General features: G+C 51.2%; 54 protein-coding genes and 2 pseudogenes (1 of these 56 running past the window's edge). 50 read left to right on the forward strand and 6 right to left on the reverse strand.

Features of this window, described 5'->3' with window-relative positions; translation table 11 throughout:
* Positions 1-1,361, reverse strand: a pseudogene (locus F457_RS0105585) (hypothetical protein); the annotation flags it as partial.
* 903 nt (positions 1,362-2,264) lie between these two features.
* On the opposite strand from F457_RS0105585, the gene F457_RS0105590 reads away from it, so the two are divergent.
* The 7 genes from F457_RS0105590 to F457_RS0105620 all read left to right on the forward strand — a co-directional run bounded on the left by F457_RS0105590 (position 2,265) and on the right by F457_RS0105620 (position 13,032).
* Positions 2,265-2,801: a DUF3576 domain-containing protein gene (locus F457_RS0105590; RefSeq protein ID WP_026294230.1), complete on the forward strand. Its 537-nt coding sequence runs from the start codon at positions 2,265-2,267 to the stop codon at positions 2,799-2,801.
* A 14-nt stretch (positions 2,802-2,815) separates the two neighbouring features.
* On the forward strand, positions 2,816-5,413 hold the full coding sequence (gene leuS, locus F457_RS0105595) for a leucine--tRNA ligase (protein WP_156809367.1): 2,598 nt from the start codon (positions 2,816-2,818) through the stop codon (positions 5,411-5,413).
* A gap of 15 nt (positions 5,414-5,428) precedes the next feature.
* Positions 5,429-6,130, forward strand: coding sequence for an LPS assembly lipoprotein LptE (locus F457_RS0105600; RefSeq protein ID WP_018980155.1), 702 nt, complete (start codon positions 5,429-5,431; stop codon positions 6,128-6,130).
* Positions 6,127-7,140 carry a DNA polymerase III subunit delta gene (gene holA, locus F457_RS0105605; protein WP_018980156.1) on the forward strand — a complete coding sequence of 338 codons (1,014 nt, stop codon included), beginning with the start codon at positions 6,127-6,129 and terminating at the stop codon, positions 7,138-7,140. Before F457_RS0105600 ends, holA begins: the two co-directional genes overlap by 4 nt.
* A gap of 194 nt (positions 7,141-7,334) precedes the next feature.
* Positions 7,335-9,701 carry a TonB-dependent receptor gene (locus F457_RS0105610; RefSeq protein WP_018980157.1) on the forward strand — a complete coding sequence of 789 codons (2,367 nt, stop codon included), beginning with the start codon at positions 7,335-7,337 and terminating at the stop codon, positions 9,699-9,701.
* A 225-nt stretch (positions 9,702-9,926) separates the two neighbouring features.
* On the forward strand, positions 9,927-12,305 hold the full coding sequence (locus F457_RS0105615) for a TonB-dependent receptor (RefSeq protein ID WP_018980158.1): 2,379 nt from the start codon (positions 9,927-9,929) through the stop codon (positions 12,303-12,305).
* A gap of 43 nt (positions 12,306-12,348) precedes the next feature.
* Complete coding sequence (locus tag F457_RS0105620) at positions 12,349-13,032, forward strand: Fe2+-dependent dioxygenase (protein WP_018980159.1); 684 nt, start codon at positions 12,349-12,351, stop codon at positions 13,030-13,032.
* Between the two features lie 78 nt (positions 13,033-13,110).
* Here the strand turns inward: F457_RS0105620 and F457_RS0105625 are convergent, their stop codons facing one another.
* From F457_RS0105625 to minC, 4 genes are all read right to left on the reverse strand, one after another.
* The gene (locus tag F457_RS0105625; RefSeq protein ID WP_018980160.1) at positions 13,111-15,579 is read right to left on the reverse strand and encodes a TonB-dependent receptor plug domain-containing protein; all 2,469 of its coding nucleotides are present in this window, start codon (positions 15,577-15,579) and stop codon (positions 13,111-13,113) included.
* Between the two features lie 339 nt (positions 15,580-15,918).
* Positions 15,919-16,221, reverse strand: a complete 303-nt coding sequence (minE, locus tag F457_RS0105630) for a cell division topological specificity factor MinE (protein ID WP_018980161.1) — start codon at positions 16,219-16,221, stop codon at positions 15,919-15,921.
* Complete coding sequence (gene minD, locus F457_RS0105635) at positions 16,218-17,033, reverse strand: septum site-determining protein MinD (protein WP_018980162.1); 816 nt, start codon at positions 17,031-17,033, stop codon at positions 16,218-16,220. Before minD ends, minE begins: the two co-directional genes overlap by 4 nt.
* Positions 17,034-17,192: 159 nt before the next feature.
* Positions 17,193-17,951, reverse strand: a complete 759-nt coding sequence (gene minC / locus F457_RS0105640; protein WP_018980163.1) for a septum site-determining protein MinC — start codon at positions 17,949-17,951, stop codon at positions 17,193-17,195.
* 82 nt (positions 17,952-18,033) lie between these two features.
* Here minC and fzlA point away from each other — a divergent pair, with 82 nt between their 5' ends.
* The 43 genes and pseudogenes from fzlA (at position 18,034) to rplQ (ending at position 56,684) form a co-directional block, all read left to right on the forward strand.
* A complete protein-coding gene (fzlA, locus tag F457_RS0105645) occupies positions 18,034-18,702 on the forward strand; it encodes an FtsZ-binding protein FzlA (protein ID WP_018980164.1) in 669 nt (222 codons plus the stop codon).
* Positions 18,703-18,710: 8 nt separating this feature from the next.
* Entirely contained in the window at positions 18,711-19,913 is a 1,203-nt protein-coding gene (locus tag F457_RS0105650) for a BaiN/RdsA family NAD(P)/FAD-dependent oxidoreductase (protein WP_018980165.1), read from the forward strand.
* A 109-nt stretch (positions 19,914-20,022) separates the two neighbouring features.
* The gene (locus F457_RS0105655; protein ID WP_018980166.1) at positions 20,023-20,781 is read left to right on the forward strand and encodes a response regulator transcription factor; all 759 of its coding nucleotides are present in this window, start codon (positions 20,023-20,025) and stop codon (positions 20,779-20,781) included.
* A complete protein-coding gene (locus tag F457_RS12285; RefSeq protein ID WP_018980167.1) occupies positions 20,768-22,204 on the forward strand; it encodes a sensor histidine kinase in 1,437 nt (478 codons plus the stop codon). The genes F457_RS0105655 and F457_RS12285 overlap by 14 nt, the downstream gene beginning before the upstream one ends.
* Positions 22,205-22,462: 258 nt before the next feature.
* A pseudogene (locus F457_RS12290) lies at positions 22,463-25,647 on the forward strand (efflux RND transporter permease subunit).
* Entirely contained in the window at positions 25,644-27,002 is a 1,359-nt protein-coding gene (locus tag F457_RS0105670) for an efflux RND transporter periplasmic adaptor subunit (RefSeq protein WP_018980168.1), read from the forward strand. Before F457_RS12290 ends, F457_RS0105670 begins: the two are co-directional and overlap by 4 nt.
* Entirely contained in the window at positions 27,002-28,597 is a 1,596-nt protein-coding gene (locus F457_RS12295) for an efflux transporter outer membrane subunit (protein WP_018980169.1), read from the forward strand. Before F457_RS0105670 ends, F457_RS12295 begins: the two co-directional genes overlap by 1 nt.
* 117 nt (positions 28,598-28,714) lie before the next feature.
* Positions 28,715-29,149: a 50S ribosomal protein L11 gene (gene rplK, locus F457_RS0105680; RefSeq protein WP_018980170.1), complete on the forward strand. Its 435-nt coding sequence runs from the start codon at positions 28,715-28,717 to the stop codon at positions 29,147-29,149.
* A gap of 4 nt (positions 29,150-29,153) precedes the next feature.
* Complete coding sequence (gene rplA / locus F457_RS0105685) at positions 29,154-29,846, forward strand: 50S ribosomal protein L1 (protein WP_018980171.1); 693 nt, start codon at positions 29,154-29,156, stop codon at positions 29,844-29,846.
* Positions 29,847-30,118: 272 nt separating this feature from the next.
* On the forward strand, positions 30,119-30,643 hold the full coding sequence (gene rplJ / locus F457_RS0105690) for a 50S ribosomal protein L10 (RefSeq protein WP_018980172.1): 525 nt from the start codon (positions 30,119-30,121) through the stop codon (positions 30,641-30,643).
* A gap of 61 nt (positions 30,644-30,704) precedes the next feature.
* Positions 30,705-31,079: a 50S ribosomal protein L7/L12 gene (gene rplL / locus F457_RS0105695; RefSeq protein ID WP_018980173.1), complete on the forward strand. Its 375-nt coding sequence runs from the start codon at positions 30,705-30,707 to the stop codon at positions 31,077-31,079.
* 244 nt (positions 31,080-31,323) lie between these two features.
* Positions 31,324-35,493 (forward strand): DNA-directed RNA polymerase subunit beta, encoded by a 4,170-nt coding sequence (gene rpoB / locus F457_RS0105700; RefSeq protein ID WP_018980174.1) that lies wholly within the window; start codon positions 31,324-31,326, stop codon positions 35,491-35,493.
* 81 nt (positions 35,494-35,574) lie between these two features.
* Positions 35,575-39,891 (forward strand): DNA-directed RNA polymerase subunit beta', encoded by a 4,317-nt coding sequence (gene rpoC, locus F457_RS0105705; RefSeq protein ID WP_026294234.1) that lies wholly within the window; start codon positions 35,575-35,577, stop codon positions 39,889-39,891.
* A gap of 321 nt (positions 39,892-40,212) precedes the next feature.
* A complete protein-coding gene (gene rpsL / locus F457_RS0105710; protein ID WP_023979007.1) occupies positions 40,213-40,584 on the forward strand; it encodes a 30S ribosomal protein S12 in 372 nt (123 codons plus the stop codon).
* A gap of 12 nt (positions 40,585-40,596) precedes the next feature.
* The gene (gene rpsG, locus F457_RS0105715; protein ID WP_018980177.1) at positions 40,597-41,073 is read left to right on the forward strand and encodes a 30S ribosomal protein S7; all 477 of its coding nucleotides are present in this window, start codon (positions 40,597-40,599) and stop codon (positions 41,071-41,073) included.
* A gap of 114 nt (positions 41,074-41,187) precedes the next feature.
* Entirely contained in the window at positions 41,188-42,378 is a 1,191-nt protein-coding gene (tuf, locus tag F457_RS0105720) for an elongation factor Tu (protein WP_018980178.1), read from the forward strand.
* 118 nt (positions 42,379-42,496) lie between these two features.
* Complete coding sequence (rpsJ, locus tag F457_RS0105725) at positions 42,497-42,805, forward strand: 30S ribosomal protein S10 (RefSeq protein WP_018980179.1); 309 nt, start codon at positions 42,497-42,499, stop codon at positions 42,803-42,805.
* 10 nt (positions 42,806-42,815) lie between these two features.
* Complete coding sequence (gene rplC, locus F457_RS0105730) at positions 42,816-43,499, forward strand: 50S ribosomal protein L3 (RefSeq protein WP_026294235.1); 684 nt, start codon at positions 42,816-42,818, stop codon at positions 43,497-43,499.
* Positions 43,500-43,504: 5 nt separating this feature from the next.
* On the forward strand, positions 43,505-44,119 hold the full coding sequence (gene rplD, locus F457_RS0105735; protein WP_018980181.1) for a 50S ribosomal protein L4: 615 nt from the start codon (positions 43,505-43,507) through the stop codon (positions 44,117-44,119).
* Positions 44,116-44,457, forward strand: coding sequence for a 50S ribosomal protein L23 (locus F457_RS0105740; RefSeq protein ID WP_018980182.1), 342 nt, complete (start codon positions 44,116-44,118; stop codon positions 44,455-44,457). Before rplD ends, F457_RS0105740 begins: the two co-directional genes overlap by 4 nt.
* A gap of 18 nt (positions 44,458-44,475) precedes the next feature.
* Positions 44,476-45,306 (forward strand): 50S ribosomal protein L2, encoded by an 831-nt coding sequence (rplB, locus tag F457_RS0105745; RefSeq protein WP_018980183.1) that lies wholly within the window; start codon positions 44,476-44,478, stop codon positions 45,304-45,306.
* 16 nt (positions 45,307-45,322) lie between these two features.
* Entirely contained in the window at positions 45,323-45,601 is a 279-nt protein-coding gene (rpsS, locus tag F457_RS0105750) for a 30S ribosomal protein S19 (protein WP_018980184.1), read from the forward strand.
* Between the two features lie 2 nt (positions 45,602-45,603).
* A complete protein-coding gene (gene rplV / locus F457_RS0105755; RefSeq protein WP_018980185.1) occupies positions 45,604-46,032 on the forward strand; it encodes a 50S ribosomal protein L22 in 429 nt (142 codons plus the stop codon).
* Between the two features lies 1 nt (position 46,033).
* Positions 46,034-46,711, forward strand: coding sequence for a 30S ribosomal protein S3 (gene rpsC / locus F457_RS0105760; protein WP_018980186.1), 678 nt, complete (start codon positions 46,034-46,036; stop codon positions 46,709-46,711).
* Positions 46,712-46,765: 54 nt separating this feature from the next.
* The gene (rplP, locus tag F457_RS0105765; protein WP_018980187.1) at positions 46,766-47,182 is read left to right on the forward strand and encodes a 50S ribosomal protein L16; all 417 of its coding nucleotides are present in this window, start codon (positions 46,766-46,768) and stop codon (positions 47,180-47,182) included.
* Positions 47,183-47,184: 2 nt separating this feature from the next.
* Positions 47,185-47,418, forward strand: a complete 234-nt coding sequence (rpmC, locus tag F457_RS0105770) for a 50S ribosomal protein L29 (RefSeq protein WP_018980188.1) — start codon at positions 47,185-47,187, stop codon at positions 47,416-47,418.
* Between the two features lie 13 nt (positions 47,419-47,431).
* Positions 47,432-47,707 (forward strand): 30S ribosomal protein S17, encoded by a 276-nt coding sequence (rpsQ, locus tag F457_RS0105775; RefSeq protein ID WP_018980189.1) that lies wholly within the window; start codon positions 47,432-47,434, stop codon positions 47,705-47,707.
* A gap of 12 nt (positions 47,708-47,719) precedes the next feature.
* Complete coding sequence (gene rplN, locus F457_RS0105780) at positions 47,720-48,088, forward strand: 50S ribosomal protein L14 (RefSeq protein ID WP_018980190.1); 369 nt, start codon at positions 47,720-47,722, stop codon at positions 48,086-48,088.
* On the forward strand, positions 48,088-48,408 hold the full coding sequence (rplX, locus tag F457_RS0105785) for a 50S ribosomal protein L24 (RefSeq protein WP_018980191.1): 321 nt from the start codon (positions 48,088-48,090) through the stop codon (positions 48,406-48,408). The genes rplN and rplX overlap by 1 nt, the downstream gene beginning before the upstream one ends.
* Positions 48,409-48,418: 10 nt before the next feature.
* Complete coding sequence (gene rplE / locus F457_RS0105790) at positions 48,419-48,985, forward strand: 50S ribosomal protein L5 (protein WP_018980192.1); 567 nt, start codon at positions 48,419-48,421, stop codon at positions 48,983-48,985.
* 130 nt (positions 48,986-49,115) lie between these two features.
* Positions 49,116-49,421: a 30S ribosomal protein S14 gene (rpsN, locus tag F457_RS0105795; RefSeq protein WP_018980193.1), complete on the forward strand. Its 306-nt coding sequence runs from the start codon at positions 49,116-49,118 to the stop codon at positions 49,419-49,421.
* A gap of 15 nt (positions 49,422-49,436) precedes the next feature.
* On the forward strand, positions 49,437-49,835 hold the full coding sequence (rpsH, locus tag F457_RS0105800) for a 30S ribosomal protein S8 (RefSeq protein WP_018980194.1): 399 nt from the start codon (positions 49,437-49,439) through the stop codon (positions 49,833-49,835).
* A 14-nt stretch (positions 49,836-49,849) separates the two neighbouring features.
* A complete protein-coding gene (gene rplF / locus F457_RS0105805) occupies positions 49,850-50,386 on the forward strand; it encodes a 50S ribosomal protein L6 (protein WP_018980195.1) in 537 nt (178 codons plus the stop codon).
* On the forward strand, positions 50,386-50,748 hold the full coding sequence (gene rplR, locus F457_RS0105810; protein ID WP_018980196.1) for a 50S ribosomal protein L18: 363 nt from the start codon (positions 50,386-50,388) through the stop codon (positions 50,746-50,748). Before rplF ends, rplR begins: the two co-directional genes overlap by 1 nt.
* A gap of 12 nt (positions 50,749-50,760) precedes the next feature.
* A complete protein-coding gene (gene rpsE / locus F457_RS0105815; RefSeq protein ID WP_018980197.1) occupies positions 50,761-51,330 on the forward strand; it encodes a 30S ribosomal protein S5 in 570 nt (189 codons plus the stop codon).
* Positions 51,323-51,514 (forward strand): 50S ribosomal protein L30, encoded by a 192-nt coding sequence (rpmD, locus tag F457_RS0105820; protein WP_018980198.1) that lies wholly within the window; start codon positions 51,323-51,325, stop codon positions 51,512-51,514. The genes rpsE and rpmD overlap by 8 nt, the downstream gene beginning before the upstream one ends.
* Position 51,515: 1 nt before the next feature.
* Positions 51,516-52,004, forward strand: a complete 489-nt coding sequence (rplO, locus tag F457_RS0105825) for a 50S ribosomal protein L15 (RefSeq protein ID WP_018980199.1) — start codon at positions 51,516-51,518, stop codon at positions 52,002-52,004.
* Positions 52,005-52,102: 98 nt separating this feature from the next.
* On the forward strand, positions 52,103-53,467 hold the full coding sequence (gene secY / locus F457_RS0105830) for a preprotein translocase subunit SecY (protein ID WP_018980200.1): 1,365 nt from the start codon (positions 52,103-52,105) through the stop codon (positions 53,465-53,467).
* On the forward strand, positions 53,464-54,036 hold the full coding sequence (locus tag F457_RS0105835) for an adenylate kinase (protein WP_018980201.1): 573 nt from the start codon (positions 53,464-53,466) through the stop codon (positions 54,034-54,036). The genes secY and F457_RS0105835 overlap by 4 nt, the downstream gene beginning before the upstream one ends.
* Before the next feature lie 219 nt (positions 54,037-54,255).
* Positions 54,256-54,624, forward strand: a complete 369-nt coding sequence (rpsM, locus tag F457_RS0105840) for a 30S ribosomal protein S13 (RefSeq protein WP_018980202.1) — start codon at positions 54,256-54,258, stop codon at positions 54,622-54,624.
* A 51-nt stretch (positions 54,625-54,675) separates the two neighbouring features.
* Positions 54,676-55,068, forward strand: coding sequence for a 30S ribosomal protein S11 (gene rpsK / locus F457_RS0105845; protein ID WP_018980203.1), 393 nt, complete (start codon positions 54,676-54,678; stop codon positions 55,066-55,068).
* 129 nt (positions 55,069-55,197) lie between these two features.
* Positions 55,198-56,217, forward strand: coding sequence for a DNA-directed RNA polymerase subunit alpha (locus tag F457_RS0105855; protein ID WP_026294236.1), 1,020 nt, complete (start codon positions 55,198-55,200; stop codon positions 56,215-56,217).
* 44 nt (positions 56,218-56,261) lie between these two features.
* The gene (gene rplQ / locus F457_RS0105860; RefSeq protein ID WP_018980206.1) at positions 56,262-56,684 is read left to right on the forward strand and encodes a 50S ribosomal protein L17; all 423 of its coding nucleotides are present in this window, start codon (positions 56,262-56,264) and stop codon (positions 56,682-56,684) included.
* 491 nt (positions 56,685-57,175) lie between these two features.
* Here the strand turns inward: rplQ and F457_RS0105870 are convergent, their stop codons facing one another.
* Positions 57,176-57,671: the 3' end of an efflux transporter outer membrane subunit gene (locus tag F457_RS0105870; protein ID WP_018980208.1), read on the reverse strand. The gene runs 1,025 nt beyond the window's last position; the window shows 496 of its 1,521 coding nt (coding positions 1,026-1,521); the start codon falls outside the window, past its right edge — the gene reads right to left on this strand; it ends in the stop codon at positions 57,176-57,178.

Genomic DNA, 57,671 nt, shown 5'->3' on the forward strand with positions numbered 1-57,671 from the left:
ACACTCCCACCTTGGAAGACTTCACCGGTTCCTGCGGAAAGATTGACTGTATTTGCGAGCCCCCCTTGGTAGATATTGCCAGTACCGCCGTTGATGGCCATGGTGCCTGCCGCACCACCAGAGAAGACTTGCCCAGTACCACCGTTAACGGAGAAGTTATTAACAAACCCACCGCTATGAGCCATGGCAGTGCCGCCATATAGGAGGTAATTGTTCGTTGTTCCTCCATTAAGCGTATCAGCGATACCGTTTTGAGTAAGAGTGACTGCGTTTGTGACAGAGCCGCCATTATTTTGGACGGTCCCATTTGTGGAAGCAAGGAGGTTGTTCGCGGTTCCGCTGGAGAGAAGGTTGATTGTCCCACCACCAACTGCCGTCCCGGTGGTGATCATGCCACCAGAACTCACTAGCTCTGTCCCGCCACTGACATTTACAGCCATGGCGGTGCCGCCATTAAGAATGGTTCCTTGTCCACCAGAGGTGATTTGCGAGCTGGTCGTTCGGCCGTCAGAGCCAACGACTTCCGTTCCGCCTTGCTGTACGATATCGCCTGAAGTGTAGCCACTGGCGTACATACCGACGACCGGCGTGCCGTATATACCACCATCAAGCACGCCCTGATATGTACCGCCTTGCACTGCAACAGTACCGCCCTGCATTGCAGTCAGGCCTACGCCCTTAGCGCCGGACACTTGTACCAGCCCACCGCTAATAGCTGTGGAAAAGGAAGTAATCCCGCCATTGTTAAGCTGAGTAGCGCCAGAGCCTGTAAAAATTCCTCCCGACGTTTGCCCGTTACTCTGAACCCACTGGACACCGCTATTATTCCCACCGATAGCGGTTCCGCCGTTACCAACAACCGTTTGGGAGCCCGAATCAAACGTTCCACCAGAAATAAGCCCCCCAGAGCCCTGCACTCTGTACCCTTTAACGACCAGATTGGGGGCCCCGCCGGCGAGAGCATACCCACCGCTAAGGACGTGTGGATTGTAAGCAGTGCCCGCTCCATCAACCGGAGGCCCTATGAGCGAGGCAGCTGCAATAGCACCTGACGATCCTGCCGTGGCACCATAAGAATAGCCTTGATTAAAAGCGTCAACAGAGGCGTTGCTTCCTGCGGATGCGTTGTAGACGGCACCACCATTTATGCCAGCAATGAACGCACTATCCACGGCGTAACCGCCATTGATGGTTCCACCTGCTGCGGATACAACGGCACCGGCCGCTTTATCATTAAGGCGACCAGCGCCACTGACAAAAACAGAATCAGCACCGCGTACTCCGAAGAATCGAGTGGATCCAAAGGTAATACTGCGGTCAAAGCCTCCAAGTTCGGGGTCTCTATGGTGCCGAAAACGCATAAATTTTATCTCCTAGCTAAGAAGCGAGAGAATAAAGGTTACTCCCCAGTTGATGCAGGTTGGGGAGGTGGATGGGCTGATTGCTGCTAATGACGCTCATACAGGGTGTTCGTCTGCTCCTGCTTTCATACTTCCTTGATATGCTGGCGAAAAAAAACATCCCAGAAAAGCGGGGCGTGCATACAACATAACTGCCTGACTATGTTCAAAATAAGGTTCTATGAACCTAGAATCAAGGAAATTTACTTAAAGTATAGGGCGGAAATTGTTGGTGTCCGCGGGGGGATTCGAACCCTCGGCCCCAGGATTCATACCACGTCAGCTTTCGCTGCCATCGGCTCGGGAAGAGCGCGATGTTTGTGGTCTGGACTGTCTCTTTACCACAGGCATCAGCCCAAGGTATCGCCCGTACAGTCTCTACACCTTCCTGACGTGCTGTCAGGCTTGGCTCGGGATTGGCATAGCCAGTCATAGCTGGCGGTAGCGTTCCCCGAATTTGAGCGAATCCACTAGGCGGTTTCCCATGATCCTAGCGCCCAATTTTATTTAGGAATCCTGTGCTCTATCCAGCTGAGCTACGCGGACACGCAGGAGTTCAGTATTCTTTCTTGGCATGGAGCGCAAGTGGGAATAGGCGTATTGTTTTAATAAGTGCGCAATATATTTATCATTCACAAAACAGTAGTGTTGACCTTCAGATAGGTGTTGAGCCGGCTTGAATATGGCCTCATTGATGAGAAAAAGAAGAAGATTTGCTTGCAATCTGCGGTATATGCGCTTGGCCTAAGCGAAAGGGCGCGATATGAAGGAGAGGATAGTTGTATAGTTTTCAATTGTGCCAGATTGAAAGCTCCCGCTCGTGACCCGGCCTTGGCACGGCCCAGCAGGATGTGCATGTCCCGAATGTCACTTACCCCTCGTCTTTGCTTGTCTTCTCTTTCGTTGTGCGTCACGCAGGATCGGCGCGTAAGGGCTTTGTCCTTACTGGCAGTGATGGCCCTAGGAGGGTTAAGTGCTTGTGGTGGTTCTCGAGACCCTTCAGCGCTCTCCCAACCACGTAATCATCTTTTAGGTGTTGATCGTGGGGCGCAAGGGGGCAGTGACCAGCTCCGTGGTGGGGTGAATGCTTATCTTTGGCGCGGTGCGATTGATACGCTTTCCTTTATGCCAATGTCTTCAGCCGATGCCGCTGGGGGCGTTATTCTAACAGACTGGTATCAACCACCCGGCTCTACGGATGAGCGCTTTAAGATTGCGGCTTATGTGCTGGATCGTAGGCTGCGTTCTGATGCGCTGCGTGTAACAATTTTCCGTCAGACACGGCTGAACGGTGGTGAATGGCAAGATACGCCTGTTGCGCCTAATACAACGTCTGACATTACAGCGCGTATTTTAGAACGTGCTCGGCAGTTGCGTGCTGAAAATGGTGGTAAAAAATAATTTCCATGAGCGATATGACCCCTCACGAACTTTCGACATTTGACTTTCATGCCCGTGAGCCTTTTTGGCAAAAACGCTGGGATGAGGCGAAAAGCTTTGAAGCCCCCGACGTGCCGCCTGCGGATCGGCCTAAATATTATGTCCTAGAGATGTTCCCTTATCCTTCGGGGCAACTTCATGTTGGGCATGTGCGCAACTACACGTTGGGTGATGTGGTGGCGCGGTATAAGCGTGCACAAGGCTATGCGGTGCTTCACCCAATGGGGTGGGATGCATTTGGCCTGCCTGCAGAAAATGCAGCGCGTGAACGGGGGGTTCACCCTGGTACTTGGACGATGCAGAACATCGCGACAATGCGTGAGACATTGCAGCGTTTAGGGTTTTCGCTGGATTGGAAGCGTGAAATTGCAACGTGCCAGCCAGAATATTATGGCCAACAGCAAAAGCTGTTTTTGGACATGCTCAAGGGCGGTCTGGTTGAACGACGTGACGCGGCTGTGAACTGGGATCCGGTTGATCAAACAGTTTTGGCGAATGAGCAAGTCGTTGACGGACGTGGTTGGCGTTCAGGCGCATTGATTGAGAAAAAGACGCTCTCACAATGGTTCCTCAAAATCACGGACTTTGCTGAGCCTTTACTTGAAACGCTCAAAAAGCTGGATCGGTGGCCTGAGCGCGTTAAAACGATGCAGGAGCGTTGGATAGGTCGCTCTGAAGGGGCTAAGGTTCGGTTCCCACTTCATCATCCTCCCGAGGGGTATGAGAGTGAAGGGGATGCGTGTGAGGTCTTCACTACACGGCCTGATACTTTATTTGGGTTGAGCTTTATTGGCATTGCGGCAGACCATCCTCTGGCGCAAAAAATTGCTCAAGAAAATTCGGACGCAGCTGCTTTCGTTGAGGAATGTCGTCGCGTTGGTACGTCTGAAGAAGCGCTTAGCACGACGGAAAAGCGAGGCTTTGATACAGGGTTGCGCGTGACTAACCCATTCAATCCTGAACAGACGGCGCCCGTATGGATCGCCAATTTCGTGCTGACGGAATATGGCACGGGTGCTGTTTTTGGGTGCCCTTGTGGGGATCAACGTGATCTAGACTTTGCCCGTAAGTATGATTTGGCCGTTCCTTCTGTGTTGCTGCCAACAGGTGAGGATGAGGCGAGCTTTACGTTGGGGGAAAAGGCCGTTACCGGGCCTGCCACGTTGTATCATTCAGGGTTTTTAACGGGAAAATCCACGAAGGATGCGATCCGTGCTGCCATTGAGCATCTGGAAAAAATTGGTGCTGGGCAGGGTGTGACGAATTGGCGCTTGCGTGATTGGGGTGTCTCCCGCCAGCGCTATTGGGGCTGTCCGATCCCCATTATTTATTGTGATTCATGCGGTGCCCAACCCGTTCCTGATGACCAGCTTCCTGTGACGTTGCCAGAAGATGTTTCTTTTGAACGGCCCGGGAACCCGCTGGATCACCACCCAACATGGAAGCATGTTGCGTGTCCATCATGCGGCAAACCAGCGCAGCGTGAAACGGATACGTGCGATACGTTTGTTGATAGCTCCTGGTATTTTGCGCGCTATACAAGCCCTCACGCCAAGACGCCGACTGTGGCGGATGCTGTTAATGGGTGGTTGTCGGTCGATCAATATATCGGCGGTGTGGAACATGCGATCTTGCATTTGCTGTATGCGCGTTTCTTCACCCGTGCGATGAAGCAGACGGGCCATCTTGATGTTGATGAGCCATTTAGTGGCTTGTTTACCCAAGGCATGGTGACTCATGAGAGCTACCGAGATGGTGACCAGTGGCTCTATCCTGAAGAAGTTGAACAACGCGGCGATGTCGTTGTTTCTAAGAAGACGGGCCGAGACGTCACGGTTGGTCGTTCTGAGAAAATGTCCAAATCGAAGCGTAATACGGTATCCCCTGTTGATATTATTAGCCATTATGGGGCCGATACAGCGCGCTGGTTTGTCTTGTCTGACAGTCCTCCAGAGCGTGATATGGAATGGACGGCAGCGGGTGTTGCAGCGGCGGCACGCTTTATGCAGAAGCTCTATCGTCAAGTGAGTGACGTTGCGCAGCGTGATGCGCGTGAGGCAACTCATGGTGAGGCTGGGGCTGATTTGCGTCATATAACGCATCGTACCATTGTCGCTGTGACAGAAGCGCTTGAGAATTTCACACCAAATGTTGCCGTTGCGCGTTTGCATGAACTGTCTTCAGCCCTTGGTGAGGCCGAGAAGAAAGGCGGTGAGGGGATCGCTGCAGCACGCCGTGAGGCAGCCCATGTTGTGACGTTGCTGATTGCGCCTATGATGCCGCATCTAGCGGAAGAGCTCATGGCATTGCTGGAGCCAGACGGAGCTCTCGTGGTGGAACGTGCTTGGCCGGAGGCGCAAGAAGCGTTGCTTGCCGTTCATAAGGTCACGATTGCGGTGCAGGTGCGCGGGAAATTACGTGGAACGATCATTTGCGCTCCGGATGCTCCTAAAGAGGATGTTCTTGCCCAAGCAAAGGCCGATGAGAACGTGGCTAAAGCTCTTGAGGGTAAGCGGATCGTGAAGGAAATTCATGTTCCGAACCGTATCGTTAACTTTGTCGTTGCCGGCTAAAAGGAGGTGCTAAGTATGAGCCGTTATCTGTCGCTTGCCGCTTTTGCGGTCATGCTTGGCACGATGCCTTTAATGGGAGGGTGCGGTTTTCAGCCTCTTTATGGTACGCAATCTAAGCAGTCAGTGCGCGTTTCACGTGAATTGCAACGGGTTTATGTTGCGAATATTCCGACGCGTTTCGGACAGGAAATGCGCCTGCAGCTGCAACAAGAGCTGGCGGGGTCAGACCCTGAACATCCAGATGGCTATACATTGCAGGTGGATGGGCACACCTCCTTCGAAGCGGTTGATATTCACCAAGACAATACGTCAGGCCGGACACGCCTTGTCGGTTTAGCGAATTGGCGTCTCTACACGGTTGGTGCGTCGCCTAAGTTGCTAGCTGAAGGTAATGCACGGACATTGGATGGGTATAATCCGACGATTGAGCAATATTTCTCTCAATCATTGAATGATGAGACCGTTGAGCAGCGTGTCGCGCAAAATCTTGCGCATGATACAGTGCAACAGGTTGCGATCTGGTTCCGCAGTCATGTTGCTCCCGGTGCTGCACAAAAGGTTGATACAGCCGAGGTGCCAGATACGGATTCTATGCCGCCGGATAATAGAGGAACGCCGTTGCAATATATTGGTTCCGATGGTTTCCCAGCCTCTGCGACCGGGCGCTCGAATTGGAATGGATCGGATACGGCAACGGGAGAGGATCATCCCCGGTGAAGATTGACGCACGCACTGTTGCGCGTGTGATGAAAGAGATCAGTTCGTGGCGTGCTGTGTTGCTTTATGGTGATGATGCTGGGTTGATCCGAGAACGCGCGGTTGCCGCTGTACGTCAGATTGTGGATGATTTGGAAGATCCTTTTCGTCTGGCACGTTTGGAGGGGGACGAACAGTCTCGGCTTGAGGAAGAAGCTTTAGCGCTTTCGTTAACGGGCGGGCGCCGTGTGGTGTGGTTGCGCGAGGCTCAAGACGGAATCGCGCCGATGCTGGAGCGCTTGCTGAAGCAAGAGAGTGATGCGCTGATTGTTCTTGAAGGGCGGGGGCTAGGGCCGCGGTCGAAGCTTCGTACATTAGCTGAAAAACACAAGAAAATTGCGGCAATCGGGTGCTATCCTGAAGAAGGGCGGGCTTTATCGCGCACCGTGACAGACACGCTTTCTGAAGATCGTATTACGATTGATCGGGATGGTTTGGCTTGGCTGATGGGGCATCTGGGGGCTGATCGTACGTTGGTGCGTGGAGAGCTTGAGAAGCTTCGTCTTTATGCAGGGGAAAATGGTCGTCTCACTTTAGAGGATGTTCATCATTCTGTAGGTGATTCTGGTGGTGCCTCTTTAGATGATGCTGTTTATGCGGCTTTAGCGGGAGATCGGTTTATCGCAGATCGTTCGTTAGAAAGAGCTCTAGCTGATGGGGCGAATGCGATTGCTTTTGCCCGGGTAACGCTTAATGTATTAGAGCGCTTACAGCAGGTACATCTTGCGATGAAAGATGGAAAATCTCGCGTAGAAGCGATGGGGGCTTTGAAGCCGCCTGTTTTTTTCCGTCGTAAAGAAGTGTTTGGTCGGGCGCTAGACCGTTGGTCTTATGAGGCATTAAAGTGCGCTGCGAGCGATACACAGCATTTAGAGTGGGTGTGTAAGCAGAGCGGTGGTGTGTCAGATGCGATGGAATGCCGTCGGCATCTTGTCCGGTTATGTCATCCACGTGCTGGAACAGTCGCTTAAAGAGCGTTTTATTATCCCTACAAGATAAAGTGACATGGGTACGAGAAATAGGATTTTCTCGTTGTTTTTTCGTGTCTTTTTTATGGCAAGAAGAGTTTGTTGAATTTTTTTTTACATCAAGTTAATTGAAATTAAGAACTATTATCACTTATCAGCGTTCCGTGTTCTCTCTTTGCCGATGCGCGGGGCCTGTTATGAGTCGTTTCATCCGTCATTATTTAAAACCGGCTTCGGCTGTCTTATCGTTGGGCGGGGTTGCCGTGGCGCATGGTGAGCCCGCTACAGCACAACGCGATCTGTCTTCCTCCAATGATCAGTCGCGCCGTTCAAATTCTGTATCGGTCGATCATTCAACGCAGAAATCTTCTGTCACGTCTCAAACTGTTGAGCGTGTGCATGTTGTGGGTCATCCATTTAATACATTGCATACAAGTAATGATATGGGACGAATGCCTCAAGATGTTATGCATACGGCGCAGACTATTGATGTTGTCCCACGTGAATTAATGAAGCAGCAAAATGCGAAGTCATTAGATGAAGCATTAAAAAGTGTCCCTGGCATTACTGCCTCTGTGGGTGAAGGTGCAGGGGGGATGAGTGGTGATCAGTTTCTGATCCGTGGCTTCCCTGCACAAAATGATATTTATGAAGATGGGTTGCGTGATTTTGGTGTCTATACACGCGATAATTTTGATTATGATTCCATCAATGTCATTAAAGGGCCGTCGTCAGAAGTCTTTGGGAATGGGACGACCGGAGGAGCTATCAATGCGGTGACAAAGGCTCCGACGCTTCAAAATCATGCAGGAGCGGATTTTAGTGGTGGTTCGGGGCAATATTATCGTGGAACAGTGGATATTAACCGGCGTTTAGGGGCGCATACGGCTTTTCGTATTGAAGGGATGGGTAATTCCAATAACGAGGTTGGGCGTAACACCGTGTTCTCTCATCGCTGGGGGATTGCGCCATCTGTTGCTTTTGGATTGGGAACAGACACAACGGTTGTCTTTCAGATTATGCACCAGTCCAATCATGGTGTGCCTGATTATGGTGTTCCAGCGATTAAAAAGCCGGGTGATAGTGTAGCCCGTCCCATTACCGAATATGGTGTTCGACGCAGCAATTGGTACGGTAAGCCTCAGGATGAGGATAAAACCAGTGATACGATGGAGACGATGCGGCTAACGCATCATATGAACTCCCATATTACCTTCCATAATGATTTACGTTTTGGTGAGTTTAGTCGTGACTATACGGCGTCTAATTTAGATTGTGGTGGTGGAACAACCTGTGGAGCGCTTTTTGGATCAGACCCTGCGAGTGCGACCGTCCCGCGTAGTCAACATACCAATCATGGAGCGGGTGGGGGCCCCATCCCCTATAAACAATGGAGCTGGTCTGTGCAGAACGTGGCGTCTATGCAGGCGGATTTCCATACAGGTTTTCTTAAACATCAGCTTATTACTGGGTTTGATATGGAATATGTTCATGACAAACGTCAGCAATACACGTTCCTAAACCCGACGGCTGAAGTAAATCTCCTCAACCCTAATCCTCATAATGTTGGGAACTTAAATAAAGTTCGTGCGGATTCAGGGTCAGCGTGGAAGAATTTAAGTAATCTCAAAGGGGTAGGGCAAAAACCAGATAGTAACGGCTACGGCTTTGATACCGGTATTTTCCTTTATGACCAGATCTGGTTTACCAAATGGCTATCGGTCAAAGGCGGGTTCCGTTGGGATCGTTGGCAAACGCAGTATCGCTCTTTTGGGGGTAATCCTAGCCAAGCTAATGCTCATAATGACAGTACACAGAATGTGCTGAATCCTTCAGCGAGCCTGATTATAACGCCCAATAAGTGGCAGATGTTCTACTTCACCTATTCCAGCTCAACGACGCCGATGGGGATGTATGTCACCAATGGATCTATCCCGGTGCGCCCAGGGACGGAAAGTGCGGCCAACAAGCCAGAGCGTGCTCAACTGTATGAGATTGGAAGTAAAATGAGCCTTCTTGATGATCGGCTTGGGGCAACAATTTCACTCTTCCGTCTTGATAAGAGTAATGCGTTAACCACGGATGCGTCATCAGGTCAGTCAATTGCGACAGGTGATGGGCAACGCAACCAAGGGTTAGAGTTGTCCCTTGGGGGGATGATTTTACCCGGTTGGAATGTGACGGCGACCTATGCTCTCTATGATCCAAAGATTACATCCTCTTCGAGTGCGGCTGAACGGGGGAGGATGATTCAATATGTTCCACATAATCAGGCGACGTTATGGACGGCTTATGAAGCTTTCCCTTCCAAGCCATGGAATTTCACGATTGGTGGAGGGGTAACCTGGCGCCAAGGCGTCTGGTTGGATAATGCAAATACGGCTCGTGTTCCGGCTAATGTGGAATTTGATAGTATGCTTTCGCATCGCTTTAATCGTCACTGGAGCATCGCTCTTAATGGATACAACCTCTCTAATAGATTGAATTATAATAGTCTTTTCTCAAGCTATGCGACGCCGGCGCCGGGGAGAAGTTTTCTTGGACGGATAAGCATGGACTATTAATTAAATTCATACAGTTACTAATCGTGTTTATTGGAAAGGGAGGCAACTATGCCTCTCTTTTTTTGGGGAATTGCTGCTATTTTCCTGTCAATTAAAGAGACTGTTATTTTTTTGCAACACTAACTTATCAGAAAGATAAGATCTTTTTATCATGCTTGTAACTGCGAACAATTATCATTTACAGAGAGGCTGTGTCTTTCGTTAACAGGCCTCACGGAGCCTCTCATGAGCCATTTCATACGTCATTGTTTAAAACCAGCTTCGGCCGTTCTCACTTTAGGGGGGGCGGCGACAGCTCATGGGGAAGCTGCTAATGTTCAGCGTGATTCCTCTTCAGTGGCGTCATCAACGCAGTCTGCTTCTACGCCAGAAAAATCAACCTCTTCCGCCTCTTCAATGGATTCAAAAGAGGTTGAACGTCTTCACGTTGTTGGTCATCCGTTTAATACGATACGGGCAAGCAACGATATGGGGCGTATGCCACAAGATGTGATGCATACAGCACAAACGATTGACGTTGTGCCGCGTGAGCTGATGAAACAGCAAAATGCGAAGTCACTGGATGAAGCACTTAAGAATGTTCCCGGTATTGCCGCTTCTGTTGGGGAAGGCGCTGGGGGACTGAATGGCGACCAGTTTTTGATTCGTGGTTTCCCGGCTCAGAACGATATTTATGAAGATGGCTTGCGTGATTTCGGGGTCTATACACGTGATAACTTTGATTATGATTCGGTCAATGTCATCAAAGGCCCTTCTGGGCAGGTCTTTGGGAATGGCACAACGGGTGGTGCGATCAACGCGGTAACGAAAGCCCCGACCCTTCAAAATCACGAAGGTGCTGATTTCAGTGGTGGTTCTGGGCAATATTATCGTGGCACGGTGGATATCAACCGACGTCTTGGTGCGCATACGGCTTTTCGTATTGAAGGCTTAGGAAATTCCAACAATGTGGTGGGGCGTAAAGGCGTTTATGACCATCGCTGGGGAATTGCTCCGTCCATCAGTTTTGGTCTTGGTACGAAAACGACGCTTGTGTTCCAAATCATGCATTTGTCGGATGAGAGCGTTCCTGATTTTGGTGTTCCCGTTGTGGCAGCGCGTGGGTCTAGTGTTGGACGGCCAATCACCGAATATGGCGTGCCTCGGCAGAATTGGTATGGGAAAGATCAAGACCGGAACAAGACGAGCGACACGATGGAAACATTGCGTCTGACTCATCATTTCAATTCACATTTGACGTTTCATAATGATCTACGCTTTGGAGAATATAGCCGCAATTTTGAAGCCTCAAAAGTGCAGTGCAAAGCCGGTTGTATCAATGCGATTAATAGTGGCAACCTAGGGGCTGGGGCGATTGAACGCACGACACCTGGCAATAGTGTGCCCTTGCCCTATCATCAGTCGAGCTGGTCTGTTCAGAATGTGGCTTCTTTGCAAGCGGACTTCAAAACGGGCTTTATTAAACATCAGCTCGTGGCGGGTTTTGACATGTCCTATGTTCATGATCGTCGTCGCCAGGATGTGTATAATAAAGCAGTTCCACAGGCGAACTTGCTTCATCCTGATGGTGGTACCGCAGGGGGTGTGTACCGTATTGCAGCGGGAGATAATCCAGGTTTTATGCCGGTGATCCCAGGGCTTGGGAAGAAAGCGAACAGCTCGGGTTATGGCTTTGATACGGGGATCTTCATCTACGATCAGATGTGGTTTACCAAGTGGCTGTCCGTGAAAGGTGGCTTCCGTTGGGATCGTTGGCAAAGCCAGTATAACGCGACGGGTGGCCCGGCGAGTTATATGAACGGCAAAAATTCTATTGCAAACCCCGATATACATATTCCCGATACGGAGAATGTCATCAATCCGACGGCGAGCCTGATCCTGACGCCTAATAAATGGCAGATGTTCTATTTTACCTATTCCAGCTCGACGACCCCGATGGGCATGTATGTGACGAGTGGGGCGGTTCCGGTCATGCCGGGGAAGCAAAGCGGTACGTTACCGTCCAGCAAGCCACAGCGGGCCCAGCTGTATGAAGTGGGCAGTAAGATGAGCTTGCTGCATGATCGTTTGGGGGCGACAATCTCGCTCTTCCGTCTTGATAAAAGCAACGCATTAACGACGGATCCAGTGGCGAATGCAACAATTAATACCGGTGATCAGCAGCGCAACCAAGGGTTAGAACTGTCGCTGAGTGGGATGATCTTGCCGGGATGGAATGTCACAGCGACCTATGCGCTCTATGATCCGAAAGTTACCTCTTCTGCAACGAAGTCTAATGTTGGGAAGATGATTCAGTATGTTCCACATAATCAGGCAACGTTATGGTCAGCTTATGAAGCCTTCCCCAATAAGCCTTGGAACTTCACCGTTGGGGGTGGCGTGACATGGCGCCAAGGTGTGTGGTTGGATAATGCCAACACAGCGCGCGTGCCAGCGAATGTGGAATTTGATAGCGTGTTGTCGCATCGGTTTGATCGTCATTGGAGTGTGTCTCTGAATGGGTATAATCTCTCAAATCGTTTGAACTACAGCAGCATCTTCTCCGGCTATGCCACACCAGCACCGGGGCGGACCTTCCTTGGTCGTTTGAGCATGGATTACTAAGCGCTCGTTTTTATATTTTACTCTGTCCGAAGGGACGAAAGTCATGATGATTCACATTCCTGGTGTTCTTTCTGCTGAAGAACTTGCAGCATTGCGGGCTCGTTTGCGTGAAGGGCAATGGGCTGACGGTCGGGACACAGCGGGGGGGCAGTCGGCTTCTGTAAAGAATAATCTGCAGATCCCGCCCGATAGTGAGCTTGGGCGTGAGCTATCGACTTTTGTCCTTCGTAAATTAGGCAGCAATCCGCTCTATAACAGTGCGGTGCTGCCATTGCGGCTCGTCCCGCCGCTTTTTAACCGCTATGATGAGGGGATGTCTTTTGGGGCGCATGTGGATAACGCCTTGCGTCCTATTCCCGGCACGGGGCAGCGTATTCGCACGGATGTTTCCAGCACGCTCTTTATTAGTGATTTAGATGAGTATGATGGGGGAGAGCTCGTGCTTTACGGCCCATCTGAAGAAAAGAGGGTTCGCTTGCCTGCGGGGGATATGATTGTATATCCAACAACCGCCCTTCACAGTGTTTCTCCCGTAACGCGAGGGAGCCGCTGGGCGTCGTTCTTTTGGGCACAATCAACGGTTCGTTCACAAGAGCATCGCTCTATTTTGTTTGATCTTGACCAAAGCATTATGGCGCTGATGGAAAAGTTCGGCCCGCGCGATGGGGAGGTACTTCGTCTGACGAATGTGTACCATAATCTTCAACGCAGCTGGGCTGAGTTGTAAGGCCGATACCGAAAGAAGCGTTTTAAAAAGGCCCGTCTTTCAAAGGACGGGCTTTTTTGTATCTGAAGCTCTCGTAATTTAGAACCGCGCGGAAATATCAAGATAGTAATACCCCCCATTAATGCCGAGTTGGGACGTACTCATATAATATTTAGGCGCACCAAGATAACGGTTCTCTTTAGGTGTTTTCGTCGGATAAGCCGCGAAAATGTTATTTCCCCCTAAAGTTGCGTTCCAATGCTTATTAATTGCGTAGGTTAAGGAGAGGTTCGTTGTCCATTTCGGTTTATTATGAAACGGAAGATAGTTGGTTGTGGACGCTGTAGAGGTATTATTGTTTTTATAATAGGTGAGCTGAGACGTTGTTTGTCCGTAACGTATTTCGTGAAGTGACACGACCCACTGGCCGCCGGGTGACGTCCAATTACCACCGAAGATCATCTTACTGCGTGGGTATGCGGTTGTGATATAGGCTCGGCTTGGTGCGTTCAGCAATGGGCTCCCATCCTCACGAGTAGCTTGATGGCGTAAGCGTGTGCGGTTGAGATTGATCGCAACATCCCAGTTCACGTGGCCAAACCGTCCGAAATCTGTGGGGTAGGTGGCGGTAATGTCCAGCCCTTGTGTGCGGGTATTGGCCACATTGGCAAACCATTGGGTGGAAAGATTGTTGCCCGAGACACCAGGTGGCGGTGTAAAGCCGTTGCTGCTTAGGATCGTAGCCGCTCTGTCACCATAAAGATTGCCGCCGGGTAAAATGCGCCCACGTAAATCAATCTGATAGACATCTGCTGTGACATGAAGTTTCTTAATAGGCTCGGCAATAATCCCGCCCTCAGCACTGGTGCTTTGTTCAGGCTTGAGGCGCTGGGCCCCACTCGCGAGAGCCCCGGGAGAGCTGGCCGCAATAAGGCCACGTGCTACGGTCGGGGAAATGGTTAAAGCAGAGAAATGCTCTTGTGCGAGTGTTGGAGCATGGAAGCCATTGCTAAATGTGCCGCGAATGGCCAGACGTTTCGTAAAATCATAGCGTGTGGAGATCTTACCCGTCTGTGTATTGCCGACATCGGTGTAATGTTCGTAGCGTCCCGCAGCATCAACTTGCCATTTTTTGGTAAGATGAGTTGAAATATCAATATAACCTGAGATGACGTCACGGTTAAAGTTCCCGGCATTGCCAGCATTTGTGCCGGAAAGGGCAAGGCTGGTGCCCCCTTTATAGGTGCTGTCTGGTGATCCTGTCGCAATTGAATAGGATTCGTAGCGATAAGCAGCGCCACCGGCGAGATTGATACTATGAGGCCAGATAGAGATGTTGAGTTTGCGACTTAGGTCAAGGCCTGTCGTCCATTGGGAATTGCTATAGCCTTGGACATTGTTGAATGTTTGCGGAGTAGCTCCTGTATCGCGGTAAAGGGCGGTGTTAGCATCTTGCTTGAGGCCAATATTATCAAAGTCACGCCCATAAACTGTGGAAATATCCCAGTTCCAGCCAAGATTTTTCCCTTTTAACCCAGCGGTGACTTCAAAATCATTTTCCTCATTCGTTTGAAGGGGGGAATATCCACCAGGATATAAGGCAGCGTAGCCGGGATAGGATTTGAGCGAGGAGGGCAGGCGATAATTCTGGAAGGCCTCAGCATGGCGGTGTGCGTAGGTTGCCGTTGCGTAAGCCCGTAAGTGATCGGCCAGATCATAAGCAGCGTTAATGGCTACAGCTTGACGTGTTTGCTCAGGTTGGCTGAGGACTTTGTTAATGTCCGTTCCTGTCCGGCTATCAGGAGCAGAGCGAAAAGCGTGGTCTTGGTGGACAAAATCACCGCTAATATGGATAAAGCCGCGATTATTGAGGTTAAGCCCACCATCAAGGAAGAGCCCTTGCTGGTAGCCGTCGCCTTCGCTAGTGATCCCGCTATTAGAACGAAGCGTGATCCCGTGATTTTGCTTTTTGAGGATAATATTAACAACCCCCGCGACAGCATCGGAGCCATATTGGGCAGAGGCACCATCGCGCAATACTTCAATATGGTCGATGGCTGACATGGGGATCATGTCAATGTCGGTCGGTGTTGTACCCTGCTGAGGGCCTGCATCAGCGTAAATATTCGCTGTTGTATGGCGCCGGTGCCCATCAACGAGAACTAGTGTCTCGTTAGAGTTGAGACCGCGCAGACTAATAGAGTCTGTCAATGCACCTGTATCAAATCCGCCCGTTGGAACGGTAAGAGAGGGCAGAAGCAGTTGCATGGCATCGCGCAACGTTGGTTGGCCGGTGCGGGCCAGTTGTTTGCTGGAGACAACATCGACTGGCGCAATAGCGTCACGTGCTTTTTTCCCCAGCTCACGTGTTCCTGTGACAATGACACTTTCACTGCCACCGGACAGGGTAGGGGCTCGTTGTTCACGAAGTGCTTTATCGTGGGAAGAGCGTGACGCAGACCGTGCGTGCGTTGCCTTTTTGACAGATTGTGCGCTGGCTAAACAGCTCGTTCCCAAAAGGGAAAATGCCATAACGGCGCATGATGAGAGAGGGAAACGAGCAATCATAAACGAGCATCCTGCTGCACAATGCGGGTCATGATGGATTAGACAGACGGGTCTTCTGAGTTTGGTATATTCACAACCAGAAATTCCCTTGGTCAGCCTACAAAATACTATGCTATATCGTTGTTTTTGTATAGCACGAACTTAAATGATCTTTTATCAAGAAAAGCTGACAATAACAATGAGGTAGGAAGCTTTTATAACGTGATATACTTAAAATTGTTGCGATAAAACATCATGTTCCTTCTGTTTAGTGAGGATGTATGTTTTTAAGCAACAAAAAACCCGATGAAAGATCGTTAGTCTTCTCATCGGGTTCTGAGTTAGGAAAGAGGTATCGGGTTACTTGAGATCAGAAGCTGAAGTTGATACTTGAGCACGTAATCCAGTTTCAGGAACCTGAATGTCAATCTCAAGAGTTGAGCAGTTTTGACCACGATCCAGCTTAATGTTGACATTGTCCTGATCAACCGAGACATGACGAGCCAATACCTCCAAGATTTCACGATGGAGCGTGCGTAAAAGATTTGTATCATCTTCACCGCTCACGCCACGCTCATGTGCAAGGAGGATCTGGAGGCGATTGCGGGCAACGGTACTGCTTGAGGGCCGCTTGCGTGAGAAAAAATTATCTAGGAAACTCATGCGCCCCTCTTTTTGAAAATAAAGTCTAGCAGCCCGCGTTTCTCTGTAGGGATAGAAACAGGAAGTTCCTCACCCTCTAGGCGTCGTACAGCTTCAAAGTAAGCTTTAGCAGGTGCGCTGTTTGGGGCCGCAAGGGTAACAGGCGCTCCAACATTGGACGCTTTCAGGACATCTTCACTTTCTGGAACAACCCCTAAAAGCGGGACAGAAAGAATATCAATCACATCATCAACACTCAGCATTTCATCGCGCGCTGCTCGCGCCGGATCGTAGCGTGTTAACAAGAGATGTTTCTCTACACGCTCACCTTGTTCTGCGCGTGCTGTGCGGCTGTCTAACATGCCAACAATGCGGTCAGAGTCACGCACCGAGCTGACTTCAGGGTTCGTAACAATAACGGCATGATCAGCATGGTGCATCGCAAGCTGAGCGCCGCGTTCAATCCCAGCAGGACTGTCGCAGAGAACCCAGTCAAATTTCTCCCGCAACTCTTCCATCACACGGCTGACGCCTTCAGCAGTGAGAGAGTCTTTGTCGCGTGTTTGGGAGGCCGGGAGGATGGAGAGGGTTTCGCAGCGTTTGTCGCGAATCAGGGCTTGATGGAGGGTCGCATCACCTTGAACAACATTGATTAAGTCAAATACAACACGGCGCTCAACACCCATGACGAGGTCAAGATTGCGTAAGCCAACGTCAAAATCGACAACGGCGACATTCTGTCCATTACGAGCTAATGCTGCTCCCAGTGCTGCGGTTGTTGTCGTTTTGCCAACGCCTCCCTTACCTGAGGTCACAACAATGATTTGAGCCATGAAACGATCAACCCTCTCCAAATACCGGCGAATGTACTACCCCTTGAGGAATATATTCTCTAGGATAGCATTACACGGTTAATTAATAAGTTTTTCTTACCAGAAAATAAATTGAGCTGGTAAATAAATTTATCACAGTCTCTTCATACTCCATAGTGTTTAACGATGCTCTGAGTGAAGAGAGCGTACGGTGATATGGTCATTGGCTAAAAGTGCTTGGGCGGCTTGCCCGATCCAAGACGGGTCAATCTCTTCTGAGATCATGTAAAACCCATCAATAGCGAGAAGTTCAGCTTCCATACGCACAGCGTAAATACGGGCTCGCGGCCGTCCATCGACACCCGCAATGGCACGTCCACGCAGCGGCCCATAGACATGGATGGATCCGCCAGCAATAATCTCGGCACCAGAAGAGACAGCTCCTAGAACAATAATGTCTCCATCTGGATTTTGTACAGATTGCCCTGAACGCACTGGCCCATTGATGATAAGGGGTTCTTTTAAGTCAGAGACGGTAGAGGATTCATCTTCGGTGTTTTCGGGAAGTGTGACGGGGCCACTTGGGCGACCCCCATTGAGCTCTGCAGGCCAATCCCATTCTTGTAGGGCAGGCCAATCGCGGTTACCTCCTTCAATGCCGATTAAGCGAATCCCGCGTTCTTTGAGCTCATTCTGAAGGGTATTTAGTCCAACTGTGTCGGCAGAGAGAAGGTCAAGATCAAGGATTATTGGCTGGCGGCTAAAGAAACCAACAGAACGAACCATTTGTTCGTCCAGTCCTTTGAGCCATGCTTCAAGAGGCGCTTCGGGCGACAGGATGAGCGCTAAAAAGGAGCGTCCACGTGCACGAATCGCCATCGCACCCGACGTGGAAGCGCTGGTCTTTTGAGACTGCAAAGGGGCAGAGGAGCTGGACATGAGGCAATGCTTACCATTCTATTGTATCAGATCTACCGAACGTATCTTGTTCCATAGCCCCGGAGTGCCATAGAAAAGAATCATGCGTATATTGCACCACCTACCCCTCTCTCCGCAATCGCGTTTGGCACGTCTTTTACTCGGTGAGAAACGTTTGCCATATGAGCTCGTGATCGAAAAGGTCTGGGAACAGAACGAGGCCTTTTATGCGTTGAACCCAGCAGGAGACGTTCCCGTTTTGGTCGAAGAAAGCGGTCTTGTCGTGCCTGGGGCCCGCGTTATCTGCGAATATTTAGAAGATGTGTATCCCGATACAGCTTTGCTAGGACGAACGGTTGGGGAGCGTGTGGAAGTGCGACGCTTGCTGGACTGGTTTGACCGGCTTTTTCAACAAGAGGTAACGGTTAATTTGTTGGGGGAGAAGGTTGAGAAGCGTCTATTTGGGCAAGGCCTTCCAAGTGGAAACGTGCTGCGCCAAGGCTATAAAAATCTGCGTTTCCATTTGGACTATATCGGTTATTTAGCTGAAACGCGGACATGGCTGGCGGGGCCTTCGCTTTCTGCCGCTGATTTCGCAGCGGCAGCTCATTTATCAGCGCTGGACTTCTTGGGGGATATTAACTGGAAGCATGCGCCTTCCGTGCGGGATTGGTATGCACGGGTAAAATCGCGTCCCTGCTTTCGGAGCTTATTGAGCGATAAAGTGAGTGGGATTACGCCGCCACCTCATTATGCGGATCTCGACTTTTGACGGACATAATGAGTGCTAAGGGCACGACAGCGTGGGATGTTCTCGTATTAGGTGCGGGAGCAGCGGGGCTTATGGCGGCAGCCACGGCCAGCCAGCGTGGGGTGCGTGTTGCGGTGTTAGATCACGCAGCAGAGCCGGGACGGAAGATTTTAATCTCAGGAGGTGGGCGCTGTAATTTTACCCATCTTGAAACCAGCTGGGAGCGTTATCAGTCGGCTAATCCCCGTTTTGCGCGTTCGGCTTTAGCGCGCTACACGCCTCGAGATTTTTTAAATCTTGTCGAGAAGCACCATATTGCTTGGCATGAAAAAGAGGCTGGGCAGCTTTTTTGTGATGGGTCTGCCCGTCAGATTGTCACCATGCTGGAAAAGGAATGTGCGAAGGGAGCTGTCCGTTTTTATTACCGCCATGCGCTTCAAAAGCTGTCTCATGATGGACATTGCTTTCAGGTGCACACCTCACAAGGAATCATGAAAGCACGCACTGTTGTTCTAGCGACAGGGGGGCTCGCCTTACCAAAGCTAGGGGCTACCGATAGTGCGTTACAAATTGCGCGTCATTTTGACTTAGATGTGGTGGCACCAATGCCCGCATTGGTGCCTTTAACCTTGGAGAAGCCCTTTCCAGAGCTTGCTGGCGTCTCGCTACCGGTGACGACCTCTTTGGGAAAGAAGGGTGTGCGTTTTACGGACGGTATGGTCTTTACCCATCGCGGTTTATCCGGCCCAGCGATTCTCCAGATTTCCTCTTATCGTTCGGCAGAACAGTCCTTTTGGATCAATTTGCGTCCGGGGCATGATGTTTGGGAGGATATGACAGCTGTGATGAAGGCTCGCCCACGTGCTCATGGAGCGGCGTTGCTGGAGGGGATCCCAATACGATTGGCGCGTCACTTAGCGCAAACAATGCTGGATGGGCGTCCATTGGCTGAACAGCCCGGCAAAGCTGTACGGGCTTTAGCAGAGCACGTGGCACGCTGGGTTGTTAGCCCTGCGGGGACGGAAGGATATGCCAAGGCGGAAGTTATGCGCGGAGGGGTGGATACGCGGTGTCTCTCGTCTCAAACGATGGAAGCAAAAACGGTACCAGGGCTTTATATCGTGGGTGAAGCTGTCGATATGACAGGATGGCTCGGGGGATATAATTTTCAATGGGCATGGGCGAGCGCTGTAGCGGCTGGAAAAGCAGTTGCCGAGCGCGTGAAGGGTTAAGCGCGTGCTGGATAGAGCGTAAAGCTGGTTTTATATTTTCTATTGGCATGAAACGCGTATAATCGCTCGGCATAAGCGAGAATGCGACTGTCGTCAGGATAAAGAATAGATGGGACAGAAAAATCAGAGAGCGGAGAGTGCGGCGGTGAGTGAGCAGACAAATCTTGTAGAAGAGACGAATGAATGCGCTGCGGCCCGACTGTTGCTGATTGAAGATGACGAGAGTCTTGCAGCGGAAATTGTCGCAAACCTTGAAGGGCGAGGGTACGATGTCCAGCGGGCAGCGACAGGGACGGAAGGTCTAGAGGTAGCGCGTGCCTCTCATTTCGATGTGATGGTGGTGGATCGGATGCTGCCAGAGCTGGATGGGTTGAGCGTGTTGGAAAGCTTGCGACAGCAAGGCTATATGATGCCTGTTCTCGTGCTTTCGGCTCTTTCTGCTGTGGATGACCGAATCAAAGGCTTGAAGGCTGGAGGGGATGATTACCTCGGCAAGCCTTTTGCGATGGAAGAATTGGCAGCCCGCCTTGAGGCCTTGCTACGACGCCCTATGCAGGGCCGGGCCTCGCTTTTGCGTGTGGGACCGTTGGAAATTGATTTGATTGAACGTCGAGCAAGCCGATCGGGACGTGCGATTGACCTCCTGCCACGGGAGTTCCGCTTGCTGGAATATATGATGCGTCGCCCTAATATGGTTCTGACTCGGACGATGTTGCTTGAAGATGTGTGGAATTATCGCTTCATCCCCCAGACGAATTTAGTGGATGTGCATATAGGGAAGTTGCGTCGCAAGGTTGATGGTACTGGTGAAGCCCCGCTTATTCAAAGTATTCGCGGGTCAGGGTTTAAGCTTTGTGTTGTGGATTGATCTTTTTCGGACAGCGACCTTTCGCCTAACCCTAGGGTTGGTTGCCGTTATCATCGTAGGGATGGGGCTGCAATTTAGCCTTCTTTATGGAGAGATGAATGGGTATGAGCAGCTCCGCTCCAATGACCTTCTCCATCGCTCGGCTGCCCTTTTGGTGCGGGAAGAACCTCACGAGCTTGAAGTAAAACTACGTGAGCGGAGCACGAATGAGCTGCGGGTTTTTCTCAATGGCGCGGCGATTTTTGACCGTAATCATCATTGTATTGCAGGGGATATTCCCAATTGGCCGAAGGGGCTTCATAGCTCTCCAGCTGTGCAGCCCTTAACGATGACGTTGCCTGATGGCTCTCGCACGATGATGCGTTTTCTCGTGGTGGAGGTGCTTGGCCCGGCCGGGGAAGAGGATCGTCTGCTCGTTCTCGCGCGTTCGCGGCATATGGCGGATGAGCTACGGTATATGGTGTGGCATGCCGCCATTTTATCCATCGTGCCGGTTGTTTTGTTCTCACTTTTAGCGGGTATGCTGCTCAGTCAACGCGCTTTGGCACGGATTAAGAGCATTCATCAAGCGATTGAGCGTATCATGAAGGGAAATGTGCATGAACGACTCCCGGTCGGACGTGGTCGTGATGATTTAGAGCGTTTGTCGCGTTCTGTTAATCATATGCTAGACCGGCTTGAGCAGCTTATGGGAGAGATGCGCGATGTTGGCAATGATATTGCGCATGATCTCCGCACACCCCTTGCGCGTGTGCAGGCACGCCTCGACCGTGCGTCCGCCTTGTCGCACGACCTTTCAGTGGAGAAGAGTGAGGTCTTTGACAAGGCGATGGGGCAATGTCGTCGTGATCTAGAGCAATGTTTTTCAATTATTACAGCTCTACTGAGGATCGGGGAAATTGAAAGCGGGCAGCGGCGTGCTGGCTTTGCAACGATGTCCCTTGGCCCTCTTGTGACGGATATTGTCGATCTCTACGAGCCGATTGCGGAGCTGGAGAATATCACCCTCTACGTTGTTTTGCCGGATCACCCTGCGCAGATTGTTGGTGATGCTGATTTGCTTAATGAGGTTTTGGCGAATCTGTTGGATAATGCGCTTAAATTCACCCATCAGGGTGGTTGGGTTCGTGTGAGTGTTGGGCTGTATGAAGATGGTCGCGTATGGGTTGAGGTGCGCGATACGGGTATTGGCATTGCGCTAGAAGAGCGGGAGGCCGTACTAGGGCGTTTTTATCGTGCGGATAAAAGCCGACATATTCCTGGAAGTGGTTTAGGGCTTAGTTTGGTAGCCGCGATTATTAGGCTGCATGATGGCATTCTAGAAATCGAGCCTAATGAGTCAGAGGCTGCGCATACGGGAACAGTATTCAGAGTTATTCTCCCATCTTTTTCTGTTCAAAATATGACCCTCTCATCAGGATGAGAGAGATTTTAAGATAAAATTATTTTCAAAGGAAAGCCTGTTTTCTTGATAGTAGTGTAAGGATATAGGTCATACTGTTTGTGGTTAGAAGAATGATCGATGTGATGCTTGTATGGGGAAACCATCAAGACATTCAGGAGCTTTAGCATCTCTAGCCACTTAGCCAGAAAAACCTTCAAGGGAAGGGAGTGTGTGTGACTGTCACGACAGCCAGAGAAACCTGCGTAACCCGTTTTGTATGTACGGTGTTGATTCCTAATGAATAGTGTTGTCGTCACGGCGCTGCGCCGCCCTTATACCTTTGTCGTCCTGTCTATTATCATCGTTATTTTCGGCGTTCGTGCTATTTTTGGTACGCCGACGGACGTTTTTCCAAGTATTAAAATACCAATTGTTGCAGCTGTCTGGTCTTATACCGGGCTAATGCCTGAAGAAGTCTCAGGAAGGATTGTATATTATTACGAGCGCTCCCTAACGGCGACGGTCAGTAATATTGAGCATATTGAGAGTAATTCGTTTTACGGGCGTGGGGTTGTGAAGATCTTCTTCCAACCGGGAACAGATCCCTCCGTCGCGCAAACGCAGATTACATCTGTGTCTCAAACGGTGATTAAACAGCTGCCAACAGGTGCGACGCCACCGCTTATTATTGCCCTTGATGCCTCATCGGTTCCGGTGCTGACCCTTCAGGTGAATAATCCGAATATGTCGAGTTCGGAAATTTATAACATGGCCTCCAATTTGATTAGGCCTGAGTTAGTTTCCGTTGCTGGCTCGTCCATCCCTAGCCCGTATGGGGGGCTGGCGGCTGATATTATGGTGGATATTGATCCAACCAAATTATTGGCCCATCGCCTTTCTCCTGTTGATGTTGCCACCGCACTGAATAAACAAAATATTGTCTTGCCGGGAGGTGACCAGAAAGTCGGATCCTTTGATCTGATGGTAAGGACAAATTCAGCGCCGTTAGACCTTGATGCGTTTAACCGCATGCCTGTGAAGCAGGTGGGGAACTCTGTCATCTATCTGCGTGACGTTGCATGGGTGCATAAAGGTGGGCCACCGCAAATGAATGCCGTTTTGGTGAAAGGCCATCAGTCGGTGATGATTGTGGTGATGAAAAGCGGTAATGCCTCAACGCTGGATGTTGTCAGTGGTATTAAGAAAATTCTTCCAGATGTAAGGGCAACCCTGCCACAGGGAACAAATATGAGCATCCTGACCGATGCGTCGAGCTTTGTGAAAGAATCGGTCACGGATGTGGTTCGGGAAATGGTGACAGCAGCCGTGCTGACCAGTTTAACGGTGCTCTTGTTCCTAGGGTCGTGGCGTTCGACCGTGATTGTGGCGACATCTATTCCTTTAGCGATGCTGTCCTCATTGATTGGGCTAAGTATCGCGGGACAATCCATCAACGTTATGACCTTGGGTGGCTTGGCGTTGGCTGTGGGTATTTTGGTCGATGATGCGACCGTGATGATTGAAAATATTGATGCCCATCTGCACATGGGTAAAGATCTGGAAACGGCCATTATTGATGCGGCCAATCAGATCGTCATTCCCACCTTTGTCTCAACGACCTGCATTTGTATCGTATGGTTGCCGCTTTTTGAATTAACGGGTGTCGCAGGTTGGCTGTTTATGCCGATGGCAGAGGCAATCATTTTCGCCATGATTGCGTCTTTCATCCTTTCGCGTACGCTCGTGCCTACGATGGCCAACTGGCTTTTGGCAGCTCAGGTGAATGCACAGCGTGATCCAGAGCTTCAAGCGCGTCCGCCAGGATTTTTCACGCGCTTTCAGCGTCGCTTTGAGGAGTATTTTGAACGCTTCCGCACAGCGTATCATGGTGTGCTGAAACAAGTCTTGGCGATCCGCACGTGGTTTGTCGTGCTCTTTTTGGGAGGTGCCGTAGCGTCGTTGTTGCTCCTTCTGTTCGTGGGGCAGGACTTCTTCCCAGAGGTGAAATCAGGCACGTTACAGCTACATATGCGCGCACCTATTGGTACGCGTATTGAAGAAACTGCAAAAATTAACGGTCTGGTTGAAAAAAAATACGCGAGACCTTGCCAGGGCAAGTTGTCAGTGTGGTCAATAATTGTGGCCTGCCTGTTAGCCAGCTCAATCAAGCGATGATTCCATCTCCCACAACAGGTTCGCAGGATTGCGATGTGACGGTGCAGTTGAAAGACGGGGAAAGCCCAATCGCAGAGTATCGCCGCATGGTGCGACATGCGCTGAATGATACCTTTCCCGGAACGGTCTTTACGTTTCAACCGGGCGACCTAACCGCTAAGATTTTGAATTTTGGCCTACCAGCACCGTTGGATGTTCAGGTGGTTGGGCGTAATCTACAAGGCAATTATGCGTTCTCTGTAAAATTGGCGAAGAAGCTTCGGCATATTACAGGCTTGGCAGATATTAATATCCAAGAGCCCATGACGCAGCCAACATTGCTCATTAATGCACGCCGTAGCTTTGCTTTTGGAACGGGTATTACAGAGCGTGATGTGGCCGATAATGCTCTGGTGACCTTATCGGGGAGTGCGCAGGTTGGGCAAACATATTACCTTAATGCGCAAGGCACGTCTCAGCTGATTGATGTGCAAACCCCTGCCACCTATCTGCAAACGCTGAATGACCTTGAGAAAGTGCCTGTCGATAAAGGGGACGGGAACCCTAACGGCCAGACATTGCAGCTTTTAGGAGGGGTTAGTCACTTTACGGAGACAGGAACGCCTGCCGAAGTGTCGCATTATAATATCATGCCCGTTTTCAATATTTATGCCTCAACAGAAGGCGTTGATTTGGGCACGGTATCGCGCGCTATTCAGCATATTGTTGATGAAGAACGCCCTCATCTGCCTCATGGGTCGAGTATGGTTGTGCGTGGGCAGGCTGTCACGATGAATGGGGCTTATGTACAGCTTATTGGTGGGCTCGCCCTGTCGATTGTGCTTGTTTACCTTATTATCGTTGTGAATTTTCAGTCGTGGCTTGATCCATTTGTGATTGTTATGGCGCTTCCCGGAGCGCTAGGCGGCATTGCATGGAGCCTCTTTTTAACGAACACCTCTCTTTCTGTGCCTGCCTTAACGGGGGCTATCATGTGTATGGGGACGGCCACAGCGAATGCGATTTTGGTGGTCGCCTTTGCGCGGGAACGTCTTGATGTGCACGGAGATGCGCTGAAAGCGGCTCTTGAAGCTGGGTATGAACGTATTCGTCCGGTGCTTATGACAGCGCTCGCCATGATTATTGGGATGATCCCCATGTCTATCAGTAATTCGTCTAATGCGTCTTTGGGTAAGGCTGTGATCGGGGGGCTTATTGTTGCCACGATTGCAACATTGCTCTTCGTCCCTTGTGTGTTTGCTCTCATGCATTATCGCCCTAACGCTGCGGGTGCAGCATCCATGCCTAATAAAGGAGACCGCCCATGAGCTCGTCCCCACAGTCATCTCATGGAGGTTCACGCCAGCGCGGGCGCATCATAATGGTGGTGTTGTTGGCTATTATTGTGGCTCTCGTTGCGTGGGGGCTTGTGCAGCGTGGTTTCCACAAGCACGAGGTGCATCAAGAGACAGAGGATGCATCCATTCCCCGTGTTGCGTTGATTACGCCAGAACCGGGGCCTTCGACACGCCAAGTGGATCTCCCAGCAAATTTGGCGGCCTGGTATGAGGCACCCATTTATGCGCAGGTCTCTGGCTATGTGAAAATGTGGTACAAAGATTATGGCGCAAAAGTAAAACGCGGAGATGTGCTCGCAGAAATTAGCACGCCGAGCTTGGATGCGCAGTTTAATGCGGCTAAAGCACATTACGATGTGGTGATGGCGCGCTATCGTTTGGCGCTCATCACGACAAAACGCTGGACAGCTCTTCGCGGGACACAGGCTGTGTCACGACAGGAGGTGGATGTGCAAGCGGCGAATGCGGCCGCGCAAAAAGCGGAGCTTGAAGCGGCTTCTTATGATGTAGAGCGTTATCAAGCGCTTGAGAACTTTAAGAAAATTATTGCCCCTTTTGATGGTATCGTTACCTCGCGTTTGGTCAATGTGGGTGATTACGTTAATCCAGGTGGTGGTAATGTGCGGGCGCGCGGCTCTATTGCGGAGCTTTTCTCAGTTGCAGATGTGCATCGTATGCGCGTGTTTGTGTCTGTCCCGCAGGATTTCGCGAGTGTTATCTCACCGAAAATCACAGCAGACCTAACGGTGCCGCAATATCCTAATCGTAATTTTAAAGCGACGTTCTTAGCGACAGCACGTGCGTTTAACGCAGCAACGCGTACGGTGACGACAGAACTCGTCCTCGATAATGACGAAGAGCTTTTATGGCCGAACTCTTATGCAACGGCTCATATTAAAGCACCGGGAGACCCCGCTATCTTGATCGTGCCGACGAATGCACTGCTTTTCCGTGCGCAGGGGATGCAGCTTGCTAAGGTGGTTAATAACCATGTCCATCTTCAAAATGTGCAGGTGGGGATTAATTACGGCCTGACGAGCCAAGTGCTCAGCGGAATTGATGTGAACGACCAGATTATTGCAAGCCCGACGGCTGATCTCTTAGAGGGCGACGAAGTGCATGTTGTGCCGCAAACGCGCGGGTATAATGATACGGGGAAACCGGCTCATCCACAGCCTGTCATTAAGAACGTAACGTCTGGAGATTTGCGCAAAGCCGCAGCTGTTGATCCAGAGCCTGAAAATGCGCAACCCGATGCAGCGAAGTCTTCACCAGATGCACAGTCAACGCCTGAGAAGGCCCCACCACATGAAGGGGGGCATTAATGGGGAAGCGATTACGTATATTGTCATGGCTTGTGGGGTGTAGCTCTCTTGTTTTGACGTCTTGTGATCTGGCGCCCACGTATCATCCGCCACATTTTATCTATCCCAATGGCTGGGCTGGCCAAGGAATGATGGGGGATGCGCGTCCAGCTGATATGGCAGCTCGCGGTGCTTGGTGGAGTGTTTTGAATGATCCACTCCTTAATCAGCTGGAGCATAAGCTGGAAGAGAGCAATCCCGACTTGCAGGCAGCGGCTGAAGCTTTCACGCAAGAGCGCGATATTGCGCGTGAAACAGAAAGCCGCTTGTACCCACAGGTGGCGGCTTCAGGGCAGATGAGCCGTAACAAGCAATCCCAAGGGCATCTTTTCCGAGGGAAAAGCAGCACGTCTCTCACTTATGAATCGAATGAGGCGTATAGCGGTGCAGCAACTTGGGAGCCGGATTTTTGGGATGCGATACGTAATTCGACGCATATGCAGAAGAATCTCGCCCAGGCAACGGCTGCACAATATGCACTAACGCGGCTAACGCTACAGGCCGAGCTTGCGTCTGACTATGTGGCTCTACGTGGAATTGATGCTCAGCTTGGTGTTTATGAAGACTCTATTCGTTACTTCCGTACGGCTGTTGAGATCACGCGGTTACGACAGGGTGGAGCGATTGGCGCGGGGTTGGATGTTTCTCGTGCAGAGAACCAGCTTTACGCCGCACAGGCGGCTCAAAGCAGTTTGCTTGCACAGCGACAGGTGGAAGAACACGCTATTGCGGTTTTGTTGAATACGGTGCCAGCGGGGTTCCATATTCAACCGATTAATGATTCTCGAATGCATTTTAATGTTGTTGCGATTGATACGGGGATTCCGTCAACGTTGCTCGAGCGGCGTCCTGATATTGCGATGAATGAGCGTGAGGTGGCAGCGTCTGCTCGTGCTATTGGCGTGTCGCGAGCGGCCTTTTTTCCTCACATCGTGATTAGTGCCACAGGTGGTTTTGAAGATAGCGGCTTTGATTTAGCCAGTATTTCAAAAGCCTTTTGGAAAGTGGCGGTGCAAGCGGTCGAACCGGTCTTTACCGGTGGGATGCGGCGGGCAGCATTACAACGTGCATGGTCGCAATACCGCGAACGCGTTGATGATTACCGCTCGACAGTGTTGAGCGCTTTTCAGGATGTTGAAGATGGATTGAGTCAAACACGTCTCTTCCATCAAGAACAGCTCCAGCAGCATCAATCTGTCGCGGCGGCATTGCGGACGCAAAATATGACGATGGCTCTCTATACAGGCGGGTTGACGAATTATCTGGATGCGCTGGTTGCCCAGCAAGATGCTTTGCGTGCTCGGCTAGAAGAAGTACAAGCGCAAATGGCACAGATCCAAGCGACTGTACGCCTTGTGCGTGCCTTAGGGGGCGGGTGGACATCTAGTGCTCTGCCAAAAATCAAAGACATCGATCCAATTGGGCCATTGCAATATCAGGGGTTGCATCATGCGCGCCCAGCAGGAGAGGTGCCAACGGGACAAGAACCTATGGAACAGGATCGGGACTTAACAGGGCAGCATATGGGGGTGTTAAGTGCGCCTTTTCCTAAGTAAAGCTTGACGAATCTGTAGGAACTGGTCTAGGGGGACACCCAAGTCGAACGCGGGAGGGGGCGTCGTGCGTCCTCCGTCCAACCGCGGTTCGGGAACGTAACATAGGGAGTCCCGGATATGGCCAAGAAAATTGTTGGCTACATCAAATTGCAGATTCCGGCAGGTAAGGCGAACCCGTCTCCACCAGTCGGTCCAGCGCTGGGTCAGCGCGGTCTGAACATTATGCAGTTCTGTAAAGAATTTAATGCAAAGACACAGAGCCTTGAGCCAGGGATGCCGATCCCGGTGGTGATCACGGCTTATGCTGACCGTACTTTCACCTTCATCACGAAGACACCGCCCAACACGTTCTTCCTGCTTAAAGCAGCTAAGATCACTAAAGGCAGCCCTGAAGTCGGGAAGAGTGCTTCCGTTGGTTCTGTCACTATTCCGCAGCTGCGTGAAATTGCAGAAACCAAGTTCAAGGATATGAACGCAAACGATATTGATGCTGCTGTTCGTATGCTGATGGGCTCTGCAAAGTCGATCGGCCTTGATGTGGTGGAGGGCTGAGAACATGGCAAAGAATAAACGTCTGACAGCTCTCCGTGCCAAAGTTGACAGCAACAAGCTGTACACGCTGAGCGAAGCCGTGGCTCTGGTGAAGGGCAATGCGGTAGCAAAATTCGATGAAACCATCGAATTCTCTGCTAATCTTGGTGTTGATCCTCGTCATGCTGACCAAATGGTGCGTGGTCTGGTTTCCCTGCCAAACGGCACAGGTAAAACACTCCGCGTAGGTGTGTTTGCTCGTGGGCCAAAGGCTGAAGAAGCTAAGGAAGCGGGTGCTGAGGTCGTCGGTGCTGAAGAGCTGGCTGAAAAAGTGCAGGCTGGTGAGATTGACTTTGATCGCTGCATTGCCACACCTGATATGATGGCTCTTGTTGGTCGTCTCGGTAAGATCCTTGGCCCACGTGGTCTGATGCCAAACCCTCGTTTGGGTACAGTTACCATGGATGTTAAGGGTGCCGTTACGGCTGCGAAGTCCGGTCAGGTTGAGTACCGTGCAGAGCGTGCTGGTATTGTGCATGCTGGCGTTGGTAAGGCTTCCTTCACGGAAGAGCAGCTGACACAGAATGTTTCCGCTCTGCTTGATACGCTGCAAAAAGCACGTCCAGCAGGTGCAAAAGGTACGTACCTCAAGAAAGTATCACTGTCCTCCACAATGGGCGTCGGTGTGCATATTGATGTAACGAGCCTCGAGGGCTAGAATAGCCGTCGTTTAAGAATCGCCACTCTTGCGAGTGGTGTCGGGGTGGTGTATATCACCCCATCCTGTCCAAGAGCGCACGTAATTTCTTGTTTTAAAGCTTAGAAAAGCGCGGGTGTTAGACGGATGAGACCGTAATTGCCCATATCTATGGTGCATGAGCTGGTTTCCTTCCATGGACAGGCGAGCGGGCTTCGTTGTGAAGAGTAATCTTCAGGGCGTTGCCTATGGGTAACTAGGTTTGAGAAATCAAACTGACGAGGAGACAGGTTTTGGACCGTACGGAAAAACGGGCCTTTGTCGAGTTCCTCACAAATGTGTTCGGTAGCGCGTCCACAGTGATCGTCACCCATAATAAGGGTTTGACGGTAGCTGATGTGACAGAGTTGCGCCAGCGCATTCGTGCTGCGGGAGCGACATATAAGGTTGCGAAGAACCGGCTGGTCAGCCGTGCTCTGGATGGGACCCAGTTCGACGGCCTTGAGCCGCTGTTTAAAGGGCCAACTGCCATTTCATGGGCAGATGAGCCAGTTGCAGTTGCCAAGGTGTTGGTCGAGTTCGCCAAGAAGAATGACAAGTTGGTGGTGCTTGGTGGTGCCCTTGGTAATCAGACGCTTAGTGCGGATGAGGTCAAGGGTCTTGCTGAGCTGCCGTCTCTGGACGAGCTACGTGGCCAGCTGGTTGGTATGATCAGTACCCCAGCAACACGTATTGCTGTCGCCAGTCAGGCTCCGGCCGCCCAGCTTGCCCGCGTTCTTGGTGCCTATGCCAGAACCGGCGACAAGGAAGCCGCCTAAGAAACTGGATGTCCCCTATTATGGGGGTATCCCTTAAATGTGCATCATAGAGGAAAATACCATGGCCGATCTGGCGAAACTGGTTGATGAACTATCCGCCCTGAGTGTTCTGGAAGCTGCTGAGCTTTCCAAGATGTTGGAAGAGAAGTGGGGCGTTTCCGCTGCCGCTCCTGCTGCTGTTGCAGCCGCTCCTGCTGCTGGTGGTGGCGAAGCTGCTGTTGAGAAGACCGAATTCGATATCGTTCTGGCAAAGGCTGGCGATAAGAAGATCAACGTGATTAAGGAAATCCGTGGGATCACAGGTCTGGGTCTGAAGGAAGCTAAGGACTTGGTTGAAGGCGCACCTAAGACCGTTAAGGAAGGCGCTACCAAGGAAGAAGCTGACAAGATCAAGAAAGCTCTTGAAGACAACGGCGCAACAGTCGAAGTCAAGTAAGAGACAATCCATCGCAATCTTTCATGTAAGAAGGATTGCTGGAGTGAGTGGGCGGGCACTGCATAGCGGTACCCGCCCCATTTGCCGTTGACAGGAAAAACGCGTATAAAGCGTTTTGTTGGCACGTCAGTAGGTATGGATAAACCAGCCGTTCAAGTCGTCTGACATTTTCTAGGTCCCGGCAGGGGCGAGAGAATGGCAGCTAGGAGGGCGACTCGGAGGTCTGGTGCAGAGGCAGGATAAGATGGACGCGATCACAAAATCGTTCACAGGGCGTAAGAGGATCCGCAAGAGCTTCGGGCGTATTCCCGAAATTGCGCCGATGCCAAATTTAATTGACGTGCAGCGCGCTTCGTACGAAGCTTTTTTGCAGATGAATGTGCGTCCTGACAGCCGCGAGACGGCTGGTCTTCAGGAAGTATTCCGTTCCGTTTTTCCAATTCATGATTTTGCTGGCCGTGGACGGCTGGATTTTCAATATTACGAATTTGAAGAACCGAAATATGACGTCGAAGAATGCATTCAGCGCGGGCTGACATATGCCGCGCCGCTGAAGGTTGTTCTGCGTCTGACAACTTGGGATATTGATGAAGATACGGGTTCTCGCTCGATTCACGATCTGAAGGAACAGCCGGTTTATATGGGTGACATCCCATTGATGACCGATAATGGGACCTTCATCATCAATGGAACCGAGCGCGTTATTGTCTCGCAGATGCATCGTAGCCCGGGTGTCTTCTTCGATCACGATAAAGGAAAAACCCACTCTTCAGGGAAGTATCTCTTCGCTGCTCGGGTGATTCCGTATCGTGGCTCATGGTTGGATTTTGAGTTTGACGCAAAAGACGTCATCCATGTCCGTATTGACCGTAAACGTAAGCTGCCAGTGACAACATTGCTGTATGCTCTTGAGGGGGAGAACTCCATCAAGGCACGTGAAGCAAAGTTGGCTGAAGGGGGCGATGTTGACGTCCTCGAAGTGAGCGGGATGGACGAGGATGAAATCCTCGCGAACTTCTATGGTATTGTGCCGTTTACGCGTGCAGGAACTGAGTGGGCTCGTCCGTTTGATCCGGAAGCATTCCGTGGTCTGAAGCTTCTTAGCCCTCTGGTAGATGCTGACACAGGCGAGATTGTTGCTGAGGCTGAAACAAAGCTGACAGCGCGTGTCGTTCGTAAAATCGCTGAAAAAACCCGTGTTGTGCATGTTGGACGTCTGGATATTCTCGGGCGTTTCATTGCGCATGACTTGGTGAATGAGCAGACGGGTGAGATCTACGCAGAAGCGGGCGAAGAGCTGACGGAAGAACGGCTTGAAGCCCTGGAGAATCTAGGTCTGACAGAGCTGCCTGTTCTCGCTGTTGATGCGACTCATGGGCCGTGGATTCGCAACACATTAGCGGCAGATAAAAACACTTCTCGTGAAGAAGCGCTGATTGATATCTATCGTATCATGCGTCCCGGTGAGCCACCGACCCGTGAGACCGCTGAAGCGATGTTGAATGGTTTGTTCTTTGATCCAGATCGCTATGATCTTTCTGCGGTTGGCCGTGTGAAGATGAATATGCGTCTGGATGTGGATGCACCAGATACGCTGCGTACCTTGCGGAAAGAAGACATTCTTCGGACTGTTAAGATTCTTTGTGACCTCAAAGACGGTCGCGGTCAGGTCGATGATATTGATAACCTTGGGAACCGTCGTGTTCGTTCAGTAGGCGAACTGATGGAGAACCAGTATCGTATTGGTTTGCTCCGTATGGAACGCGCTATTCGCGAACGTATGGGGTCTGTCGATATTGATACAGTCATGCCGCATGATCTGATTAATGCGAAGCCGGCGGCAGCGGCTGTAAGAGAGTTCTTTGGCTCTTCTCAGCTGAGTCAGTTCATGGATCAGACGAACCCACTCTCAGAGGTGACGCATAAACGTCGTCTTTCTGCGTTGGGTCCGGGTGGTTTGACGCGTGAGCGTGCAGGCTTTGAGGTGCGTGACGTTCACCCAACGCACTATGGTCGTATCTGCCCGATTGAGACGCCTGAAGGGCCAAATATTGGTTTGATTAACTCACTGGCTACCTATGCGAAGGTGAACCAGTATGGGTTTATCGAAACGCCTTATCGCTTGGTGAAAGATGGCGTTCTTCAAGATGGTTGGAAATATCTTTCCGCCATGGAAGAAGAAAAGCTGATCGTTGCGCAGGCTGATGCGAAACAGAAGGACAATCAGCTGACTGATGAGCTGGTCGCTGTGCGTCAGACGGGTGACTTCCGCTTGGTGCCGCCGGCACAGGTAACTGCTTGTGACGTATCGCCGAAGCAGCTTGTGTCCGTTGCTGCTGCATTGATTCCGTTCTTGGAAAACGATGACGCGAACCGTGCGCTCATGGGTTCCAACATGCAACGTCAGGCTGTGCCTTTGGTGAAGGCTGATGCACCGTTGGTCGGTACTGGGATGGAAGGGCCTGTGGCTCATGATTCCGGTGCGGCGATTGTGGCGAAGCGTGCAGGTATTGTTGACCAGCTTGATGGGGCACGTATCGTTATTCGTGCCACGGATGAGCAGGGCTCAACACAGGGTGTGGATATTTACCGTTTGCGTAAATATATGCGCTCGAACCAATCCACATGCCTCAACCAGCGTCCATTGGTGAAAGTTGGGGATCGTGTTGCTGCCGGTGATATCATCGCAGACGGCCCATCAACAGAACTGGGTGAGTTGGCCTTGGGTCGTAACGTTCTCGTCGGCTTTATGCCTTGGAACGGGTACAACTTTGAGGATTCAATTCTGATCTCTGAGCGTATCGCACGTGATGACATCTTTACCTCTATTCATATTGAAGAATTTGAGGTGATGGCACGCGATACGAAGCTGGGTCAGGAAGAAATCACACGCGATATTCCTAATGTCGGTGAGGAAGCGCTGCGCAACCTCGATGAAGCCGGTATTGTGTATGTTGGCGCTGAGGTGAATCCAGGCGACATCTTGATCGGTAAAGTGACGCCAAAGGGTGAAAGCCCGATGACGCCAGAAGAAAAACTTCTGCGTGCCATCTTTGGTGAAAAAGCATCCGATGTGCGTGATACGTCTTTGAAGCTGCCACCTGGCACAAGCGGGACGATCGTGGATGTGCGCGTTTTCTCACGTCGTGGCGTGGATAAAGATGAGCGTGCTATGGCCATTGAGCGTTCAGAAATTGAACGTCTGGCGAAAGACCGCGATGACGAGCGTCACATCCAAGAACGTAGCTTCTTCAACCGTCTGAAGGAAAACCTCTTAGGGCAGAAAGCGGCTGCAGGCTTTAAGGGAATTCGCGCTGGTGAAGATATTACGCCAGAGCTTCTTGCTGAGCACCCTAAACGGGCATGGCGTAACATTCCTGTTGAAGACGCCGCTGTCACAGCTGACCTTGAAACGCTTTGCCGTGAATTTGATGAGGCATTGCGTCGCATCAATGGCCGTTTTGATAATAAGGTAGAGAAGCTGCAACGAGGGGATGAACTGCCTCCTGGCGTGATGAAGATGGTTAAAGTCTTCATCGCTGTGAAGCGTAAGCTTCAGCCAGGCGATAAAATGGCTGGTCGTCACGGAAATAAGGGTGTGGTGTCTCGCGTCGTTCCAGTTGAGGATATGCCGTTCCTTGAGAATGGTCAGTCCTTGGATCTGCTTCTGAACCCGCTCGGCGTGCCATCACGTATGAACGTGGGGCAGATTTTGGAAACGCATCTTGGCTGGGCATGTGCCAATATCGGTCAGAGCGTTGCAGCTATTGTTGATGACTATCAGCGCACGGGTGAGCGTCGTCAGGAGCTCCTTGATCGCTTGCATGAGATTTATGGGGATAAGGTCTTTGAAGAAGAGATCGCTCCAATGTCGAATGACGAGCTGATTGAGCTTGCCAATAACCTGCGTAAGGGTATTCCGATCGCAACTCCTGTGTTTGATGGTGCTTCCATCCCTGATATTGAGGAGATGCTGGCAAAGGGTGGTGTTAACACATCCGGTCAGTCTCAGCTTATTGATGGGCGGACGGGTGAGAAGTTCGAGCGTCAAACAACGGTTGGCTACATCTACATGTTGAAGCTTCACCACTTGGTTGATGATAAGATTCACGCTCGTTCCATTGGTCCTTACTCGCTGGTTACCCAGCAGCCGCTGGGTGGTAAGGCTCAATTCGGTGGTCAGCGCTTCGGGGAAATGGAAGTCTGGGCGCTGGAAGCTTACGGTGCGGCCTATACGCTTCAGGAAATGTTGACGGTTAAGTCCGATGACGTGTCTGGGCGAACGAAGGTCTATGAAGCGATCGTACGTGAGCAGGATGATTTTGAAGCGGGTATTCCAGAGAGCTTCAACGTCTTGGTTAAGGAGCTGAAATCGCTTGGTCTGAATGTGGAACTTGAGCAGGGAGCATCGTAAGTCGGTGCTTTCCTCTTTCTCTTCGCGGTTCATTTTTAACGTGCCGGCGGGACGCCGTTCGGCACAGTGGGGTTTCGGCGCATGAACGAACTCATGAAGATTCTGGGTCAATCTGGCCAGTCTGTCAGTTTTGATCAGATTCGGATTCAGCTTGCTTCGAGCGAGCAAATCCGTTCTTGGTCTTATGGTGAGATTAAAAAGCCAGAGACGATTAACTACCGTACGTTCAAGCCAGAGCGTGATGGCTTGTTCTGTGCACGGATTTTTGGTCCTACGAAGGACTATGAGTGTCTGTGCGGTAAATATAAGCGGATGAAGTTTCGCGGTATTGTCTGCGAGAAATGTGGTGTTGAAGTCACCTTGGCTAAGGTGCGTCGTGAGCGCATGGGCCATATTGATCTCGCTGCGCCAGTGGCTCATATCTGGTTCTTGAAGTCATTGCCTAGCCGTATCGCGACGATGCTGGACCTGCCACTTAAGGACGTTGAGCCGGTTCTGTATTTTGAGAAGTTCCTCGTTCTCGATAAAGGCGTGTGCGAATCTGACCAGATTGATTCGTATAAGCATGGCAAACGTCGCGATCAGTATCTTCTTGACGAAGTGCGTTGCGAAGAATTGCTGGATGAATATCCAGATGCAGGTCTTGACGTTGGTATTGGTGCTGAAGCGATCAAGCGCGCGTTGTCGAGCTATGATTGGGGCATTCCCAATGCTCAGGAGCGTGAGCTGAGCAAGGCAGCCCTTGAGCGTGGCGATCCAGATCCGTTCGACTATGACATGGAAGTCATGGAAGGCGATTCAGAGAAGACCATGATGCGCAAGAAGTTGCGCAAGGCGACCTCTGAAGCAGCGCGTAAGAAGCTTGTTAAGCGTCTTAAGATGGTCGAGTCATTCGTTGAGAGCGGTGCACGCCCAGAATGGATGATCATGGATATCGTCCCAGTGGTTCCGCCGGAACTGCGTCCGCTGGTGCCGTTGGATGGTGGACGTTTTGCCACGTCTGATCTGAACGATCTGTATCGTCGCGTTATTAACCGTAACAATCGTCTGAAGCGTCTGATGGAGCTGCGTGCTCCTGATATTATCGTGCGTAACGAAAAGCGCATGCTTCAGGAATCTGTTGATGCTCTGTTTGATAACGGGCGTCGTGGTCGTGCGATCACCGGGGCGAACAAACGTCCGCTGAAATCTCTTTCGGATATGCTGAAAGGGAAGCAGGGGCGTTTCCGTCAGAACCTGCTGGGTAAGCGCGTCGATTATTCTGGGCGTTCCGTGATTGTGGTGGGGCCAGAGCTGAAACTGCATCAGTGCGGTCTGCCTAAAAAGATGGCGTTGGAGCTCTTTAAGCCATTTATTTATTCCAAGTTGGAAAAATATGGCCATGCGACCACCATTAAAGCGGCAAAGCGCATGGTGGAGAAAGAGCGTCCGGAAGTTTGGGACATCCTTGAAGAGGTGATCCGCGAGCATCCGGTTATGCTTAACCGTGCCCCAACCTTGCACCGTCTAGGTATTCAAGCGTTTGAGCCAAGCCTCGTTGAAGGGAAGGCCATTCAGCTTCATCCCCTGGTTTGCACTGCCTTTAATGCCGACTTTGATGGTGACCAGATGGCCGTTCACGTGCCGCTGTCCCTAGAAGCGCAGCTTGAAGCACGTGTGCTGATGATGTCCACGAATAATATTCTGAGCCCGGCCAATGGTAAGCCTATCATCGTGCCGTCACAGGATATCGTCCTTGGGCTATATTATCTCAGCCTTGAAGTGCCAGAATACCGCCTGACACCTGATGAGGCCGTTATTGAAGATGGTAAGGTCGTCAAGGCAGGCCCACCGGCTTATGTGTCTGTTGCAGAAATCGAAGCTGCGATGGCCTCTGGTGCGTTGAAGCTGCATGATAAAATTCGTTTGCGTTTGGAAACAAAAGGTGAGGACGGAAAGCCCGTTCGTCAGCTTCTGTTAACAACGCCAGGGCGCGCCTTGATTGCGCAGATTCTGCCGCGTCATCCGGCGATTCCGTTCAGCTTGGTGAATAAACAGCTGACGAAAAAGCTTGTCTCGGATGTGATTGATACGGTGTATCGTCATTGCGGTCAGAAAGAAGCCGTGATCTTCTGTGATCGCTTAATGTCTTTGGGCTTCCGTCACGCGGCTAGAGCAGGCGTTTCCTTTGGTAAGGATGATATGATCATTCCGAAGGAAAAAGCTGGCTTGGTCGACCGCACGTCGGCTGAAGTGAAAGAGTTTGAGCAGCAATATCAGGAAGGTCTGATCACGGCTGGTGAGCGCTACAACAAGGTGGTTGATGCATGGTCTCGTTGTACCGACGAGGTTCAGGCTGCCATGCTGAAAGAAATTTCTAAGCAGGTTCTGGGCAAACCAACGAACTCTGTTTGGATGATGAGCCATTCCGGGGCTCGTGGGTCACCAGCGCAGATGAAGCAGCTTGCTGGTATGCGTGGTCTGATGGTGAAGCCATCGGGTGAAATTATTGAGCAGCCAATTGTGGCAAACTTTAAAGAAGGTTTGTCGGTTCTTGATTACTTCACCTCAAGCCATGGTGCTCGTAAGGGGCTAGCTGATACGGCGTTGAAGACAGCCAACTCTGGTTACCTCACACGACGTTTGGTTGATGTGGCACAAGATTGCATCATTACCGAGCAGGATTGTGGTACAGAGCGTGGGCTGACAGTACGTGCTGTGATGGACAGTGGTGAAGTTGTTGCATCACTTGCAGAGCGCGCTTTGGGCCGTACTTTGGCGCGGGATGTTTTCCATCCGACCTCGGGTGATCTTGTTTTGGAGCGTAATACACTTCTCTCAGAAGCCGATGTGGAAGTGTTGGAAAGCGCTGGAATCGAAGCCATTGATATTCGCTCGGTTCTCACCTGCGATAGCCAAGCGGGCATCTGCGCGCACTGCTATGGTCGAGATTTGGCACGCGGAACGCCTGTCAATATTGGTGAGGCTGTCGGTGTTATTGCTGCACAGTCTATCGGTGAGCCTGGAACGCAGCTGACGATGCGTACCTTCCATATTGGTGGTGCGGCGACACGTGGTGCTGAGCAGTCGATGGTTGAGGCATACCGTGAAGGTAAAGTGACCATTAAGAATCGTAATGTGGTGGAAAACTCACAAAACGTTCCTGTGGTGATGTCTCGTAACTGTGAAATCCTGATTTCGGATGAAAACGGGGTTGAGCGCGGACGCTATCGTGTTCCATATGGGGCGCGCTTGATGGTGTCCGAAGGCCAAGAAGTCGAGCGCGGCTATAAAATGGCCGAGTGGGACCCATACACCTTGCCGATTATTACCGAGCAGGCGGGTACTGTTGAGTATCTCGACTTGATCGATAGTATCACATTGGTTGAGCGCGTCGATGAAGTGACGGGTCTGACCTCTCGCGTCGTGGTGGACTATAAGCATGCAGCTAAGGGCGTTGATTTGCGTCCACGTTTGCAGCTTAAGGATGCCAATGGTGACGTTGTGCGTCTGGCCAATGGCAATGAAGCACGTTACTTCTTGTCACCTGACAGTATTCTCTCTATTGAGAATGGGGCAGAGGTTCATGCTGGTGACGTGTTAGCACGTATCCCGCGTGAAGGGTCTAAGACACGTGATATTACTGGTGGTTTGCCGCGCGTTGCTGAACTATTTGAAGCACGCCGTCCAAAAGATCATGCGATCATTGCCGAGGGTGATGGCCGTGTTGAGTTTGGGAAAGACTACAAGTCTAAGCGTTCTGTCATTGTGACGAATGATGAGACCGGTGAGAAAACGGATTATCTCATCCCTAAGGGCAAGCATATTTCCGTGCAGGAAGGTGACTTCGTCCAAAAGGGTGATCCGTTGGTTGATGGGCCACGCGTGCCTCATGACATTCTGAAAGTCATGGGTATGGAGGCGCTGTCAGACTATCTGGTGAACGAAATTCAGGATGTTTACCGTCTGCAGGGTGTGAAGATTAACGACAAGCATATTGAAGTGATCGTCCGCCAAATGTTGCAGAAGGTTGAGATTCTAGAACCGGGTGATTCGACTTACTTGATTGGCGAAACGGTCGATCGAGTTGAGTTCGAAGCTGAAAATAGAGAGTTGCTTGCCAGTGGCCGTGAGGCCGCAAAGGGTATGCCGATTCTTCAGGGAATCACGAAGGCATCGCTGCAAACGCAGTCCTTTATTTCAGCTGCTTCCTTCCAAGAGACGACACGTGTCCTGACGGATGCGGCGACTTCTGGGAAGATTGATAAGCTCGGCGGACTGAAGGAGAACGTCATTGTCGGCCGTCTGATCCCTGCTGGGACGGGTGGAACTATGCGGCGTCTCCGGAGTCTTGCTGTGGGGCAAAGCCCAGCTCAGCTGCGTAAAAATGCTGCTGAAGTTGAGGATGCCGCAGAGTGATTTTGGGTGTTGAGTCTCTCTCTTTTAAGGGAGAGACTTGACTCTTGGGGTGAGTCGCCATAGACTTCGCGCCCTAGACAGTTCCCGCTTTTCATAGCGCAGGAATCGTCCCAAGATAAAAAATTGCATCTGGTGCTACTTCCGTTTCATGAGAAAAGAGGTTAAGCCCAGAAGCTGAGAGTTTCGGAAGGAAGTGGAAGAGCTGCTTTCTTTCGTTAATTTGTGCAAGGACAGGCGGTTCAGCCGCGTGTCGGTTTGAACGAATGTCGCGACGGGGGGTTGGCCTCTGTCGGCATATTGGACAAGGATTGGGAAGGGCGCATGCCGACCATCAACCAGTTGATCGCAAAGGGCCGCGAGCCGGCCGCGAAGCGGAACAAGGTTCCTGCTCTGCAGGGATGTCCGCAGAAGCGTGGTGTTTGCACGCGTGTATATACCGTCACACCAAAGAAACCGAATTCCGCCCTTCGTAAGGTTGCCAAAGTGCGTCTGACCAACGGGTATGAGGTGGTGAGCTACATTCCGGGTGAGGGACACAACCTCCAGGAGCATAGTGTTGTGCTTATCCGTGGTGGTCGCGTGAAGGATCTTCCCGGTGTGCGTTATCACATTCTTCGTGGTGTGCTTGATACGCAAGGTATCGCGAAACGTCGTCAGCGCCGTTCGCTGTATGGCGCTAAGCGGCCGAAATAAGGGGTATTTGGAATGAGTCGCCGACATCGCGCTGTTAAGCGTGAGATCCTTCCTGATCCGAAGTTTGGAGATGCTGTCATTACGCGTTTCATGAATGCGTTAATGTATGACGGCAAAAAATCCACTGCTGAACGTATTGTATATGGAGCACTTGAAGTGCTGCGTCAGCGTGGTGGTTCTTCAGCGGATCCAGTTGCTATGTTCCACTCAGCTCTGGATAATGTAAAGCCGGCTGTTGAGGTTCGTTCCCGCCGTGTTGGTGGTGCGACCTATCAGGTGCCGGTTGAGGTTCGTGCAGAGCGTCGTCAAGCTTTGGCTATTCGCTGGCTGATTGATGCTTCGCGTAAGCGTGGTGAAAACACTATGCAGGACCGTCTGTCTAACGAGTTGATGGATGCGATCAACAATCGTGGCTCCGCTGTTAAGAAGCGGGAAGACACGCACCGTATGGCTGAAGCCAATAAGGCATTCAGTCATTATCGCTGGTAAGTTCCAGCAAAGAGGGCTTCCGGTACTGCGGATCTTTTTAAAGAAAGTAGTGCCGGCGTGGAGTTTCAGTCATACCTTTAACTCAAGGTAGGGTTGAGGTTTTGGAGAGAGACGATGGCAAAGGCTAAGTTTGAGCGTAATAAGCCGCATTGCAATATCGGCACCGTTGGTCACGTTGACCATGGTAAGACGACGCTGACAGCTGCAATTACAAAAACACTGGCAGAGACCGGTGGCGCAACCTTCAGTGCTTACGACATGATCGACAAGGCACCTGAGGAGCGCGCTCGCGGGATTACCATTTCAACAGCTCACGTTGAGTATGAGACGGAAAAGCGTCACTATGCTCACGTGGACTGCCCAGGACATGCTGACTATGTGAAGAACATGATCACTGGTGCAGCGCAGATGGATGGTGCTATTCTGGTGGTTTCCGCTGCTGATGGTCCAATGCCACAGACGCGTGAGCACATCCTGCTTGCACGTCAGGTTGGTGTGCCAGCTCTGGTGGTTTTCCTGAACAAGGTTGATCAGGTTGACGATCCTGAGCTTCTGGAGTTGGTGGAAATGGAAGTGCGTGAGCTTCTGTCTTCCTACGACTTCCCTGGCGATGATATCCCCATCGTCAAGGGTTCTGCGTTGGCTGCTCTTGAAGACAGCAACAAGGAGCAGGGTCAGGAAGCTATCATGAAGCTGATGGATGCTGTTGACGACTATATTCCTCAGCCAGAGCGTCCGATTGACCGTCCGTTCCTGATGCCAATCGAAGATGTGTTCTCCATCTCCGGTCGTGGTACGGTTGTGACAGGTCGTGTTGAGCGCGGTGCTGTAAACGTTGGTGACGAAGTTGAGATTGTTGGTCTGGTTGACACAATCAAGACGACCGTCACAGGCGTGGAAATGTTCCGTAAGCTTCTTGATCGCGGTGAAGCTGGTGATAACATCGGTGCACTTCTGCGTGGTGTGAAGCGTGAAGATGTGCAGCGCGGTCAGGTTCTGGCAAAGCCAGGCAGCATTACGCCACACAGCAAGTTTAAAGCGGAAGCTTACGTGCTGACGAAGGAAGAAGGCGGTCGTCATACCCCATTCTTCACGAACTATCGTCCGCAGTTCTACTTCCGTACGACAGACGTGACCGGTGTCGTGACTCTCCCAGAGGGTACAGAGATGGTCATGCCTGGCGATAACGTTACCATGGACGTCGAGCTGATTGCTCCGATTGCTATGGATGAAGGTCTTCGCTTCGCTATTCGCGAAGGTGGCCGTACAGTGGGTGCAGGTGTTGTGGCAGGTATTTCTGCCTAAACTCCTCTGACGCTTTGAATGTGAACCCCGGTCGAAATTTATTTTCGGCCGGGGTTCCATTTCGAGTGGAATAGCAGTAGGACTGCACTCGGATTATTAAGTTGGATGAATTAAGATCATGGACGACCAAAACATCCGCATTCGCCTAAAGGCGTACGATCATCGTGTGCTTGATAATAGCACAAAAGAGATCGTCAATACGGCGAAGCGTACGGGTGCTCGGGTTCGGGGTCCTATCCCGCTGCCGACGCACATCGCACGGTTTACTGTGAACCGTTCACCGCATGTGGATAAGAAAAGCCGCGAGCAGTTCGAAATGAGAACTCATCGCCGCCTGCTCGACATTGTTGAGCCGACCCCGCAGACCGTGGACGCCCTCATGAAGCTCGACCTCGCCGCTGGCGTTGATGTCGAGATTAAACTCTAAGGTCCAGACGATGCGTACCGGATTGATTGCAAGAAAGCTGGGTATGTCCCGGCTCTTTAAGGAAGACGGCACTCATGTGCCGGTGACGGTGCTGCACCTCGATAATGTCGAGGTTGTGGACGCGCGCACCAAGGAGCGTGACGGCTATACAGCCGTTCAGCTTGGCTTGGGCACCGCGAAAGCAAAGCACGTTACGAAAGCGAACCGCGGGCATTTTGCTCGTGCGAAAGTTGAACCAAAGCAGAAGCTTGTTGAGTTCCGCGTGGCAGAAGATGCTGTGCTGGAGCCTGGCACAAAGCTTTCTGTAAACCACTTTATTGTGGGGCAGAAAGTGGATGTGACCGGTCGCAGCAAGGGTAAAGGTTTTGCTGGTGTGATGAAACGCCACAACTTTGCTGGTTTGGAAGCGACGCACGGCGTGTCCATTAGTCACCGTTCAGGAGGATCGACGGGTCAACGTCAGGATCCTGGTAAGGTGTTCAAGGGTAAGAAAATGGCTGGTCACTTGGGTGACGAGCGCGTGACGACACAGAACCTTGAAATTGCGGCTGTTGATGAAGAGCGTAACCTGATCATGGTGCGTGGCGCCATTCCAGGTGCTAAGAACAGCTTCGTCCTGGTTCGCGATGCAATCAAGAAGGCCCGCAATGCGGACGCGCCGTATCCGGCAGCGACCGTTGAGGCCGCCGGGTGAGGGATATGGAATACGATATCAAAACCCTCGATAACGGGAGTGCGGGAAAGATCGCGCTGCCGGAAGAGATTTTCGGGATTGTCCCGCGCACTGACATTATGGCTCGTGTTGTGAACTGGCAGCTGGCGAAACGCCGCGCTGGAACGCATGCAACGCGCGGTCGTGGTGTCATTTCTGGGACAACTAAAAAGCCTTATCGCCAGAAAGGCACAGGGTCTGCGCGTCAGGGGTCTTTGCGTGCACCTCAGTTCCGTACTGGTGGCATTGTCCATGGGCCTGTCGTCCGTGATCACGGCTTCAGTTTGCCTAAAAAAGTACGTCGCCTTGGCCTAGCTTCAGCTTTGGCTCAGAAAGCGGCGGAAGGTAAACTGATTGTTCTGGAGAGCCTTTCAGGTGTGGACAAGACGCGTGATGCGTCTGTGCGTTTAAAAGCACTTGGTTGCTCTTCTGCGTTGATTGTTGATCAAGTTTCTGATCAGCCTTTTACGCGTGCTATTGCGAACTTGCCGAAGATCGATCTTCTGCCCACGATTGGGGCAAATGTTTATGATATCCTCAATCATGAGGTGTTGGTGATTACCCGCGCCGCTCTTGAGGGTCTCAAGGAGCGTCTGGCATGACAACCAAAACCGTTCTAAATGCACGTAAGGTGGCGGCCAGCCTTTCTGAGGTAGCTCTGTACGATATTCTGCGTGCACCGTTGATTACCGAAAAAGCAACCATGCTCTCTGAGCGTGATCAGGTTGTTTTCAAGGTGGCATTGGATGCAACGAAGCCGCAGATCAAAGTCGCTGTTGAAAAGCTCTTCAATGTAAAAGTAACCGGTGTAAGCACATTGGTTCAGAAGGGGAAGACAAAGCGCGTCAGAGGTCGTCCAGGTCGCCGTTCTGATATCAAGAAGGCGTATGTCCAGCTTGCTGAAGGTCAGTCCATTGACCTTACAGCGAAGCTCGGTTGACGCGCGGGGTAAAAAACCATGGCATTAAAGCACTTTAATCCCACGACGCCGAGTACCCGTGGCACTGTGCTGATTGATCGCAGCGAGCTTTGGAAAGGCAAGCCGGTCAAGCAGCTGACTCAGGGGAAGAATAAGTCTGGTGGTCGTAATAACTACGGTCGTACGACGGTTCGTTTTCGTGGTGGTGGACACAAGCAGTCTTATCGTTATGTCGACTTCAAACGTCGTAAGTTTGATGTGGCGGGTACGGTTGAGCGTCTTGAGTATGATCCAAATCGCACAGCGTTTATCGCTCTTATTCGTTACGAAGATGGCGAGCTAGCTTATATTCTGGCTCCGCAGCGCGTAAAGATTGGCGATCGCGTTATTGCTGGGCAGCAGGTTGATGTTCGTCCAGGCAATGCAATGCCGCTCGGTGCGATGCCTGTTGGAACAATCGTGCATAATATTGAACTGAAGAAGGGTGCTGGTGGTAAGCTGGCTCGTTCTGCAGGGAATTATGCTCAGCTGGTCGGTAAAGATGCTGGCTATGCTCAGGTGAAATTGCAGTCTGGTGAGCTACGGTTGATCCGTGGTGAATGCATGGCGACAGTTGGTGCTGTTTCCAACCCGGACAACATGAACCAGAGCATGGGTAAGGCAGGACGTCGTCGTTGGCTTGGTCGTCGCCCACATAACCGTGGTGTTGTGATGAACCCAGTTGACCATCCACATGGTGGTGGTGAAGGACGTAGTTCCGGTGGTCGTCATCCTGTGACTCCTTGGGGTGTTCCAACCAAGGGTTATAAAACCCGGGTGAATAAGAAGACGGACAGTCTGATTATCCGTCGTCGTAAGTCCGGCAAGTAAGAGAGGGCAAGTAGAGATGGCACGTTCCGTCTGGAAAGGCCCGTTCGTCGACGGGTATTTGTTTGGTAAGGCTGAGAAGGCTCGTGCATCGGGCCGTAACGAAGTGATCAAAATTTGGTCACGTCGTTCTACAATCCTGCCACAATTCGTCGGACTGACGTTCGGGGTTTATAATGGTCATAAATTCCTGCCAGTGCAGGTGTCAGAACATATGGTAGGGCACAAGTTTGGTGAGTTCTCACCAACACGTACCTATACCGGCCATGGTTCTGACAAGAAGTCGAAGCGAGGCTGATCATGAGTAAGCCGAAGCATATCCGTACCCTTGCTGACACTGAAGCACAGGCGGTTGCGCGCAATATCCGGGTTAGCCCTCAAAAGCTAAATCTGGTTGCTGCTATGATTCGTAACCAGCCTGCTGATAAAGCAATTTCAGCGTTGACTTTTTCACGTCGCCGTATCGCGCAGCAAGTGAAAGTGGCTCTTGAGAGTGCTGTTGCTAATGCGGAGAACAACCATCAACTTGATGTTGATCGTTTGGTTGTGAAGACTGCTGAGGTCGGCAAATCGATCGTCATGAAACGCTTCCACGCACGTGGCCGAGGGCGTTCAGCACGGGTCCAGAAGTTTTTCAGTCATCTGAAAATTGTTGTTGCTGAGCGTGCGGAAGTTTCTGAGGAAGCTCCTAAAGCCGGTAAGAACGACAAAAAGCAGAAGGCAGCCTGATATGGGACATAAGGTTAATCCAATCGGGCTCCGGCTCGGTGTTAATCGTACGTGGGATAGCCGCTGGTATGCGGGCAATGATTATGCTCGCCTGCTGCACGAGGATCTAAAGCTACGCGCTTTTCTGCGCCGTAAGCTTTCTGGAGCTGGTGTTTCTCGTGTCGTGATTGAACGTCCGGCTAAAAAGCCACGCGTTATGATCTATGCGGCCCGTCCTGGTGTGATCATCGGGAAGAAGGGGCAAGATATTGATGCGCTACGTAAGACCTTGAGCCGTATGGCTAAGACTGATGTGGCTCTCAATATTGTAGAGATTCGTAAGCCAGAAATCGATGCAACCTTGGTTGCTGACAATATTGCTCAGCAGCTTGAGCGCCGCGTAGCCTTCCGTCGGGCTATGAAGCGTTCTATCCAGTCCGCTATGCGTCTGGGTGCACAGGGGATCCGTATTACTTGTAGCGGTCGTCTTGGCGGGGCTGAAATTGCTCGTGACGAGAAGTATCGTGAAGGTCGTGTGCCATTGCACACACTTCGTGCGGACATTGATTATGGTACATCCACAGCTCAGACCACTTACGGTGCGTGCGGTGTGAAAGTCTGGATCTTCAAAGGTGAGATCCTGGCTCATGACCCATCCGCTCAGGACCGTCGTGCTGCGGAGCAGGCTCCTCAGAGATAAGACGGGAAATTTTTCCGTCTTTACCTGCGGTGCTTGATGTGAGGAAAGAAAATCATGCTTTCTCCAAAGCGGACAAAGTTTCGTAAAGCCCATAAAGGGCGTATTCATGGGATGGCCAAGGGCGGTACGCAGCTGAATTTTGGTGCGTATGGCCTGAAGGCTCTTGAGCCAGAGCGGATTACTGCTCGCCAGATCGAGGCGTCTCGTCGTGCGATTACACGTGCGATGAAACGTGCGGGTCGTGTTTGGATTCGTATTTTTCCAGACACTCCGGTCTCGACAAAGCCGGCAGAAGTGCGTATGGGGTCCGGTAAAGGTAACCCCGAATATTGGGCGGCCCGCGTTAAGCCGGGACGTATCCTCTTCGAGATCGAAGGGGTTCCTCCTGAGGTTGCCCGCTTGGCTCTAAGTTTGGCAGCTGCAAAGTTGCCGATTAAGACCAAGTTTGTTCAGCGTATCGGGGAGGCTTGAAAATGGCTGAGACCTATAAAGTTGCTGATTTGCGTGCGAAGAGCGAAGACGAGCTGAAGGCTCTTCTCGTTGAGCTGAAGCGTGAGCAGATCAATCAGCGCTTTTCTGCCGCTACAGGCCAGTCCGAGAATACGAGCCGCGTTAAGGTTGTGCGTCGTACAGTCGCACGTATCAAAACGCTGCTTCATCAGTCGAAGAACCGGGCGGGCGCACAAACGTCCGCCGCTAATTCCTGAGAGGAGACGGACGATGCCCAGGCGCGTCCTGACAGGTCGGGTGACAAGCGATAAGATGGACAAGACGGTAACCGTTCTTGTCGATCGTCGTATTATGCATCCGCTGTATAAAAAGTTTATCCGCCGTTCCAAGAAGTACGCGGCTCATGATGATGCCAATGCGTGCAAGGTTGGTGATTTGGTGCGTATCGTTGAGTGCGCACCACTTTCCAAGCGCAAGACGTGGACGGTTATTTCCCGCAACGGGTCTGATGTTGCAGAGGCAACATCAACTCCGGCTGGCGCATAAGGGGGTAGACACATGATTCATCCCGAGACCAACCTGGACGTTGCGGACAATTCCGGTGCACGTCGGGTGCAGTGCATTAAGGTACTGGGTGGTTCCAAACGGAAGACCGCCTCGGTCGGCGACGTCATTGTCGTATCCGTTAAGGAAGCGATTCCGCGTGGTAAGGTGAAGAAGGGTGATGTGCATCGCGCCGTCATCGTTCGCACATCTTATCCTGTGCGTCGCGCTGATGGTTCTGCCATCCGCTTCGATCGCAATGCGGCAGTTCTGTTGAACAATCAGCAGGAACCCATCGGAACCCGTATCTTTGGTCCGGTCGTTCGTGAGCTGCGTGCGCGTAAGTTCATGAAGATCATCTCCTTGGCTCCGGAGGTGCTATAATGGCTGCACGTATCAAAAAAGGTGACCAGGTTCTGGTGCTGACTGGACGTTCACGCGGTGTTCGCGGTGAAGTTCTTTCCGTTCTGCCGAAGGTTGAGAAAGCCGTTGTACGTGGTGTTGCTGTGGCAAAACGTCACAGTAAGCCAAACCGTATGGGCGAGGGCGGTGGCATTATCGAACGTGAAATGCCCGTCCATCTTTCTAACTTGAAGCTGATTGATCCAAAGAGCGGCAAGCCAACACGCGTTGGTTTCCGAGTGCTGGATGATGGTCGTAAGGTCCGTGTTGCTAAGGTAACCGGCGAAGTGATCGAAGGCTGAGGAGCGAACGATGAGCGATAATAAAGGTACCGTTCTGCCTCGTCTGCAGCAGCACTATCAGGACGCTCTTCGGGCGAAGTTGCGTGAGCAGTTCGGCTATAAGAATGATATGCAGATCCCCAAGCTCGAGAAAATCGTGCTGAACATGGGGGTGGGTGAAGCTGCTGCTGACCAGAAAAAGCTTGATGCTGCATTGGCAGAAATGACGTTAATTGCTGGTCAGAAGCCTGTGAAGACCGTAGCTCGCAAAGCTGTGGCTGGCTTCAGGATCCGTGAAGGACTGCCGATTGGTTGTAAAGTGACGCTACGTCGCGCACGGATGTATGAGTTTCTTGATCGTCTCGTGACGATTGCGATGCCTCGTATCCGTGACTTCCGTGGTCTTCCGGCAAACAAGGGCTTTGATGGCCGTGGTAATTTTGCCATGGGTATTAAAGAGCAAATTGTTTTCCCGGAAATTGACTACGATCGAGTTGATGCCATTCGCGGAATGGACATTATCTTTGTGACGTCAGCAAAAACAGATGAAGAAGCTAAGGCACTGCTGAAGGCTTTTGATCTGCCGATTGCGTCCTAAGCGATATTTTTCGTAGCAATCACGGTAAAAGCGGGATTCTTCTCTTTCCTTAAGGAGAGAATCCCGTTACAAAGCCGTTGATTGGAAAACCGTTGGGATAGGCCTAACAGGTTCCGGGAGAAAATTCGAGATGGCGAAGACCTCTGCGGTTAACCGTAATAACCATCGCGCCGCTCTTGCGAAGCGTGATCGGGAAAAGCGGACCGCTCTCAAAACTATTATTAAGAACCGTTCTCTTCCGATGGAAGAACGTTTTGAAGCATCGCTGAAGCTGGCTAAATTGCCGCGCAACGGTTCGCAAACTCGCGTACGTTTGCGTTGTAAGATTTCTGGACGCCCACGTGCGAACTACCGGAAATTCGAGCTGAGCCGTATTGCTCTGCGTGACCTTGCTTCTACGGGACAGATTCCCGGTATGGTCAAGTCCAGCTGGTAAATAAGGGTAGTCTGAATGTCTATGTCTGATCCTTTGGGTGATATGCTCACCCGGGTCCGTAATGCTCAGCGTGCCCGCCATGCTGCTTGTGTTGCGCCGGCTTCTAAGTTGCGTGCAAGTGTCCTTGAGGCGCTGAAGCGCGAAGGTTACATCCGTGGTTTTTCGACCGAAGAAGTGCGTAAGGGAATTTCCCAGTTTCGCATTGAGCTGAAATATGCTGAAGGTCAGCCGGTAATCCGTGAGATTCACCGCGTTTCCCGTCCAGGGCGTCGCGTGTACTCCAAGATTAAAGAGCTGCCGCGTGTTTATGCCGGCTTGGGTGTTTCCATCCTTTCAACACCGCGTGGCGTTCTTTCGGACGTCGAGGCTCGCGCTGCCAATGTTGGTGGCGAGATTCTCTGCCGCGTCTTCTAAGGAAGGAGGGAAAGATGTCTCGCGTAGGTAAATATCCTATTACGCTCCCCGCTAACGTAGAAGTTACTGTGAAAGATGGTAATTTTTCCGTAAAAGGTAAGCGCGGTGAGTTAAGTGTTCCTGTTTCTCCTTGGGTAGATGTCAAGGTAGAAGATGGGAAGGTTGTTGTTTCACCAGTCGGTGGGCGTACAAAGCAGGGCTGGACAATGTGGGGAACTTCCCGCGCTGTCTTCGCAAACATGATTCAAGGTGTTTCTGCCGGCTTTACGAAGACGCTTGAAATTCAAGGGACAGGTTTCCGTGCTGCAGTGCAGGGCTCTAACCTGGTTATGAACCTTGGATTTTCACATGATGTGGTCTATCCGATCCCCGCAGATGTGAAGATTACAACGCCGCGCCCAACAGCCATTACGGTTGAGGGTAATGACAAACAGCGTGTCGGTCAGGTTGCTCTGGATATCCGCAGCTTCCGTAAGCCTGAGCCTTATAAGGGCAAGGGTGTTCGTTATGAGACCGAAGTTCTGCGTCGTAAGGAAGGTAAGAAGAAGTAATGGCATCGCTGCAAGGATTGCAGGAACGTCGCCGCAAACGGTTGCGTTTCCAGCTTCGTCGCAAGAGCGGCGGCCGGCCGCGTTTGTCGGTCTTCCGCTCTAACAAGCACATTCATGCTCAGCTGATTGATGATGCGCATGGCCGCACTGTTGCTAGTGCTTCAACGCTTGAAAAGAGCGTTCGTGAAGCGGGTAAGACAGGCGCCGATATTGATGCAGCTACCATCATTGGTAAGCTCGTGGCCGAGCGTGCTGTTAAGGCAGGCGTCAAAGAGGTCGTTTTCGACCGTGGCGCTTATCTGTATCATGGCCGGGTGAAAGCCCTGGCAGAAGCTGCCCGCGAGGGTGGGCTGTCGTTCTAAGGAGGATCACACATGGCACGTGAGCCAAGAGAAGGCGGCCGTGGTGGTCGTGAGCGTGAGCAGGGTGATGAGCTGGTTGATAAGCTGGTAACCATCAACCGTGTTGCAAAAGTGGTAAAGGGCGGTCGCCGTTTTGCTTTTGCTGCGTTGGTGGTTGTCGGTGACCAGAAAGGTCGCGTTGGTTACGGTGCTGGTAAGGCCCGCGAGGTGCCTGAGGCTATTCGTAAAGCAACGGAACATGCTCGTCGCACTATGATCCGCGTACCGATGAAAGAGGGCCGTACTCTCCATCATGACGCTGTGGGCCGCTTCGGTGCTGGTAAGGTCGTTGTTCGTGCAGCTGATGCAGGGACGGGGATTATTGCTGGTGGTCCGATTCGTGCGGTGTTCGAGAGCTTGGGCGTGAGTGACGTTGTCGCTAAAAGCTTGGGTACTCGGAACCCACATAACATGATCAAGGCCGCTTTTGACGCTCTTGAGCGTTCGAGCAGCCCGCGTCAGGTCGCATCACGTCGCGGTAAGAAGACCTATGAGATCTTCGGACGTCGTGACCATTCGGAGACGGAGGGTGCAAATGTCTGATTCTCAGGGTAAGACCGTCCGGGTAACACAGATTGCTTCGGTGATTGGTTCCAAACCTGGTCAGGCGGAAACGATTAAGGGGCTGGGCCTTCGTGGCATCGGTTCCTTCCGTGTTCTGGAGGATACCTCGGCTGTGCGCGGCATGATCCGTAAGGTATCCCACCTGTTGAAGGTGGAGGGCTAAGATGAACCTAAATGAACTGCGTGATAACGCTGGTGCTCGCTACCGTAGCAAGCGCTTGGGCCGTGGTATCGGTTCAGGTAAGGGAAAGACCTCAGGGAAAGGCCATAAAGGTCAAAAAGCCCGTTCAGGTGTTTCTATTAACGGTTTCGAGGGTGGTCAGCTCCCGATTTATCGTCGTATGCCGAAGCGTGGCTTCGTCAATATCTTCCGTAAGGAATATGCGGCGGTTAATCTGGGTGCCGTGAGTAAGGCTCTGGAAGCTGGTAAGCTTTCTGCTGCAGCACCGGTGACAATTGAGACACTCCGCGAGGCGGGTCTTGTTGGAAGCCGCAAGGTGGCTGGTGTACGTCTTCTGGCGAAAGGTGAACTTTCTCAGGGACTGAACTTTGAGGTTGCCGGAGCTTCTGCTGCAGCACGTGCTGCAGTTGAGAAAGCTGGTGGTTCCGTCAAGGTGTTGGCCACCAAAAAAGAGGCTCAGGCTCAGGCCTGAGAACTCTTATGCCCAGCTGCATTACTGGGATAGGGTGATCGAGTGAACGGCGCCCCGTACTTTGTGCGGCGGCGCTGTTTTCATGAAAGGACGGGGAGATGGCTTCTGCCGCTGAACAGTTAGCCGGCAACCTCAGTATGAGTTCGTTTTCTAAGGCAACTGAACTCAAGAAGCGTATTTTATTTACGCTTGGGGTGCTGATCGTTTACCGACTGGGAACCTTTATTCCGGTACCTGGTATTGATGCGACTGTTTTAGGGCAGATCGCGTCTCAGCAACAAAACGGCATTCTTGGAATGTTTGATATGTTTACAGGTGGTGCGCTTGGTCGCATGACACTGTTTGCATTGAACATTATGCCGTATATCAGTGCGTCTATTATTATTCAGCTTCTTTCGACGGCCTTACCTTCTATGGAGGCGATGAAGAAAGAAGGGGAAAGTGGGCGTAAGAAACTTAATCAGTATACGCGTTATCTAACGGTCTTCATTGCGATCATACAAGCTTATGGTTTTGCTATGGGCTTGGAGAGCTTACGTTCCCAGAGTGGGGCGAGTGCTGTGATTTCTCCTGGCATTATGTTCATTATCCCTTATGTCGTCATGTTGGTGACGGGGACGATGTTCTTGATGTGGCTTGGCGAGCAGATCACATCGCGCGGGCTTGGTAATGGCATTTCACTGATTATTTTTTCAGGTATTGTTGCTAATTTGCCTCATGCGATGAGTAGCTTGTTTGAGTTGGGTCGTACTGGAGCGCTTTCACCGTTTTTTGTCGCGGTTTTCTTAGTGCTAGCTCTCGCTGTTATTGTCTTCATTGTGTTTATGGAACAGGCGCAGCGTCGTGTCGTTGTGCAGTATCCTAAACGGCAAGTGGGTAACCGCATTTATGGTGGTGACTCAACGCATATGCCACTGAAGGTGAATACAGCTGGTGTTATTCCGCCCATTTTTGCGTCGTCTGTTTTGCTGATTCCGACCACATTGGCTGGATTTATGCATAATCATGGCGGCATTTTGGGACGGATGAGCCAATGGCTTTCACAAGGGCAGCCACTCTATATGGCATTTTATGCCGCGATGATTGTGTTTTTCTCGTATTTCTACGCTGCTGTGAGTTTTAACCCAGAGGAAACAGCGGAGAATCTACGGAAACAAGGTGGTTTTATTCCTGGCATTCGTCCCGGTGCGAATACAGCAACCTATTTTGATCGGATCCTCTCGCGTCTGACGACGATTGGTGCGGCTTATATGGTGTTGGTGTGCTTGTTGCCGCAATTTTTGATCAATCATTATAATGTTCCTTTTTATTTTGGCGGAACCAGTTTGATCATTATTGTATCGGTTACGATTGATACGGTAACGCAGGCACAATCTCATCTTGTTGCTCACCAATATCAGGGGCTTATGCGTAAGCAGCGTGGGCGTGGTGGTCGTTCCAAAGAAAAAGGAATGCAACGGTGAATATTATTCTTCTTGGTCCTCCGGGAGCAGGCAAGGGTACGCAAGCGAAGCGTTTAGAAGCTGCCTATGGGGTGAAGCAGATCTCTACAGGAGATATGCTTCGTGCTGAGGTTGCTGCTGAGACACCTATTGGGCTTCAGGCACGTGAGTTGATGGAGAAGGGGCAATTTGTTCCTGATCCAATCATGGTGCAAATGATTGAAAACCGGATAGCAGAGCCTGATTGTTCGCAAGGGTTTATTCTGGATGGTTTCCCCCGGACAGAAAGTCAGGCCGTAGCTCTGGATTCTATGCTGGAGCACAAAGGCTTAAAGATTAATGCAGTTATTTTGCTCGATGTGGCAGAAGAGGCATTGGTCCGCCGTCTAGCGGAACGGGTTGGGGAGGACGGTTCACGTCGCCCTGATGATCGTCCAGAGGTCGTCCGTTCTCGTCTGGAGGTTTATCGCGCTCAGACGGCACCTATTCTGCCTTATTATGAGCAAAATGGACGTTTGAAGCGTATCGATGGTATGCAGACTGTTGAAAATGTTGCTAAGAAGATAGATGATATTCTTGCAACTGCTTGATAGCTCTGGATATTGAGTGTGATCACGAAAAAGTGATCGGTATTGTTTGACTTGTGCGGCTGGGGGGTATATTTCGCCCAGCACGTAGTAGATACGGCTTTAAAAGCCGGAATCGTTTTGCAGAGGATCAAGTGACCTTATGAAGGGTTACTAGTCCTTAGTCGAACAGAGATTTTTTTGGGGACGCGGTGAAGGCGCCGCGTTGATGGGAGAATTAGCGTGGCACGTATTGCCGGCGTAAACATTCCGACCAACAAGCGGGTGGTCATTGGTCTGCGCTATGTTTATGGCATTGGTCCAACAAGTGCACAGGCAATCTGTGCAAAGCTGGACATTGCTGATGCAAAGCGCGTGAACGAACTCTCTGACGATGAGATCGTCAAGATTCGTGAGTTGATTGATAGTGAGTATCGGGTTGAGGGTGATCTTCGTCGTGAAAAAGCGATGAACATCAAACGCCTGATGGATTTGGGTTGCTATCGCGGTCTGCGCCATCGTCGTAGTCTGCCGGTACGTGGTCAGCGGACGCATACGAATGCCCGTACCCGTAAGGGTAAGGCTGTGGCCATTGCCGGTAAGAAGAAGTAAGATAGCGTAACTTCTTTCGAGCTTTAGCGAATTTAGTAGGACAAGCAAATTATGGCCAAGGCTGCCGCACCGCGTATTCGTAAGAAGGAGCGCAAAAACATCATTTCTGGTGTTGCGCACGTTCTTTCGACCTTCAATAACACCATGATTACCATTGCCGATGCACAGGGTAATGCGATTTCTTGGTCTTCCTCAGGGGCTCAGGGCTTTAAGGGCTCACGTAAGTCCACACCATATGCCGCTCAGGTGGCAGCTGAGGAAGCCGGTCGTAAGGCTCGTGAGCATGGGATGGAAACTCTGGAGATTGAAGTCTCCGGTCCGGGGTCAGGTCGTGAAAGTGCTCTGCGTGCTTTGCAAGCAGTTGGTTTTACGATCACCTCGATTCGTGACATGACGCCGGTTCCTCATAACGGGTGCCGTCCGCGTAAGCGTCGTCGCGTTTAATCAGTCTGTGTGGTTGCCCGGGAGCATTGGGCAACCACATAAACTGGGAAAGTTTTTACCGCACGATTCTGTGCGGGCCTGGCGCCGCCATTTTTCGTGGCGGGCTTCGTTGTTTGAAAGGCCATGACCTTGGTTCTCCAGAAAAACTGGCAGTCCCTCATCAAACCGGAGAAGCTTGAAGTCGAGCCTGGCCCGGTTCCTTCGCGCATTGCGACGATCGTGGCTGAGCCGCTTGAGCGTGGTTTCGGTCTTACGGTGGGTAACGCTCTGCGTCGTGTTCTTCTCTCCTCTCTTCAGGGTGCCGCTGTAACGGCTATCCAGATTGATGGGGTTCTGCATGAGTTCTCGTCCGTCGCAGGAGTGCGTGAGGACGTTACGGACATCGTGCTGAATGTGAAGCAGCTGGCGCTGCGTATGCATGGTGAAGGGCCGAAGCGCATGATCCTCACGGCTACAGGGCCGGGTGAGGTGACTGCAGGGCAAATTCAGACAGGTCATGACATTGAAGTGATGAATCCTGATCTGGTGATCTGTACCCTTGATGATGATGTCAAGCTTGGTATGGAATTCACTGTCAATATGGGTAAGGGGTATGTTCCGGCCTCTGCAAATCGTCCGGATGATGCTCCTATTGGTCTGATCCCCATTGATGCGATTTATTCCCCGGTTCAGCGTGTTTCTTATAAAGTCGAGCCAACCCGTGTTGGGCAGGTGACAGACTATGATAAGCTTCTGCTGACAGTGGAAACAAATGGTGTCGTGACACCGGAAGACGGCTTGGCTTTGGCTGCGCGTGTTCTTCAGGATCAGCTCCAACTCTTCATTAACTTCGATGAACCTCGTCCGGTTCAAAGTGAAGAGCCTCAGGATGACCTGCCGTTTAGCCGTCATCTGCTGCGTAAAGTGGATGAACTTGAGCTTTCAGTACGAAGTGCAAACTGCTTGAAGAACGACAATATTGTCTATATTGGCGATCTTGTGCAGAAGAGCGAGCAGGAAATGCTGCGGACTCCGAACTTCGGTCGTAAGTCGCTGAATGAGATCAAAGAAGTGCTCACAGGCATGGGGCTTTCGCTGGGAATGAATGTTCCAGCTTGGCCGCCAGAGAGCATTGAGGATCTGGCCCGGCGTCTCGACGAGACATTCTAATAGGCCTTGGCTGGGAAGCTTTGGGTAAAGATTAGGGAAAGAAAATGCGTCATAATCTGGGCGGGCGTAAGCTCGGTGTTACTTCTACTCATCGTGCAGCGATGTTCCGCAACATGGCTGTGGCTTTGATTAAGCATGAGCAGATCACAACAACGCTACCAAAGGCGAAGGAACTTCGCCCGGTTGCAGAAAAGTTGATCACTCTTGGTAAGCGCGGCACGCTGCATGCACGTCGTCAAGCTTTTGCTCAACTGCGTGATGAAACCATTGTCTCCAAGCTGTTTGCTGCTCTGAGCAAGCGCTATGAGGGCCGCAATGGTGGTTACACACGTGTGCTGAAAGCTGGTGTGCGTTATGGTGATAATGCAGACATGGCTGTGATTGAGTTTGTGGATCGCGACCTCGAAGCAAAGGGCAAGGACAGTGGGCCTGCTCAGAATGCTGAGGGTCAGCAGGAAGCTGCTTGAGATTTCTCTCCAAAGAGAGAATAAGAAGGGGGTCGGCGCGTTAGCGTGCCGGCCCCTTTTTGTTTATCTATAAAGGAAAGACGAGAAACAATGCTTGGTTGTCTTAAAGAAAAAATGTGTCCTTGGTCGAAAGAAGCGAAAAGCTTAGTTGAGGAGCTTGTGGCTGACCATCCATGGCTATGGTTGGGTGTTGCTGTGCTGTTTGGTCTTCGGGTGGGTCGTAAAGGATTGCTCGGGTGCTGTAAGAAAAAGAAATGCTAACCTAGAGGTGGATTATCCATAAAAGTTGTTGGGTACTCTTGAGGCAGATAGGCACTGTGCCCGCATATGAAGCGTATTAGAGTAGATATTAGTGCGGGCCGGTGTCGGTTCTGGCTTGTCAGGTTAAGTGTGTTTGCCTGAAGGCCCCTGGTCTGAAAATGTACGGGGTTACATTTTACCAAGGTTATTGAGTTCCCCCGCTGTACGAGGGCGGGGGTGGTATGATGATATTAGTTTTTATCTTTCTGAATAAAGCTCGGCAAAAATGGATTATCGGTTTGTAGGGCGTTTTTAGTTGGCAGTTCGTGAGAGCTCCATCCGCCTCCAAGGTCCGTGATTAGGCGGATTTCTGAGAGAAAACGCTGCTGCTGAACTTGGAGTTTATTTTGCTCATATTGCAGCGCCGTTTGTTGAGCGGTGATGACGGTTGTATAGATTTGTGTGCCGGCTAAATATTCATTCATTGAGACGCGAACGGCTTCTTCAGCACTTGAGACGGCCCCGCCTTGATAGCGATAAACATCGCTGAGATAGCGCAAATTAGACAGCTGATCTTCTGTGTCTTGAAGGGCACTCAAAACCGTTTGCCGATAGGTGGCAACGGCGTTGTCATAATCGGCTTCAGCTTCACGCACAGCGGCTGTACGAGCCCCTCCTTGGAAGATAGTCTCTGTGGCTGCAGCGCCGAGAGACCATGCACGCGTTGCACTTTGGATAAGCTGTTGG

The organism is Saccharibacter floricola DSM 15669 (genome assembly GCF_000378165.1).
Lineage (GTDB): Bacteria > Pseudomonadota > Alphaproteobacteria > Acetobacterales > Acetobacteraceae > Saccharibacter > Saccharibacter floricola.

Excerpts from the sequence above, each read along its gene's own strand:
- F457_RS0105590 (WP_026294230.1), top strand. The coding sequence starts at position 2,265 with ATGTCACTTACCCCTCGTCTTTGCTTGTCTTCTCTTTCGTTGTGCGTC.
- leuS (WP_156809367.1), top strand. The coding sequence starts at position 2,816 with ATGACCCCTCACGAACTTTCGACATTTGACTTTCATGCCCGTGAGCCT.
- F457_RS0105600 (WP_018980155.1), top strand. The coding sequence starts at position 5,429 with ATGAGCCGTTATCTGTCGCTTGCCGCTTTTGCGGTCATGCTTGGCACG.
- F457_RS0105610 (WP_018980157.1), top strand. The coding sequence starts at position 7,335 with ATGAGTCGTTTCATCCGTCATTATTTAAAACCGGCTTCGGCTGTCTTA.
- F457_RS0105615 (WP_018980158.1), top strand. The coding sequence starts at position 9,927 with ATGAGCCATTTCATACGTCATTGTTTAAAACCAGCTTCGGCCGTTCTC.
- F457_RS0105620 (WP_018980159.1), top strand. The coding sequence starts at position 12,349 with ATGATGATTCACATTCCTGGTGTTCTTTCTGCTGAAGAACTTGCAGCA.
- F457_RS0105625 (WP_018980160.1), bottom strand. The coding sequence starts at position 15,579 with ATGATTGCTCGTTTCCCTCTCTCATCATGCGCCGTTATGGCATTTTCC.
- minE (WP_018980161.1), bottom strand. The coding sequence starts at position 16,221 with ATGAGTTTCCTAGATAATTTTTTCTCACGCAAGCGGCCCTCAAGCAGT.
- minD (WP_018980162.1), bottom strand. The coding sequence starts at position 17,033 with ATGGCTCAAATCATTGTTGTGACCTCAGGTAAGGGAGGCGTTGGCAAA.
- minC (WP_018980163.1), bottom strand. The coding sequence starts at position 17,951 with ATGTCCAGCTCCTCTGCCCCTTTGCAGTCTCAAAAGACCAGCGCTTCC.
- fzlA (WP_018980164.1), top strand. The coding sequence starts at position 18,034 with ATGCGTATATTGCACCACCTACCCCTCTCTCCGCAATCGCGTTTGGCA.
- F457_RS0105650 (WP_018980165.1), top strand. The coding sequence starts at position 18,711 with ATGAGTGCTAAGGGCACGACAGCGTGGGATGTTCTCGTATTAGGTGCG.
- F457_RS0105655 (WP_018980166.1), top strand. The coding sequence starts at position 20,023 with ATGGGACAGAAAAATCAGAGAGCGGAGAGTGCGGCGGTGAGTGAGCAG.
- F457_RS0105670 (WP_018980168.1), top strand. The coding sequence starts at position 25,644 with ATGAGCTCGTCCCCACAGTCATCTCATGGAGGTTCACGCCAGCGCGGG.
- F457_RS12295 (WP_018980169.1), top strand. The coding sequence starts at position 27,002 with ATGGGGAAGCGATTACGTATATTGTCATGGCTTGTGGGGTGTAGCTCT.
- rplK (WP_018980170.1), top strand. The coding sequence starts at position 28,715 with ATGGCCAAGAAAATTGTTGGCTACATCAAATTGCAGATTCCGGCAGGT.
- rplA (WP_018980171.1), top strand. The coding sequence starts at position 29,154 with ATGGCAAAGAATAAACGTCTGACAGCTCTCCGTGCCAAAGTTGACAGC.
- rplL (WP_018980173.1), top strand. The coding sequence starts at position 30,705 with ATGGCCGATCTGGCGAAACTGGTTGATGAACTATCCGCCCTGAGTGTT.
- rpoB (WP_018980174.1), top strand. The coding sequence starts at position 31,324 with ATGGACGCGATCACAAAATCGTTCACAGGGCGTAAGAGGATCCGCAAG.
- rpoC (WP_026294234.1), top strand. The coding sequence starts at position 35,575 with ATGAACGAACTCATGAAGATTCTGGGTCAATCTGGCCAGTCTGTCAGT.
- rpsL (WP_023979007.1), top strand. The coding sequence starts at position 40,213 with ATGCCGACCATCAACCAGTTGATCGCAAAGGGCCGCGAGCCGGCCGCG.
- rpsG (WP_018980177.1), top strand. The coding sequence starts at position 40,597 with ATGAGTCGCCGACATCGCGCTGTTAAGCGTGAGATCCTTCCTGATCCG.
- tuf (WP_018980178.1), top strand. The coding sequence starts at position 41,188 with ATGGCAAAGGCTAAGTTTGAGCGTAATAAGCCGCATTGCAATATCGGC.
- rpsJ (WP_018980179.1), top strand. The coding sequence starts at position 42,497 with ATGGACGACCAAAACATCCGCATTCGCCTAAAGGCGTACGATCATCGT.
- rplC (WP_026294235.1), top strand. The coding sequence starts at position 42,816 with ATGCGTACCGGATTGATTGCAAGAAAGCTGGGTATGTCCCGGCTCTTT.
- rplD (WP_018980181.1), top strand. The coding sequence starts at position 43,505 with ATGGAATACGATATCAAAACCCTCGATAACGGGAGTGCGGGAAAGATC.
- F457_RS0105740 (WP_018980182.1), top strand. The coding sequence starts at position 44,116 with ATGACAACCAAAACCGTTCTAAATGCACGTAAGGTGGCGGCCAGCCTT.
- rplB (WP_018980183.1), top strand. The coding sequence starts at position 44,476 with ATGGCATTAAAGCACTTTAATCCCACGACGCCGAGTACCCGTGGCACT.
- rpsS (WP_018980184.1), top strand. The coding sequence starts at position 45,323 with ATGGCACGTTCCGTCTGGAAAGGCCCGTTCGTCGACGGGTATTTGTTT.
- rplV (WP_018980185.1), top strand. The coding sequence starts at position 45,604 with ATGAGTAAGCCGAAGCATATCCGTACCCTTGCTGACACTGAAGCACAG.
- rpsC (WP_018980186.1), top strand. The coding sequence starts at position 46,034 with ATGGGACATAAGGTTAATCCAATCGGGCTCCGGCTCGGTGTTAATCGT.
- rplP (WP_018980187.1), top strand. The coding sequence starts at position 46,766 with ATGCTTTCTCCAAAGCGGACAAAGTTTCGTAAAGCCCATAAAGGGCGT.
- rpmC (WP_018980188.1), top strand. The coding sequence starts at position 47,185 with ATGGCTGAGACCTATAAAGTTGCTGATTTGCGTGCGAAGAGCGAAGAC.
- rpsQ (WP_018980189.1), top strand. The coding sequence starts at position 47,432 with ATGCCCAGGCGCGTCCTGACAGGTCGGGTGACAAGCGATAAGATGGAC.
- rplN (WP_018980190.1), top strand. The coding sequence starts at position 47,720 with ATGATTCATCCCGAGACCAACCTGGACGTTGCGGACAATTCCGGTGCA.
- rplX (WP_018980191.1), top strand. The coding sequence starts at position 48,088 with ATGGCTGCACGTATCAAAAAAGGTGACCAGGTTCTGGTGCTGACTGGA.
- rplE (WP_018980192.1), top strand. The coding sequence starts at position 48,419 with ATGAGCGATAATAAAGGTACCGTTCTGCCTCGTCTGCAGCAGCACTAT.
- rpsN (WP_018980193.1), top strand. The coding sequence starts at position 49,116 with ATGGCGAAGACCTCTGCGGTTAACCGTAATAACCATCGCGCCGCTCTT.
- rpsH (WP_018980194.1), top strand. The coding sequence starts at position 49,437 with ATGTCTATGTCTGATCCTTTGGGTGATATGCTCACCCGGGTCCGTAAT.
- rplF (WP_018980195.1), top strand. The coding sequence starts at position 49,850 with ATGTCTCGCGTAGGTAAATATCCTATTACGCTCCCCGCTAACGTAGAA.
- rplR (WP_018980196.1), top strand. The coding sequence starts at position 50,386 with ATGGCATCGCTGCAAGGATTGCAGGAACGTCGCCGCAAACGGTTGCGT.
- rpsE (WP_018980197.1), top strand. The coding sequence starts at position 50,761 with ATGGCACGTGAGCCAAGAGAAGGCGGCCGTGGTGGTCGTGAGCGTGAG.
- rpmD (WP_018980198.1), top strand. The coding sequence starts at position 51,323 with ATGTCTGATTCTCAGGGTAAGACCGTCCGGGTAACACAGATTGCTTCG.
- rplO (WP_018980199.1), top strand. The coding sequence starts at position 51,516 with ATGAACCTAAATGAACTGCGTGATAACGCTGGTGCTCGCTACCGTAGC.
- secY (WP_018980200.1), top strand. The coding sequence starts at position 52,103 with ATGGCTTCTGCCGCTGAACAGTTAGCCGGCAACCTCAGTATGAGTTCG.
- rpsK (WP_018980203.1), top strand. The coding sequence starts at position 54,676 with ATGGCCAAGGCTGCCGCACCGCGTATTCGTAAGAAGGAGCGCAAAAAC.
- rplQ (WP_018980206.1), top strand. The coding sequence starts at position 56,262 with ATGCGTCATAATCTGGGCGGGCGTAAGCTCGGTGTTACTTCTACTCAT.